Below are 57,671 nucleotides of genomic sequence, written 5' to 3' on the forward strand. Positions count from 1 at the left end.
GCCTCGGCGTTAGCCGGGTTGGTGGCGCCCATCAGGCCGCGCCAGTCGGCGATGGCGTTCTCTTTCTCGAGCACCAGCGCGATTACCGGGCCGCGGGACATGAACGCGCAGAGGTCGCCGAAGAAGGGGCGCTCTTTGTGCACGTAGTAAAACCCTTCCGCCTGGCACTTGGAGAGACGGATCTTCTTCATGCCGACGATCTTGAAACCACCCTCTTCTATCATCGCCAGGACCTTCCCGGTGACGTTCCTCTCGACTGCATCAGGCTTTATGATGGCAAATGTCCTTTCCATTGCTTCCTCCGGATTCATTGTAGTAGACGACCGTTCTAACTAGCATTCCTGCCTGCCGCTTGTCAAGGCAAATAGGCGGGAGCAAATACAAAAAAAGCCCACAGATGACTCTGTGGGCTTCTTGAAACAGGGAGACCCTGTTTCGAATTACTTGTGCTCAGCCGGTGCGGCCGGAGCAGCCGGAGCTGCCGGAGCGGTGGCGGAGGACATCGGAGCCTGTGCCGGTGCAGCCGGTGCAGCCGGTGCAGCCTGCTCAGCAGCCGGAGCCGGAGCCTCTTCCTTCTTCTTGCAGCCAGCAGCAAAGGACAGAGCCAGAGCCAGGCAAAGTGCCAAGGAGATCAGTTTTTTCATTGACGATATCACCTCTTTTCTTTTTAGATTTACCATTACTGCGCAAAGCGCACTGGTTTTTTTGTCACAACAAAGGGCGAATATACTAGCATTCCCGCAAAAGTCAATACTTTTTAAAAGAAAGAAACGCAAAAAATTATTAAAGGGCGCTACTCCTTTCGAGGGGGGCGAAAGCATGCGAACTGCCGGCGTTTTGCCCCCGCCCGCACCCCCTCCCGGAGCCGGACTGACACGGCCTGACGAAGGGGGAAGCTGCCGGAAAAGGAACCGGCAACGTCGACGGCGGAAAACCGCGCAGCGAGGACATCCGCTCCCTCGGTACCCGCAGGCGAAACCCCTGCGCCCTGCCCCCCCTCGGCAGAGCATAAGGGAGGCAACGTTAATGCTTGTAAACGGCGGTTAAATATATTACTTTAGGCAAATTAATTTTCCGGCGCCGCCGGCCGGCGCCGGTTAAGGGGGGCTCGTGAACGAAACGCTCAACTCCGCAGACAAGAAACTCCTTTTGCACCTGGCCAGGGAAGCGGTCACTGCCGCCGTTGAGACCGGCAAAGTAAACGTGCGGCAGGTCACCGAGGCGCATCTGCAGGCGACCAAAGGGTGCTTCGTCACCATCAAAAGGCAGGGCGCCCTCCGGGGGTGCATCGGCAATTTCAGCTCGGAGAAGCCGCTTTACCTGCTGGTACAGGAGATGGCGGCCTCCGCAGCCACCAGGGACCCCCGCTTCTACCCCATGAAGGAGGAAGACCTGGCCGACTTCGAGCTGGAGATATCGGTCATTTCGCCGCTGCAAAAGATCGAGACGCCCGAGGAGGTCGTAGTGGGGAGGCACGGCCTTTACCTGGAGAAAAACTTCTCCCGGGGTGTGCTGCTGCCGCAGGTGGCGGTGGAACAGGGCTGGGACAGGGAGACCTTCCTGGGCCAGACCGCGCTGAAGGCGGGGCTTAAGAAAGAGGACTGGAAAGAAGGGGCGGACCTGTACGTCTTCACCGCCGAGGTCCTCGCCGAGCGGCGCTGAAGGGGGAGGAGCCTTTCCGCAAAAAAAAGGGGGCGCCATGAGCGCCCCCTTTCTGGTTTTATGCAGCTTCTTGCTTACATCTTCCTGCCGCCCTCGGCAGCCCACTTCTCGAGCATGTCGGTGGTGACGGACTTCGGACGCTCGATGGCGTAGCCGAGGCCGCGGTCCCAGGTGATGTTCGCCATGCAGCCCAGGGCGCGCCCTACGCCGAAGAGAACGGTGTAGAAGTCCCACTCCTTGAGGCCGTAGTACCACTGGATGACGCCGGACTGCGCGTCGACGTTCGGCCAGGGGTTCTTGGTCTTGCCGTGCTCGGTGAGGACGCCCGGCGCGGTCTCGAAGATCATGGCGACCAGCTTGAACAGCGAATCGTCCTTGAGGCCCGGGGTCTTGAGGCAGAACTCGCGCTGCGCGGTGTAACGCGGGTCGGTTTTCCTGAGAACGGCGTGGCCGTAGCCCGGAACGACCTGGCCGGCGTTGAGGGTATCCCACAGAGCCTTGGTGACGTTCTCTTTGGTCGGCTCTGCGCCGTTGAGCTTCTTCTGGAACTCCATGATCCAGCCGAGCACTTCCTGGTTGGCAAGGCCGTGCAGCGGGCCCGCCAGGCCGTTCAAGCCTGCGGAGTATGCGTAGTAGGGGTCGGAGAGAGCGGAGTGCACCAGGTGGGTGGTGTGAGCCGAGACGTTGCCGGACTCATGGTCGGAGTGCAGGATGAAGTACATCCTTGCCACGTCCTTGTACTGCTCGCTCTGGCCGATCATGTGGGCGAAGTTTGCGCCCATGTCGAGCTTCGGATCGATGCCGATCTGCTTGTCGCCGCGGTATTTGAGGTTGTAGATGAATGCGGCGAGTACCGGGATACGGGCAACGATGTCGCTTGCGTCCTCGTAAACGTACTCCCAGGCGTCCATCTTGTTGAACTTGCCGCCGCTGTAGAATGCGGCGAACTTGGAGTCCTTCTGCATGGCCATGATGCCGACGGAGAGCATGACCATCGGGTGGCTCTCTTTCGGGAGCGCGCGGACCGCGGTGTAAACGTACTCGGGGACGACCTGGCGGGTCTTGAACTCAGCCTCGACAGCAGAGACCTGAGCCGGGGTCGGAACTTCGCCGGTCAAAAGGAAGTACCAGAAAGACTCGACGGTCGGGTATTCGGAGCCGGCCGCTTTCGGCAGCGCTTCGAAGGTCTCGGGGATGGTCTTGCCGCGGAAACGGATCCCTTCCTGCGGGTCGAGGTAGGAGATGTCGGTAACGAGCGAACGGATGTCGCGGGCGCCGCCGATGCACTGACCGATGTCCACCTTGTCGATGACCACCGAGCCGAACTCTTTGGTCAGGCGGGTGATACGGGGGCGGTGGGCTTGGATCTTCTCAAACAATTTCTCTTTTAATTGCGTCATGTGCCAGATCTCCTTTTCTGTTGGGGTTGAGGTACACACTGGATGAATTAAAACGATCGAATCGCCCGCTGACAACGTGCCGGTCGAAAGGAGCCTCGGCCGGATGCGCTCGGAAGGTATACTGTATACAAAGATTTTTCAAATGTATACCAAAGCCCTCGGCCAATTTCAATACAAAAAATTCCGTTTTACTATTTTGCATACATTTTAATTCAAGTCAGAGCAGTACCAGCTCCTGCCTGGAAAAGGTCAATCTCTTAACTCCCTGTTCCGAGAGATAAAACGAATTTTCGATGCCGACCGCGCCTTCCCCGGGAAACACCAGTTTCGGTTCGAAGGCGAACGCCATCCCCACCTGGAGCGTCTCACTTTCAAACCCCCGGGCGATGAAAGGGTATTCGTCGATCTCGATGCCGAGCCCGTGGCCGATGAAGGGGACCTGGCTTCCCGGGGTCCCCATGAAGTTGTCCCCGTACCCCATCTCGCAGGCCAGATCGAGGCAGGCGTGGTAGATCCCCCCCCAACTGGTTCCCACCTCGGCCATCTCCATCATCAGTTCCTCTATGCGCAGCATGTCTTGATAGCCGCGCCGCATCCGGTCCGAGACGGAGCCTATGGCGAAGATCCTGGTCTGGTCGACCAGGTAGCCGTCGAAGCAACTGGCGAAATCGACCACGACCGGCTCCCCGCGCCGGATCCTGTTGTAGCTGGCCCCATGGCCGAAGGCGGGGGTAAGCCCCATGCCGCCCAGCGGGGTGTTGCCGGCGGCGGGTGCCGCGGCATCAGGCCCGGCGAGCACCTGGGCCCCGCCGACCTCGCCGTTGAAGGCCCGCATGCGCACGTGCCCCTGGTGACCTTCCAGGCGCGAGAAGCGCTCCAGTTCCGCGGCGAGTTCCACCTCGCAGATCCCCTCGCGGATCGTCTCGGCCGCCTTCTTGTACACCTTGTCGGCCTGGTTGCCGGCGTCCTGCATGATGTGGATTTCGTAGTGGGACTTCACCATGCGCACCCGGCGTATCAGGGGGGAGGCGTCCACCAGTTCGGCGTCGGGGTAGAGGGCGCGGTATTTGAGGTAGAGGTTGACCGGGAGGACGTCGAGCTCGAGGCCGAGCCTTTTCGGCGCGCTATGGCCGTGGTCGCAAACAAGAGCTGGGAGATCGTTGAGGGAGGACGAAGGGAGCACCTCGGCCAAGGCACTTTCCATGCGGGCCCGGAGGTAGTCCCTGCGCACCAGGTAGATGGGGCGCCCGGAGGCGGGAAGGTAAAGGTTCCCCGCCTGCGCGGTCCCGGTGAAATAAAAGAGGTCCGCGTTCTGGACCATGATGACCGCGTCGATTCCCGCACCGGCCATCTCGCTTTGCAGTTTTCTGTAGCGGTATTCCAGCTCGTTTTTTGGCGTAAGCCGCATCGCTCCTCCTTCTCGCTTCCATGACTCAAGGGGGACAGGCACCTTGCGGAGCCAGTCCCCTAGTTCATGAAAAGGAGAAGGAAAGATAACTCACAAAGCCCCTGCCGTCAAGAAGACAGCAATGATAACGGCAGGTTAAAAACCGGTGCGTCGTCTTTTCAGATGTTTTCCTCAAGCTGCAGCTCGCGTATCGCCATTTCCCGCAGCTTGAACTTCTGGATCTTGCCGCTGGCGGTCATGGGGTAGGAGTCGACGAAGCGGACGTACTTCGGGATCTTGTAGTTGGCGATCCTGCCGCGGCAGAACTCCTTGACCTCCGCCTCGGACATCTCGCTTCCCTGCTTCAGGACCACGGCCGCCATCACCTGCTCGCCGTATTTGCGGTCCGGCACACCGTAGACCTGCACGTCGGAGATCTTCGGGTGGGTGTAGAGGAATTCCTCGATCTCGCGGGGATAGATGTTCTCGCCGCCGCGGATGATCATGTTCTTGATCCTGCCGGTGATCTTGCAATAGCCGTTTTCGTCCATGACCGCGAGGTCTCCGGTATGAAGCCAGCCGTCGGCGTCGATCGCCTTTGCGGTCTCCTCGGGCATCTTGTAGTACCCCTTCATCACCAGGTAGCCGCGGGTGCAGAGCTCCCCCTGCTTCCCCGGCGGAAGCTCGGCGCCGCTTTCGATGTCCACGATCTTAAGCTCCACGTTGGGGAGCACCCTTCCCACCGTGGAGACCTTCAGCTCGATCGGGTCGTCGGTGCGGGTCTGGGTGATGACCGGGGAGGACTCGGTCTGGCCGTAGGCGATGGTGATCTCGCTGGCGTGCATGTCCCGGATCACCCGGCGCATCACCTCTATGGGGCAGTTGGAGCCGGCCATGATCCCGGTCCTAAGCGTGGAGAGATCGAACTCCGGGAAGCGGGGGTGCTCAAGCTCGGCGATGAACATGGTCGGGACGCCGTGCAGCGCGGTGCAGCGCTCCTTTTCCACCGCCTGGAGCACCTTCAAAGGATCGAAGATCTCCACCGGCACCATGGTGGAGCCGTGGGTGACGCAGGCCATGACGGCCAGGACGCAGCCGAAGCAGTGGAAGAAGGGAACCGGGATGCAGAGCCGGTCCTTCTCGGTGAAGCGCATGCACTCGCCGATATTGAAGCCGTTGTTGACCAGGTTGTGGTGGGTCAGCATGACCCCTTTGGGGAAGCCGGTGGTGCCGGAGGTGTACTGCATGTTGATGACGTCGTGCACCGAGAGGGTTTTTTCCACCGCGTGAAGTTCCGCGTCCGGGACCTCGCGCCCAAGCTCCACGACCTTCTCGAAGTTGACGGTCCCCGCGGGGGCCCCTTCTCCGAGAAAAACAACGTGCTTCAAAAACGGCAGCGTCGCGTTGGAGAGTTTCCCCGGCTCGCTTTCGGCAAGCTCCGGCACCACGGCGGCCAGGGTCCGGATATAGTCGGTGTCCTTGAACCCCTGCACCAGGAACAGGAATTTCGAATCGGACTGTTTCATTATGTACTCGAGCTCGGCGGACTTGTAGCTCGTGTTGACGGTGACGAGCACGGCGCCGATCTTCGCGGTGGCGAACTGCAGCACGACCCATTCCGGAACGTTGTAGGCCCAGATGGCGAGGTGGTCACCCTTCTTGACCCCCATGCGCAAAAGGCCCTTCGCCACCTGGCGGCAGTGCTCGTTGAACTCGCGATAGCTGTAGCGCAATCCCCGCTCCACGTAGATCAGCGCCTCGTTATCGGGGAATTTCCCGGCAATGTCGTCCAGCAACGCCCCGACCGTCAACTCTATCTGTTGCGACATGGAACACCCTCCTTGTAACCTGTGCGGCTCATCGCCACACCCAGGAAATCAAGTTCCTGTAATAAAAAGGTTTTATCAATTAGCACAGCGTTTAAGGCAAGTCAAGACATAGAATGGGCCATGCCGCCGGGCAGCCCCGGCGCCTTCCCAGGCAAAACCGGAACCGCACTCCTGGCCGTAAAAAAAAGCTTGACAGAAATTCCGCCCACCACGCAGCGCTTTACGCTAAGTAACTGGAATTATTACTGCAGCTGTTCTAACACCGTTACATTTTGGCTGATCGTTTTTTAGGCAAATCGCAGATGCTGGTAATTTGAAAACGGTTTTGCCCGATCTCCACCTCTTTTCCACAGCGCTATCCACAAAAGGTGTGGACCCACGCTGCGGCCACAGCTTTCCAGCGCAAAATCGGCAGCTTGCGTCAGATGATCAAAACCGGCACGTACGACGCGCAGCGATTTGGGTGTATACAAGGGCTTAAACATGGCTCTTTACCATCCGTTGCCACAGTTGTGCAGGAGGGCTACTCCGATAACCAGTGGGAAGATACTGAAGGAGGGGAAAACGAGCGGGGCTACGGTCAGTTCGTCGCCGTGATCGGAACTTGCAACTGCACCCCGTTCACCACGTTTTGCGGTTTCCCCGCCAGGAAGGAGGCGATGTTCGCGGCGGTGGCCGCCATGAGCCTTTGCCGGGCGGCAAGTGTCGCCCAGGCGATATGCGGGGTGACGATGCAGTTCTTGGCCAACAAAAGCGGGCTGTCCGCGGGAATCGGCTCCCTCGCGGCCACGTCGACCGCGGCGCCGGCGATGCTCCCGCTGTTCAAAGCCTCGGCCAGGTCGCGCTCGACGACGAGCCCGCCGCGGGAGGTGTTGATAAGGAGCGCCTGCGGCTTCATCAGCGACAGGGTCCTTTGGTTCACCATCCATTCGTTTTCATTATTGAGCGGGCAGTGCAGGCTCACCACGTCGGCCTGGCTGAAAAGCTGATCCAGACTAAGCCAGCGCAAAGAGATCCCTTCCGGGGCCACCCGGCGCCTCGGGTTGTAGGCCAGAACCTCCATCCCCAGCGCCTGCGCGATGCGCGCCACCCGCGCCCCTATCCTCCCGAGCCCAACGATGCCGATGCTCCTGCCGCAAAGTTCCGTCAAAGGCTCTCCCACCAGGGTGAAGTCGGCAGAGGCGGACCACTCCCCCCGGGCCACGGCCTGATGGTACTGGGCCACCCGGTTGGTGAGCTCCAAGAGGAGGGCGATAGCGTGCTGGGCCACCGAATCGCTGCCGTACTCCGGGACGTTGACCACCGGTATCCCCAGCTGCGCGCTCTTTTCCAGATCGACCACGTTGTAGCCGGTCGCCAGCACGCAGACGAGCCTCAGTTCCGGGAGCGCCGCCAAGGTCGCCGCCGAGAGCACCGTCTTGTTGGTAAGGAGCACCTGCGCTCCTAGGGAGCGCTCCACCACCATCTCGGCAGGGGTGCGGTCGTAGAGCGTGAGGTCGCCGAAGGAGGCGACCTCGTCCCAGGGGTTGTCGCCCGGGTTCAACGTATATCCATCCAGGACCACCATCTTCATAATGCCTCCCTTACTGCACCACGGCCCCGCCCGAGACCACGAACTTGACCGCGTCCTCGACCGACATGCCGCAGTCGTGCACCTCCGCTTCCTTGAAAAAGAGGGCGAAGCCTGAGGTCGGGTTCGGCATGGTCGGGACATAGACCACCACCAGTTTCTCCCCCTCGCGCACCACCTCCGCGGTGACGAACCCCACCGCGCGCACGCCTGGCCTCGGCCATTCCACGAAAACCGCCCGGCGGTAGGACGATTTTCCTTCCTTGAACACCTGCGTCAGCTGCTTGCTCGACCCGTAGATGGACTTGACCAGGGGGATCCTGGAGAGAAGCTGGTCCCACCACCTGATGATCCTGGTTCCCATGACGTTGGTGGCGAGCACCCCGGAGACGTAGATGACGATGGCGCCGGTGAGCATCCCCAGGCCGGGGATGTGGTACGGGTTGTCGAGAAAGGCCGACAAAAGCGCGTCGAGATAGGAGCCGAGGATGCCGTCGGCGAAGTTGAAGAGAAACTTCAGAATGAATATGGTGATGCCGAGCGGGACCACGACGAAGAGCCCGGTGATGAACCGCGCCTTGAAGTGCCTGATCATTTTCTCCATTACTGCCTCCGGAGCTTGGGTTTGGATTGGGTTATGCATCAAAAGGAGCCGCAATGTCAACGGGTTTCCCAGCCAGGCGCTCCTCGGGGGGGGACTGCTTCCCGCCTTTGGTCCCCTTCATCCCCCCAATAGCAGTTGACATCTTTCTCGGCAGAAATTACATTAACAGGCCGCCCTACTATCCACGCGATTTTACAGATAAAGGCTCTACCGATGTCAAAAAAGGTTTTCGCCGCATTCGCAGTGATCTTTCTCCTCCTCTCGCTCGTCTTGATGCTTCCGCTGATGGACCGTGAGGAGCGCGCCAAAAGAAGCGACGCGGAATACCTCGAGATGTTCGGCGAGGTGGTCAGCATCGTCAAGCAAAGCTACGTGGACAAGGTCGACGACAAAAAGCTCATGGCCGGCGCCATCAACGGGATGCTGGCGACGCTCGACCCGCACAGCAACTATCTCCCCGCGACCGACTACACCGAGATGAAGGTGCACATGGCGGGCGCCTTCGGCGGCCTCGGGATCGAGCTGGAGATGCGCAACGGGAAGCTTATGGTGAACGCCCCCATCGAGGACACCCCCGCCTTCCGGGCCGGGATCCAGTCCGGCGACCACATCTGGACCATCGACGGCAAGCCTACCGCCGACCTCAACATCAACCAGTGCGTAAGCCGCATGCGCGGGACCCCGGGAACCTCGGTAACCCTCGGCATACTGCGCGAGGGTAAGCCGTCCCCTCTCGCCTTCCGCCTGGTGCGGGCCATCATCAAGACCAAGAGCCTGAAAGGGAGGCTCCTTGAGCCTGGGTACGGCTATATCCGGATCGGCGAATTCCAGGAGCGCACCGGCGAGGATTTCGCAAAGGCACTGAAAACGCTTGCCGCCGACAACGGCCAGCCGCTTTCCGGCCTCGTGCTGGACCTCCGGTTCAACCCGGGCGGGCTGGTGGACCAGGCCTACAGCGTCGCCAACCGCTTCATCGGCGAGGGGCTTTCCTCAGGGGTCATCGTCACCACCAAGGGGCGCGAGGCAGCGATGGAAAGAAGCCTCACCGCCACCATCGGCGACAAGGAGCCCCGCTACCCGATCGTGGTGCTCATAAACGGCGGCAGCGCCAGCGCCTCCGAGATCGTCGCCGGAGCGCTGCAGGACCACAAGAGGGCCGTCATCATGGGGACCCAGAGCTTCGGCAAGGGAAGCGTCCAGTCCGTGATGACGCTCGACAACGGCGACGGCCTGAAGTTGACCACGGCCCGCTACTACACCCCCAGCGGGCGCTCCATCCAGGCCAAGGGAATCACCCCCGACATCGTGGTCGAGTTTGCCAAGCCCGTCCCCGCCAAAGACAAGCAAAAGGATGCGAAGGAACTGGAGATCCGCGAGCAGGATCTGGACGGGCACATGGACCAGGCCCCGGCGCCGCCGCGCCCGGCGCCCCCCGCGAAACCGCAGCCGGCGCCCCCCGCGAAACCGCAGCAAAAGCCGAGCGGCAAGGAGTTGAAAGAGCAGGACCTCCTGAAAGCGGACAACCAACTGGCCCGGGCGCTCGACCTTCTGAAGGGGGTCAACCTGCTGCAAGCGAGCGGCCGGCGTTGACGCGCAAGACGGAGACACCCAAGCGCATCCCGAACCTGCTGGTAATTCTCGGTGCGACCGCCTCAGGCAAGACGAGGCTCGGGGTGCAGCTCGCCCAGCGGCTTGAGGGCGAGATCATCTCCGCCGACTCGCGCCAGGTCTACTGCGGCATGGACATCGGCACGGGAAAAGACCTGCACGAGTACCAGGGGATACCCTACCACCTCATCGACGTGGCACCGGCGGGGCACGAATTCAACCTCTTCCAGTTCCAGCGGCTTTTCCTCGCCGCCTTCACCGACATCTGCAGCAGGGGGGCCTTCCCGGTGCTGGTGGGGGGAAGCGGCATGTACTTAGACTGCGTGCTGCGCGGCTACCGGCTCACCGAAGTGCCTCAGGACCCGGCTCTCAGGGAAGAACTCGCCCCCCTCTCCATGGATGAACTCGCCTCTAGGCTTACCCGCTCCAACCCAAGGCTTCACAACAGCACCGACCTCACCGAGCGCGCCCGCCTGGTGCGGGCGATAGAAATCGCGGAATATCGGGGCGGGGCAGGCGACGACTGGCCCGAGTTGGCACCTCTCATCATAGGGATACGGTGGGAGCGCGCGCAGTTGCGGGAGCGGATCACCAAAAGGCTCAAAGAGCGGATGGAGCAAGGGATGGTCGAGGAGGTAGAGCGGCTGCACGCCATGGGGACCTCCTGGGAGCAGCTCGAATTCTACGGGCTAGAGTACCGTTACCTCGCGCGCCACCTGAAGGGGGAGCTTTCCAGAAACGACATGTTCCAGAAGTTGAACAGCGCCATCCACGACTTCGCCAAGAAACAGGAGAACTGGTTCAGGAAGATGCAAAGTAACGGCATCGCGATCAACTGGGTGGAAGGCGCGGGGGACCCCCTGGCAGAGGCGCTGCAATTGCTGGGGATGCAGGGTGAAAATCTTTCTCACGCAAAGACGCCAAGACGCAAAGAAAGATAAAAATTAACGCTGAGGGTTTGCCTCTACTTTGCGTCTTTGCGGCTTGAGTGAGCGCAGCGAGCGGGCGTGAGACGGTCCCGGCAGTTAATAATTGACGTAAACAGTGTGGTATGTTACGACAAAAAGCGGACGGCGTTGTAGTTGTTCTCTACCGTACTGAAGCCCAGGGGGGTACCGATGTTTTCCAGACTGAAATCGGACATACAGGCAGTTTTTGACAGAGATCCGGCGGCAAGAAGCGTGCTGGAGGTGATCTTCTGTTACCCTGGGCTCCATGCTATCTGGTTCCACAGGATCTCGCACTGGTTTTGGAAGCACGAGCTCTGGTTCCTGGGGCGCTTTACCTCTCACATCGGCCGGTTCATGACCGGCGTCGAGATACATCCGGGCGCAACCATTGGGCAAGGGTTCTTCATCGACCACGGCATGGGGGTGGTGATCGGGGAGACCGCCGAGATCGGCGAAAACGTCACCCTGTACCACGGCGTCACCCTGGGCGGGGTGAGCTGGGAAAAGGTCAAACGGCACCCGACCCTTATGGACAACGTGGTGATCGGCTCCGGCGCCAAGATCCTCGGCCCCTTCACCGTCGGCAAGGACAGCAAGGTGGGTTCGAACTCGGTGGTGGTGAAAGAAGTTCCCCCCAACTCCACCGTAGTTGGTATCCCCGGGCGCGTGGTCATGGCCACCGAGAAGCCGCAGGAGCGTCTGGACCTGGAGCATGGCAAGATGCCCGACCCGGAGGCGAAAGCGATATCCTGCCTCTTCGACCAGATCCGCGAGTTGGAAAGGAAATACGCGGCGCTCGCCGTCGAGCACGAACAGCTCAAGAAGAGACTCGGGTAAAGACGCAAAGAACGACGGGTAAACCAACACTAAAGCTTCTCACGCAAAGCCGCAAAGACGCGAAGAACGACGAGTAAACCCACAGCAACTTAAACAGGGATAAAGGGGATAAAAGGGATAAAACCCTTGCCTCTTTATCTTTATCTTTATCTTTATCTTTATCTCAATCTTAATCTTAAGGCTTCCCCCCGCATGAGTAAGACCATCGCCATAACCACCCTCGGTTGCAAGATCAACCAGTTCGAATCGGCCGCCATGACCCAGGCGCTGGAGCAAAACGGCTACAGCATGGTCCCCTTCCCGGATAAGGCCGACATCTACGTCATCAACAGCTGCACCGTGACGGCGAAGACCGACGCGGAATCGCGCCGGCTGATCCGGCGCGCCACCCGCCTGAACCCGGAGGCGCGCGTGGTCGTCACCGGCTGCTACGCCCAGATGAACGCGGAGGAACTGCTGAAGCTGGCCGGAGTCAACCTGATCCTCGGCAACAGCGAGAAAAAGGACATCGTCGGTTTCCTCGAAGGGATAAACGACCAGCCGCGGGCCGTGGTGAGCGACATCTCGCTGGAGAAGACCGGCGAGACGGCGCCGCTGGAGACCTTCGCCGAGCACACCCGCGCCTTTTTGCAGGTGCAAAACGGCTGCGACGCGCGCTGCGCCTACTGCATCGTCCCCTACGCCAGGGGGGCCAGCCGGAGCGTGGCCGTCCAGGAGGCGTTAGACGGCATGGCCGCCTTCGCCGCCCAGGGTTTCCAGGAGATCGTCCTGACCGGGATACATCTCGGCGCCTACGGCCTCGACTTGGCCCCCGCCACCGACCTCCTCGGCCTGATGCAAAAGGCCCAGGAACAAGGTGCGGTGCGGCGCCTGAGGATCGGATCGGTAGAGCCGACCGAGGTGTCGAGGCAACTGATCGACTTCATGGCCCGCTCGCCCATGGTCTGCCCGCACCTGCACCTGCCGCTGCAAAGCGGCTCGGACAGCGTCCTCTCCCGCATGAACCGCGGCTACAACACCGCCCTTTTCCGCGAGGTGGTGCAGTCGCTCGCGTCGGCGATGCCGGAGGTCTGCATCGGTTCCGACGTGATCGCCGGGTTCCCCGGGGAAAGCGACCGGGAGTTCGACGAGACCTACCGCTTCATCGACTCGCTGCCGCTCGCATACCTGCATGTGTTCCCCTTCTCGCAGCGCCCCGGCACGCCGGCGGCGACCATGGCGCCCCAGGTGCATCCCAAGGTGATCAAGGAGCGGGCCGAGGCGCTGAGGGTACTGTCGGAGCGCAAGAAATCGGATTATGCGGCGGGGTTTGTGGGTCGCGAGCTTCGGGTCCTGGTGCAAAAGGGGGAGAAGGGACTCTCCAGAAACTACCTGACCGTGCTGATCGAAGAAGGGAAGGGGCTGGTGAACCGCGAGGTAACGGTACAGGTGACCGGGGCCAAGGGTGGGGAACTCACGGGCCGGGTGCTTAAGGAAAGCTAGACGCTGAAGGTGAAGGTGGCGCCCTTCCCCAGTTCGGCCTGCGCCTCGATCTTCCCTCCATGGCGGGTGATTATCCTCCTGGCGATGGCAAGCCCGATCCCCCGGCCAGGGAACTCGTCCTGGGCGTGCAGCCTCTGGAAGGGGGAGAAGAGCTTGTCCGCATACTCCATCTGGAAACCGACCCCGTTGTCCCTGACCGCGTAGGCGGGACGCCCTTCAAGCTCGGTGGGAAAGACCTCTACCAGCGCCTCGTCCCCTCGCGGCTCGCTAAACTTCCAGGCGTTGCCGATCAACTGCTCCAGCACCACCCTCAACAACCGCGTGTCCCCGCGCACCATCATCCCCTCCGCCACCTCGATCGACACCTTCCGCTCCGGCTGCGACCGCGCCAGTTGAGCCGCTACCTCCTTGGCAATGGAGGTTATATCCACGCTCTCCTTGGCCAGCTTCCCCCTGGCGTGCCGCGACAGTTCCAGCAGCGCGTCTATCATGTCCGTCAGACGTCGGGCGGACTTCCTGAGCCGCTCCAGGTACTCTTTGCCCGTGTGGTTCAGCTTGGTGGCGTATTCGTCGATCAGCGCCTGGCTGAACCCCTCCAGGTGCCGCAAAGGGGCGCGCAGGTCGTGGGAAATGGAATAGCTGAACATGTCGAGCTCGCGGTTGGCGGCCTCCAGTTGCGAGGTCCGCTCCACCACCCTGCGCTCCAGTTCGCTGTTCAGCCGCAGAAGGCTTTCGTTCGTTTCGGTCAGCTCGCGGACCTTTTCTTCCAGCTTGCCTGCCACCAGCTGGCTGTAATTCTTGAGGAATTCCTCTTCAGGCCACGGCTTTTGCTCCACCACCTCGCCGGCCGGCTCCGCCGCCATCAGCCTCCCCACCTCATCCCAAAGCGCCTCGGGGCGCATCGGTTTCGCCAGGAAGGCGCGGGCTCCCAGGGAAGCCGCCAATTCCGCCTCGCGGCTCCCGGTGTAGACGGCGGAATAGAAGATGAAGGGGATGATTTTTGTGTCCTGAAATTTCTTGATTTCGTGAAGGAATTGGAAGCCGTCCATGACCGGCATCAGGCAGTCGGAAATGATCAGGTCGGGTTTCTCCGCCGCGGCCAGCTCCAGCCCCTGCTTCCCGTTGGAGGCCTCCAGGACTTCGCAGCCGTGCCATTCGAAGTTGTAGCGGATAATCTTGCGGTCGTTGCGGGAATCGTCGACAACTAGCACCTTCATCCGTACCCCCCGATGCCTGCGATGGTAGTTAGAGATGGCACCGCGGCCGATGAACAAATGTTAAATATATTACCAATGGGGAATCGATTTGCAATTGGATTGTGCCCCGAAGAAGGGGCGGAGTGAGGAGGGGAGGCTAAGGGGGACAGGCACCTTTCGGAGCCAGTCCCCCTCGCAGTTTACGGCTTTAGCTGGGCCAGAAGGCCGGCCACGCGCTCGACGTCGGCAAGGTCCCTGAACTCGCGGTAACCGTCCACGCCGTCCGGGTCCAGCCCGCGGTAAAAGCGTGGGCGCTTGGCCTTAAGCCCCGAAAGGAGCTTTCCGGAGGCGTAGTCGGTCGTCTCGACCTCCCGGGCCTGGAATTTCAACTGCAGGACGATGCTGTAGCCCAGGCGGAACAGCCGCTTCAACTCCTCGCTCACCAGTATCCGGGCGGCCTGCTGCTCGTCCGCCGGCGCCAGCCTCTCCAGCGCGATGTTGAGATAGCCGCTCACCCGGTGCAGTATGGCCAGCATCGTTTCCGGCTCGTGGAACGCGTTTCCTTCCGCGACCAGCGCGCTGTTGACCAGGTAGTTCAGCTCCTGGTAGAGCGTCGGCGTGGAGGCAAGGGCGAGCGCGCGGGAAAAGAAGGTCCCCTCGTCGGCGCTCACAGGCACCAGTTCCCCCCCCTCCCCTGCCGGGCTCAACTCCTTCCCCCCTTCCAGTTGGAACTGCTCCGGATTCACCCGGGCGTAGATCGAAAGAGCCTCGTCCAGCGGGGGAAAGCCCAGGTCCTGAAGCCTGCCGGTGCGGAACCTCTGGCACTGCTCCTCCAACTCCAGGTCCACCTCCCCCTTGGCCCCTTCCATGAGTGCCGTGTAGAGGGAATTGTCCAGCTTGATCAGCATGGACAGGAATGTACCGACCAATTGGCTGTGCTTGGGGTTCTTGAAGTTGATCATGAAGACGCCGTCGAAGGTGTGATCGTATTCGGCGAGGCGTTCCTGGTCGTTGGACTGGTCGCCGACCCCGCCGCCGACCTCGATCTCACGGCTCAGGAAAAGCTGCAGCAGGTCGAAATCGAGGTGCTGCAAGAGCTCGTGAACCCGCGGCTCGCCACCTTCCATGAACTTCTCCAGCCAGTGATGCACCTGCTCCTCGGAGAAGGTCCACCCTTCCCACGACTCCATGTCCAGGATGAAAACGCACTGGTCTGCGGAGGCCAATTGCAGCAGTTCCACCGCGTCGGCCTCTCCCACCTCCTTGACCAGCCAGAAAAACTCCTGGGGCTCCAGGGTGGCGGCCACCCTCTTCGCGTTCGGATCCGCGATGATCAGCTCCATCTTCTCCCGTGCCGGCGCCGTCTTCAGGTACTTCCCCTTCCTGTCGAGCGGCAGCGCCTGGAAATCGCCCTGCGAGAGCCTCGCTACAGCTACCTGCCTGTTTTCAACACTTGCCAATATGCAACTCCTTTTATGTTTATAAGCGTGTCACGCAAAGCCGCAAAGCACGCAAAGTAAAAACAATAAATTGCTTTCAGCTTTCCTTTGCGTCTTTGCGGCTTTGCGTGAGGGGGTTACTAGATGATCCCTTTTTTCATCGCCTTCTTGTAGCCGCAGCTTCTGTGCAGCCACTTCAACTCCTTGACCAGCTCTGGGGTCAGCTCCACGCACTCCGGAAAAATCTTGAAACGCTTCTCATAGATCTTGCAGCGCCTGGTGTCGATATCGAGGTAGCGGCATGGGGTCGAGGTAAACAAAATCCTGCCGTCCTCATCCTCGATCTTTTCAAAACAGCAAAGGCCGCATTGCTCGCAAAGCCCCTCCCATTGTTCCCGGTTCAAATTCCCTCCTGACATACTACGGTCTCCTCCTACTGCTCCGACGCTCCCAGCGGAATGGTGACGGGCCCTTTGCTGCCGGAAAACCTGACGCTGTCCTCGAATATCTGCTCCACCTTGTAACCGTCGACCACCGCACCCTGCCGCACCGGGCGGCCGTTCACCATGGCGAAGCTGGACTGGCTGTCGTTCTGCCACGCAATGCCGGTCACCCGGATCTCCTGGTGCGTCTTCTCGGAAGAAACGGCGCGCGGCTGTTGGGCAGCAACCGGCGCAGCAAGCGCGGGAGCCGCATGGACGGCAGCGGGACGAACAGGTACCGGCGGCACCGGGACTTTGACGGACCGTTGCGGTTTTGCGGCCGGTTTGGCGGCATGTTTGGGGACAGACGCGACTTGCTGTTTTCGAACCGGCGCCTTGACCTCGTGCCTTGTTTGCTGAGGCTTCACCGCCACCGGCGCCGCTACCGGTTTTACGGGCGCCGCAGGAGCGGCCGCAGGAGCAGTCGCCGCAGGTGCAGCGGACACGGCAGACTTGGGAACAGGGGCGACCGGTTGAGCCGGGGGTTGCGGAGCTGTCGCCACAACCGGCAAGGCAGGGGAAGCGGACTTCCCGAATCCCCCCATGATGGAATAGGTGACCAAGGTGGCAACCGCCGCGCCGCCCAATGACCAGGCGGGGATCAGCCAGGCCGGCCTGCGCTCGCGCTTTCTCCCCAGCCCGCCGGCACCGGGGTTCCGCTTCTGGTTTTGCGCATCCTCAACCTTCTCCAGCGCCTTCAATATAGAACTCATAAAGAACCCTCGGTTTCTTTGATCTTAGTTGAGCCAGCGCGGCACGCGCCCCAAGACGCGCCTTAAAAGCCTCGCCGTTATCCCGTAGGGAGCGCGCCCGGCCACTTCAGAGACGGCCTGCACCGCCATGCTCCCGGAGATGATGCGGCTCTCCTGGGTGAAGCCGATGAGAAGCGCCCGGTCGCAGACGACGTTCACAAGCCTCGGGACCCCGCCGGAGAAACGGAAGATCCGCTTCATCGCGGCTACGGAAAACTCCGCCGCGCGGTGGCATCCGGCAAGTTCCATGCGGTGATCGATGTAGCGCCGGGTGTTCTCGAAATCCATCGGAAGCAGGTGGTAGCGCACCGTGATGCGCTGGTTCAACTGCCTCAGTTCTTCGCGAGCCAGCACGGTGAGAAGCTCGGGCTGCCCGGAAAGGACGATCTGGATCAGTTTGTCCGTCTCCGTTTCCAGGTTGGAGATGAGGCGAATCTGCTCCAGCACCTCCGGGGAGAGATTCTGAGCCTCATCCATGACCAGCACCACGCTGTGCCCCGCCCTCTTTTGCTCCAGGAGGAATTCGTTCAGCACCTGCAAAAGGTCCACCCTGCTCTCGCTGTCGCAGGAAAGCCCGAACTCGCGGTTTACGCTCTTCAGGAGTTCCAGGGAAGAGAGGCAGGGATTGAAGATGAGCGCGGTGCGGTGCCCCCTGCCGTCCAGCCGGTTCAGGAAAGTCCGCAGGACAGTGGTCTTGCCGGTCCCCACTTCGCCGGTCAGCTCCACGAACCCCACCCGGTTTTCCACGGCGTATAAGAGATGCGCGAGCGCCTCCCTATGGTGGTCGCTGAGGAAAAGGAACCTGGGATTGGGGGTGATGGTAAAAGGGCTTTCCCGAAAGCCGTAGAATTCGCAGTACATGGCGGCACGCGTCCTTTGGACAAGGGTTCGATTTTCAGGCCAGTGAATATAGCGCGAATCTGCCGACAAGGAAAGGAAAACCGGGGGAAAAGCGGGCTCACGCGAAGACGCAAAGGCGCAAAGGAAAGCAAACAAACAGCGGGAAATCGAAAACCTTAACAGGGATGAAGGGGATTAAAGGGATAAAACCAAAACGTTTATGAGGTTTTTCTTAGCGTCTTTGCGGCTTTGCGTGAGAAGCTTTTGCAGCTTTGGTTTTTCTTAGCGTCTTTGCGGCTGTCCTCACATGAAGTAATGCCTCAGCCCTACCCGCATGATGAAATTCTTCTCCGCCTCCCTGGCATAGCCTGCGGAAATCGTGAGGTCGGTCTGGTTGGAGAGTTCTGTGAGAGCAGAGGCTTCAAAGCTTTCCCATCGAAACCTCTCCGGATACCCCTTGCGAAGATTTTCATAGGAGAGTGACAGAATCAGGGGGTCAAAGTGATATTGCGCCCGCAGGAAGAGGTCCCTTGCGTCGCCTCCGATGTAGTGGCCGATGATCCTGCCGTGATAGGTATACCCCTGGGTATAGATGTGATGGGTGTACCAGAACCCTTTGTAGGTGTCGTTCACGTTGTCCGCATATTCGGCGCTGACTTCAAGCCTCTCCAGGCTCAGAACCCGGGGAAGATAGATACCGTAGACGCCGAACCACTTCTCCGGAAAGTTGTTGCGTTGATCCTCGCCTGTCATCTCGACAGAAAGCGTTATCGGCTGCACCCGCCACGGTATTACCACCTTGGCATCGAGGCCGGCTCTTTGATCGCCGGCCTCCCCCTCTTCATTTTCTCCCCGCCCCAACAAGCTGTTGCCGAAGGTGCTTAAACCGGCATTGCGCCCTTCTCCCCCTAAAAGCGCCGTCTTCGCCAGCCCCAGTTCCAACCAGGGAAAGGGCTTCAGGTCCAGTCGGAGTCCATACAGTATCGGCCGGTCTACATCCGTTCGCTCCTCCTCGAGCCTGGTGACGAAAAAGCTGCCGCGAACGCCGATACCGAAGGGGAAATAGGGAACGCTGTTGGAGATCTTGAAGATGGTCAGCGGGTCTGCGTTGTTCGATAACAACGGCGAACCGTTAATGCCGGTCCCCCACCACTGGCTTTCTTTCCCCACCACGAATTCCTCGCGGCCGAGATTGGCAAGGAGGTAGGCCTTTTTCAGCCGAAGCCCCGCATCGCCCTCGTACAGATCCGCCTCAGGCCTGACCACCGCGCCTACGTATTTGCTGTCGAAACGACCGGTCGCGTTCAGGAAAAGGTTGTGCCCTCCCCTGACCTCGACGCCGTCCCTGTTTTTCTGCCAGAAGAAGCCTTTGTCGTCACTGTACATGTACTGCAGATCCACGGTATCCATGGCGAACTCTGGAGCTGTTTCCCCCGCCAGTTCCCTGCGGAATTCCTTTTTCAGCCGGGCAAGGGCTGCCTGCACGCGAAAAGAATCGTCTGTTGCTACGTTGTCGATTGCCTCCGAAGTCAGCCGGGCCGCCTCCCTGCGCGAGATGGGGAGGGTGGACAACTGCGCGGTGGTTATTTCTCCGCTTGCTTCAAGAAACCTCAGGTCCCCATACAGGCGGCTGTCCAAAGGAAGATAACTGTCTGCCAAAGCCACTTTAGATAGCAGAAGCAAGATAAACAGTGACATCAAAACAGTAGCTCGCAACGGCCCTCTCCTTTTAAATGGATAAATTAGACAATATTATTTATATGTAACAAACAAATGCGGTGATGGCAAACAGAATGGTTAATTCTAAAATAGATTTAATAAAGCAGAGAAGGATCAGATCGAAGGGAAATACTGGATCAGCGAGATAAGCGGACAGCATAAAGCAAAGCAAAAGTACCAATTATGCTTGTTCGTGAGAAAGGCGACGACTGGCAAAAAAGCCGGAGCCACATCGGTGAAGCCGGCCCTCCAACAACAGATCTCAATCTCAATCTCAATCTCAATATCGGTAGGTCAGTTCAGCCCTTAAGAGCTGGTTCCTGCGGCTCTCCCCCTGCCTCAGCTCAAGGTTATCGATCCACTCGTGCCCGTACATCAGGAGGGCATTCCATTCCCCCTGGACCGGGAAACTCCAGAAGGCGCGCAGTGCGTTCCTGCGCTCGACAGCCTGCATGACTCCGGCGGCGTCGAATTTGCCCGTTGCGTCGACCGTGACCCGCCCATAATCCCCGCGCGTGCTGTGCATTCCCTCCAGAGCCAGGTTGTTACGTACGGAGAACCAGTGGCTGTAGCGCAAGAACCACTCCTCAGCCGCCCCACCCTGGGAATGCCCGATGGGGAGCCCATGGTACAGGTACCCCTCCGGAAAAGTCCCGTTGGCGTAGAGGATTTCGTTGCCGCGGAAGTATTCGAAGCGGAGGTCGTCCCGTCCGCTCTCCGTAAGCGATGGGATAAAGAAGCCGGCCACGTAGCTTTCGACGATGGGCCAGAATGCGGCGGCATCCTCTCCGGAAAACTCTCCGTACAGTTCGCTGTTTCTGAGCCAGGGGAGCCTGAAGCGAAGATCTACGCCGGCCAAAGTGTTGGAATTGTCATGGTTCCAGCCGCCGATGAGACCGCGCGCGTTGTCACCGAGGCTGTTACTGACCCCCGGACCGCCGACCTGCCGTCCAAGGTTGATGCCGAATTCTATATTCTGCGTCGGTTTCATCGAGAGCTTCCCGGCGAAAAACCAGGGCTCTCTTTCCTGACCGTCAGTCACCGTTTTTTCCAGCTGAGAAAAGATCAGGGTGTACTTCAGGTCCCAAAGGTATTTGGTGGAAACAAGCTCCGGGCTCGACAGTTTCACCAGGTCCATGTTGCGCGCGTTGTTGGTAAGCGTGATGGCGCCGCGGTGGCCGGGTCCCAGCCAGTTCTCGTCCCGCCCCGCCTCCAGCTCCAGCCCCTTGCCGCCGAACTTCAGGTAACCCCGGTTCAGGCGCAGCGTCGCCTCATCGGTCTTTTCCGACCAAAGCAGCATCGGCTCAACGAGCAAGGCCGCCTTCGTCCCCCAGTAAGCCTCGCCGCTCCCGCGCAGATCCAGGTTGGAGCCGGAGTGGTAGAGCACGCCGTCGTTGTTCTCAAAAAGCGGTGTCCCCTCGAAGCCTCGCTGCTGAACGGGATTGGGGTAAGGCGTCGCAGGCCTGAGGCCGCTGCCGATGCCGAAGACGCCGTCGTTGCCCGCATCGTGCACCGCGCGGAAGTAGCTGCGCGGCTTCCCATCCAAATGGACGTAGCGAAGGCGCGCGGCAGCGACCGGCTCGAAATCCAGGGTTTTTGCCTTTCCCTCGTCGGCATAAAGGGCCGCCTCGCGGGGTAGAAGCTCCCTCAGCCGCTGGGCCATCTCGTCCGCAAGCGGAGGGTGGTCGCCGGAGGCAAGGCGCGTTTCCGCCTCGCGCAGGAGCCGCACCGCCTCAGCCTTCGAGAAAGGGCGGATTCCCTTCACGTCGCCAGAGACGAGGCCATAGCCCGAGAGTTTTTCCAGGTATAGATAGATGGGGCTGTCGAGAGGGATGTTGGCGGAAGAAAGGGCAAAAGCGGAAGAAGCGAAGCTAGTGATACCAACGACGAGTGCTACCAGAAAAAATCTCATAAATTCCTATCTCATACGAAAAGCCGCAAAGGCGATAAAAAGATAAAAGCTTGAACAGCAGGTCAAAGGCGTCGCACACGGATGACGCGGAAAAAAAACGATCACTACAGATTAAACTGAGCACCCGTAAAGATTTTACATCTCAACAGCTTGTCTCCAGGTTAATCTGCCGTTATCCGTTTTTTTCGCAAAATCCGCGTGCAATGCCGTTGTTTAAGCCGCGGAGCCCTCTTTTGAGGCTAACTGCAGGTTCCTCACCAGGGTAAGCTTTTGCGGAGGGAAGAGGTCCGGCCGGACCCGCTGGAAGGCAAACGGCGGCGCCACATCGAACTCGTAGCGCGGCGCAAACTCGGGCACCATGCGCCGCAGCGACTTCAAAAGCTCCTTGATATCCTGGTTTCTGGCATGCCCAAACAGCTCGTCCAGATCCTGGCTCACCCTTCTCAGGTCGGTTGCCACCGGCGCCATCACCCGGATCTTCTTGTGACTCGTGGGCTTTATCCCCTCGCCGTTGATCAAAAGCTCCTCGAACAGCTTCTCGCCGGGCTTTAGTCCCGTGAACTGGATGTCCATCTCCTTGTACGGGATCAGCCCGGAAAGCCTGATCAGCTCCTCGGCCAGAGAAAGTATCCGAACCGGCTCGCCCATGTCCAGCACGAAGATCTCCCCGCCGCGCCCGATGCACCCTGCCTGCATCACCAGCTGCGACGCCTCGGGAATGGTCATGAAGTAGCGCACCACGTCGCTGTGGGTGACGGTGACGGGCCCTCCCTTTCTGATCTGCTCCTTGAAAAGGGGAATCACGCTGCCGTTACTCCCCAGGACGTTGCCGAAGCGGACCGTGGTGAACTTGGTCTGGCTTTTCGCGGCCAGGGCCTGCACGTAGATCTCGGCGCTACGCTTGGTGGCGCCCATGACGTTGGTCGGGTTCACCGCCTTGTCTGTCGAGACCATGACGAAATTGTGCACCTTGGTCTTGTGCGCCGCATCCGCCACGATTCTTGACCCGAGCACGTTGTTCAGCACGGCCTCGGCCGGGTTGTACTCCATCATGGCGACATGCTTGTAGGCCGCGGCGTGGAAGACCACCTCGGGAATGAACTCGTCGAAGACAGCCTCCACGCGCTCCTGGTTTTTCACGTCCCCCACCATGGGGATGATCCGGAGGTCAGGGAAAGCGGCGGCCAGCTCCTTCTCGATGTAGAAAAGAGGGGTCTCCGCGTGATCGAAAAGCACCAGCTTCGCCGGCTTGAAACGGGCCACCTGGCGGCAGATCTCGCTACCGATGCTTCCCGCCGCACCGGTCACCAGGACCCGCTTGTCGGTCAGGTAGTTGCGGATGGCAGTCTGGTCGAGCATCACCGGGTCGCGCCCCAGGAGATCCTCTATCTCAACGTCCTTGATCTGGCTCATCGAGACCTTGCCGTCGACAATAGCGGTGATCCCTGGAAGAGTCTTGAACCGCGCCTTGCTCCGCTTACAGTTGGCTATCACCCGGCGCATCAGTTCACCGTCCCCGGAGGGAATGGCGAAGATGACCTCTTCTATGGCATGTTTTCTGACCAGGCCGCAGAGGCGGTTGGTGCCCCCAAGGACCCGAACGCCGGAAAGACGCATGCCGCGCTTCTCAATGTCGTCGTCCACGAATCCTATTACGTTGTAGGGGGAATCGGCCTCCTTGCGGATCTCTTTGAGCAGCAGGTTGCCTGCCTCCCCGGCGCCGATGATAAGCGTTTTCTTACCCTTGTGCATGGAAGGGAGGAACTTGGTCTCGCGGTAAACCCTCCAGAGCAGGCGGCTACCGGCCACCAGCGAGAAGAGCAGAAACCAGTCAAGAAAGTAGATGGAGCGCGGGAGAGCGAAGGGGCCTTTGGTGAGGAGAAGTGCTAGAGCAGAGACAACGGAGGACAGGGTCACAACCTTGAAGATTTCATACGCGTCCCGCAAAGAGGCGTAGCGCCAGATGCAGCGGTACATGCCGGACGCGATGAAGATAACCGATTTGACAGCTAAAACGATGACAAGCCCTTGCAGCAGGGGACTGGACTGCTCGGCAGGAATTCGTAAATCGAATCGAAGCAGGAAAGCGAGAGTGAATGCGGCGACAATCAGGGAAACATCGAGGAAAAATACCAGAAACCTTCTTGTACGGAACATGCCCCCCCCACCCCTCATGAAATCAAGTCTGGACAAGCTAGAAGCTGAACCCAGGTACATTAACCCGAGCAGATGGAGACTATAGCACTTACTCTCAAAAAAGCAAACTCTAATCTCATTAACTCACGCCCGTTCGCTGCGCTCGCTCAAGACGCAAAGCCACAAAGTCCCAAAGCGGTCGCACGCGGATGACGCGGATTAAGTGGACAAAACGATAACTGCAGATCAACCGGATGTTTTCTGGATTAATCTGACGTTATCCGCGTTTTCCGTTAAATCCGTGTGCGATGCCGTGAAGCGCCTTTCTTGGCGTCTTTGCGGCTTTGCGTGAGAAGGTTCTCTAGCTTTTCGGTTTTGCAGTTATCCCCTGCATCCCCTGCATCCCCTTCATCCCTCTTAATAGTTTTGGCTTTGCATCTTTCCGTTAAATCCGTGTGCGATGCCGTGAAGCGCCTTTCTTTGCGCCTTTGCGGCTTTGCATGAGAAAGCTTTACGGCTTTGGATGAGGGGGCTTTCAGGTTTTCCCAGCCTGCCCTCAGAAAAAAGTTGATGTGGTCGCTGTACAGATCGTTAGCGTATGCTAAGATTCGACCCGCTACGGAATTCCACCTAAAGGAGGCAATTCGGATGACACTACCGGAACTGCTGGAACTCAACTTCAACAGCTACAGCATCAACGACTTCATCGCGGAAGTAAACACCATAGCCGACAAAATGGAGAAGCACTCGGCCCTTAAGGATTTTCCCGAGTACTTCTGCCCCCCGGAGAAGCTCAGGGAAAAAGCGACGCTACTGGTGCAACTTCGCGATGCCTCCGCCAGCGGCGACAGGGATAAGAAGGCGGAGAAAATGGCCGCCTGGGAAGACACCAAACTTGCCGTAATCATGAATGGTCAGCACATCACCATGCTGTCGCTGCACCGCAACGACCCCAACATCCTGCTCAACACCGGCTACAAGTTGAAACAGAAGCACATTGCTAAACCCACCTCCTCCTCTGCCACGGACCTGCTGGCGGAGACGCCGGGCCTCGCGTTGAGGTACTTGCAATCGGGTTCGGGGCCGGTTGTGGGTGCCTTCACCGTCATCATAACCAAGGCTAAGAACAGGGCGTCAACAGAGCTGCAGATGTCTGACAACCCTTCTGACGAATCTTCCTGGAGCAGTCAAGGGATCTATGCCAAATCGCGCATAGAGTACAAACGGCAACAATCGGAAAAAAGGCTCTACTTCAGGGCCAGGTACCACCAGGACGGCGGCGTCAGTCCATGGTCCCAGGTGGTAAACATCCTCGTTCTGTAAAAAGTCCGCCTCTTTAACAGGATGAAACGACGACGCGGCTGCATCTTACGATGCAGCCGCGCTTTCTTTTCCTTCCGGCTTCAGCCTCCCGCCTTCTCCCCCGCTCCCCCCTGTATCATCTTCCTCGCAAACCGATACAGTTACTCCTAAAGCAGGTGACATATTTTTAAAAGCGGGAACAGATTAGAAAAATCCGGTCCGACTTTTTCTCAACTTGAACCTGTTTCCATAAAAGCCGGTCATGCATTAGAAAAACTCTGTACGGTTTTTCCGAAAACAGGACCGGTTACAGAAAAAGCCGGCCCTGTTTCCAACAAAATTGGACCGGATTAGATAAAAACGGAACCAGATTAGAAATAATTGGGACTGAATTAGTTTAAAACGGGACTGGATTAGAGGAAACTGGATCAGGTTTGTTGAAAACAGTAACTGGAATTCCCAAAACCGGAACGCTTTTTTCTAATAGAGGACAGGTTTTTTCTAATCTGTGTCAACATTAGAGAAAACCGGTACTACTTTTCGGAAAGCTGTACCCGTTTCGGGTAAACCCGTGCAGCTTTTTCTAAAAGTAGGTTCACTTTTCTTTGAACCCGTTCCTGTTTTGTCGAAAAGCGTCTATCCCCTTCGCTCGTCCGAATCCCTAAAATTCTCTACAGGGACGAATAGGATGAATGGGATGTGCCTTTCTTTGCGTCTTTGCGGCTTTGCGTGAGCCGGTTTCCGCTCCTGTAGTCTCAGTGAGAGACACCATCGCTTTTAAGCACTTTCAGCGCCGTGAGGAAGATGATGCGGAGGTCCAGTGCCATCGAACGGTTCTTAAGGTAGTGCTCGTCAAACTCCACCTTGACGGGAATGGGGAGCTCGTCGCGGCCATTTACCTGCGCCCACCCGGTCAGGCCCGGGGGCAGAACATGAACACCTTTTTCCGTCCGCAACTCAATCAGATCGTCCTGGTTATAAAGGGCGGGACGAGGACCGACGAAACTCATGTCGCCGCGCAGGATGCTGAACAGCTGCGGCAGCTCATCGAGGCTGGATTTTCTCAAAAACTTGCCGATAGGGGTCAGGAATTGGTCGGGGTTGGTAAGCAGATGCGTGGCGACTGCGGGGGTCCCAGTGCGCATGGTGCGGAACTTGGGCATCCTGAAGATGACGTTGCACCTTCCCACCCTGTCGGACCAGTACAGCACGGGCCCCGGGGAGGTAAGCTTTACGAATAAGGCCACGAACAGCATGGGGACGCTGAACACAGCAAGCAGCGTCATAGAAAGTATCCAATCGAAAAACCTCTTCATACTCTCCTTTTACCTACTGATGAATGTTTCTGGGCGTGTAATTTAAGCTATTTTACCACCCCACAACCCTGTCCCTTAAACCAGAGAGCTGTTTTTTTAAGACCCTGCTCCATAGTGAAAGGAGGAACCCACCCAAGCTCTCTTCGGATTTTGGAGCTGTCGACCTGCAGCGATCCCAACAATCGTTCCACTGATTGGGACTTGCCAAACATTTTTCCCGCTGTGCGCATCAAGGTAGGTGACAGTGGCAAGAGTCTGGAAGACCTACTCAGAGCGCCGGCCAGCCGGCGAATCAACTCAGGAGTAGACACGTCGTCATTATCGCTCACCAAATAGGTCTGGCCTGCTGCATTTGCAGCAGTTGCACTAAAGGCAACCGCATCCACCAAATTTTCTACATAAACCAAGCTCCGCTTGTTGGAAATCGACGCAAATGGTAAAGGTATACCATGATCGATAATGCTCATAAGCTTCAGGAAGTTGGCTTTGACGCCCGCCCCGTACACCAATGGAGGACGCACAATTACGACTTCAAGTCCGGTTTCTGCGGCGATCCGATGTAGAGCGGCCTCCGCCTCTGATTTGCTGATACCGTAAGGATCAGAAGGGGCAAGTGGTGAGAGTTCACAGTAGGGATGATCAGTCTCTTCGCCATGTACCTTAACGGTGCTGATAAAAACAAGTCGCTTCACCCCTGCGGCTGCAGCCTGTCGCGCCAAGCGTACCGTCCCATGAAGGTTCACTTTGCGAAATTCGTCCAATGGGTCTGCAGCAGTGTCTTGCATGATATGAACGCGGGCAGCCAGATGAATAACCGTGTCTATCCCCTGGAAAGCTGCCTTATATACGCTCAACTCCGACAGAGGCGGCACCACCACCGTAGCAACCCCGCTAGGCAAAAAGGCAGTCTCCTCGCCCTCCAATACCGCGGCCGTGACTCGCAAGTTCTCAAGAAGAAGGCGCTTGGCAAGAAATGCTCCCACGAACCCGGTTGCGCCGGTCATTAAGATTCTTGGTGTTTTTGTCATATCCTGACCATTTTCACCTTTGTTCATTTTCAATAATAGCGTCTCTGGCTCTCTAAAAATCACTAATACGTAGATGACCTGCTCTAAATCTACTGAATCCCGCCACCCAAGGCCATGGAAATGGCCGGCATTTTCCAAATTGCGTATTCCGGTCGATGCCGACCCCAATTCCGCTGTGATGCCGAACGGCATACCGCTGGCAACCAACCGGAAATGAGGGGATATCCATACGATCATTTTTTTGATGAATCAGACACGTTAGGTTTCAGGATGGAAGTTAAATAGTACCGAGTAAGTTCACTTATTCCGCATTTTATAGATATTTGACACTTAAAGCCCATTTCTTTTTCTATAGAATTAGTTGCATATACTACTTTATTGGTAAGTGCATCTATTCTTGCAGGACTTAAAGGAAAATTGGGCATAATAATTTGAAGAAATGAAGTAGCGGCTCGCATAAGAGATTCAGGAACTCTGGCTTTGGGTATTTTTTTATCAAGTACTGCTGCAATTGTTTCGACAAGTTCTTCCAACTTACAGTAATCAGAAACAATGTAAATGCTCCCAGTTAGTGCAGCTGTAGATGTCCCGCAAAGTACTAGGGCATCCACAACATTTTCTACATGGATATAATTAGCAGTTGCCCCAGTTTTGCCGATGAAAAAAAAGAGGTTTTTATGAATCATCTGGATGAGCTGGAAAAGTGATCTATTCGGCATGTCATTGCCGTAAACAACTGAAGGTCTTAATATAACACCGAACAACTTGTCGTGTTTAATTGCATCGAGTACAAGCATGTCAGACTTAGTTTTTGATTTTTCATAAGCATTGTTAGGATTAAGCTCACTGCTCTCACAAATATTACCATCAAGTACTTTACCATATACCCCAGTACTGCTAAGCTGTACCCAACGGCATCTTTTGCCTCGGGCTGCAACAAGTAAGTTTGCGGTACCAAGTACATTTGTATTGTACATTTGAGATTCATTGCGTAGTTCAGCTGCGCAATGATATAAGACATCAGCCCCATCAAGAAACTCGTGCAAGATCTCAATTGAAGAGTTCAAATCTCCAATATATGGTTTCGCACCCTCAAGCTCTTGTGATCCATGATCTCGTGTCAAATATCGTACCTGATCTCCAAAATCCAAATGCCTTCTTATTAAATGCTTTCCTATAAACCCAGTACCACCAGTAACGGCAATAATCATAAAGGCTCCTTTTAATGCATTTGAGGGAAACCCATTATGTCCACACCTTTAAAAAATGGCTCTTCAGCAGAATCTGTGATGACACTGCGATTCGGGTAGATCGCCAAGGGTGTGATATAAGGCTAAAAGTGAGACCATAGGTTTTATTTAAGGTCATTTTTACACATATGTTGATGATAGAGCCTTTTTAGTGCGGCATAAAGAATATCCGCAGTAAAATGTGCCTCCACCCTTTGTTTAGCGAGCTGTCCCATTTGTTTGCATTTTTCAACATTCTGCAACATAAACAACATCGCATCTTTCAATTGGTCCAAGTTGCCAGCAGGAAATAAAATGCCAGTTTGTCCATCTTCTATTGAATCAACCAAGCCGACAATATTTGACCCGATGGTAGGGATCCCTAGCGCTGCGGCATCTATCACTATTGTACCAAACCCTTCGCGGTAGCTAGGCAAACATAACACATGACTAATAGCAAGATACAATTCGTGATTATTAACTTTACCGACGCTGAGTACATTATTGAGGATTCTTGGATTTGTTTTCCTCATTTCATCAATCTCACCGCCTGTTTCGTCAGGACCTACATAGACGAGTTTGGCCTTTGGGTATAAATTGGTAACCATAGAAAATGCTAGGATCATATCGATCGCCCCTTTATCTCGAGTTTTCCGCGCGATATAGGCAAATACAAAATCAGACCTGTCAACTCCCAAACTGTCACGTAGCAGTTCGGCTTGACTGCCAATTACTTTGAGGTTGATCTTATCGTTGTCGTAGCCACTTAAAGATCCTTTTAGCAAAACCGGTAAAGGCACACCCGCATATGTGATATTATGCTGGAAGAGAAATGTTGACTGTGAAGGACTATCCGATAAACAAACCGTATTCAATGTTGCAATCAACTTGTCTAACGACCATAAAAATTGTCGTAAAAAACCTGTCTGAGTTGCCCAAACCTGTCCTGTAAAAGTATGAATGCGGATGGGAACACGGCAGATGAATCCGGCTATAGCCGTCAACAACCCAGCTTTTGGCATGATTGAATGAACTATATCGGGTTTTACAAGAGTTATTATTCTGATTAAATTAATCAGTGCATAAAGATCAGATAAAAAGCTCACTTTCCTGGAAATATGAAGATCGAACCATCTAACGTTTGGAAATAAAGCGCTGTGATCAGAAACATTATGTCCAACTACACTAACTTCAAAATCTTTAAAAATTCGTTTTAACGTGTTACCGAGATGCCATGGTACACATTCTGATGAGGTAACAATTCTCATCACTTTGACTTGTCGTGGTCCATCCATAATTAAACCTACCATTGAGAAAAATAGTACTGGAAGCGTTGAAATCAATCCTTCAACACTTTAGAGTAACAATTCATAACCTCTCTAACGTGAGAATGAAGTGTATTTGGTGTTTGCCAATAAAGTTCATAAGCTCTGAGACCTAACTTTTTAGCTAGTGCTGGGTCGTTATTTAAGAGCTTAAGTTTTTCAACTAAGTCATGAGTATCACGAGCACGAAACAACATTCCTGTTTCGCCATCAATAATTGCATCCTTGGCCGCGCATTCATCCGATGCAATGACGGGTACACCGAGCGCCGCAGCCTCCATCACAACTAAAGGCTGACCTTCGTGCAATAAGGAAGGGAATACAATGGCTCTGCTTGTTTGAATCGCATTATTAACGCCAACACGATCCTGCCAGCCTAGAAATTCAGCAGTGTCATTAACGAGTCGAATGTTTTTTTCTTGGTCGCCACATCCAACGAAGACAGATTTCACCCCTGCTAAACGCGCTGCCAAAGCGAAAAGAACAGCTCCTTTCTCTAGAGACAGCCTACCTATAAACGTAAACGCGTCACATCCACCTACATCTGTGGGGCAAACTTTATCTGCATCGATTGGATTACCGATGCGAAAATACCTGGTGGTTAGAGGTAACAACGCACGAATGAGCGACTCAGAGTAATTTGATACGGTGATGAAAGACTTAACGCCATTCTGAAGATGACCAAATTTAGTTTGAACAGCCTGTCGGGCGATTCGCCAAATCTTATATACGTAACAACGAGAATCACAATTACATATAATACAGCTAAAGGACATAGGCTTTAGCTTGCAATGTTTTGATTTCTTAAAATTATATAAACCACCATTCGGGCAGACAGAGAAATAATCATGGCAAGTATAAACGATTTTAAAGCCCTGATCTATTGCAACGCGAATAACACTCGCTGAAAGAGAACTAACAAAGGAGTGAATATGTATTATTGTATTCTCTGGATCAAAACCAGTGAGTACCTGCTTGAAACGGACAGCTGCACATGAATTCCAAATGCCGCTAAAAGCGGCGTTTATTCTAGATGGATTGCCCCTCAAATCGTATAGATCAAAAGTAATCACATTGACCAAATCGAGATTAATGGTAGGATCTACCGGGCCAACTCCATATATGAATGTTACGTCCACTCCGGCTTCTGCAAGAGCATTTAAGCTAGTAATCGCCACTTGAGCGGCGCCACCGTTAATATAGCCGTGATCGTTTATTACTATTACACGCATTGTGCACTTTTCGCTTTCATTGTTGGGGTTCAAGTTTTTGTGGTGTCTTTAAATTCCGCCAACGAGGAAAGTATGCCACCAATGTGATTAAACCGAAGCCTGGGTAAAGATATCGGTGGTGAACAAAGCTGTTTAATCCTACCATCATGATAAATGCAAATGATAAACATAAGATAGCATTTTGGTCACTTTGAATCAAGTGCGGGTAACGAAAGGCATGAAATAAAAATCTAAAATATCTAAACCAAACAGGAAAGAGTATACATGCCGAAATAGAATACAACAAAGCCATAATGTTCAGGTAAGAGCCATCAAAAACGTTAATGACTGGCCAAGGCTGAACTATCATTTGAAATAGTCTCACAAATGTTGCCAAAGCAGATATTCCGTACCATTTAGATTGAATCGACTCGACAATACTACCTACACCGAGTCCGGGACCAATTTCCCTGAACAGCAGTGCATCATCGCTACCCAAACCTGGCACATTTTCAATTAAAAATGGATACATTGACGATAACATGAGAAAAAGCAGAACTAAAAAACGAATGTTTTTCTCTTTGAACGAAAAATTCCCTACCATAAATAAAGTGATAGCTATTGAAAATTGGTACCTCAGTAAAACCAGCAGAAGAAAGTAGAAGGTAAATATGTACCAACTTTTTTTCAAGAAATGGTAGGCTAAAGCACTAAAAACAAAAAGGGTTGGGATTTCCTTAAGGACCCCTATTGTATATATAAAGGTCTCTGGCAAAAGCAGTATCAGAAACAAGATCTTGTCATTAACAATAATATTAAGATGTATAGAAATCTTGTAAAGGTATATGCCCGTCAACAATAGCAAACTGATATTAAATAAAGTCGCAAAATACCAGTTCCCATCGAAGAGCATCCATAAAAGGGCAGGCAAGACGACATTCTTCACGTTTGCTGCTAAATAAATTAAAATTTGCGAATTTGAAAAAATATTCTTAAAAAGAATAGTGTCTGATTGAACGATGCCTTGGAAACCAAAACCGACAGTCTCCCCAACCTCTAGAAGACTTATAAAACAGCGGGTATAGGCAATAGATAATAATCCTAAGAGGAAAACTGTGAATATGAGTTTACCGTTAAATACTTTTATGGAAAACAAGCTTTTCAAGTTACCACCTTAAGCTTAGCCTCACAAATTTCAATGAAGCAAACACTCAGCAACAATGCGTTATCTGAAAATGTAGGTATGAAGCTTTTTGATGAGATCATAAGAATTGCCTTGGTGGGGTATTTTCAGTAAACGTATCAAATAGAGCTTCAATTTTGTACATAAACCAGCGTGAAGATTAGAATGGCTGTTTAGCATTTCCCATCTTTTCACTATATCAGGATACTCAGCCGCCACTTTAAGATACAGGCGGGATAAGTTGTGCATAACTGCTATTTTGGCCTCAGGGTGACTCTGTTGAAGAAGTGTGGTAAAGGTGGCATCTACGATATCCATATTGGATCTGACCTTTAGACCCATTAGATTTATGATTTCTCGTGAACCATCGGGTCTTAAATTGAGTGCTTTTGTCATGTGTGCCCAGTATCTTTTTTGGATTTCTTCGCTGACATGTCTCTGTTTGCAGAAAGAACTGGTAGTTATCTGAGAAGCGTGCCTGCGGTACAGCAACAACACTTCAGGGACATTTACCATGTTCCACCCAACTTGTGCAGCTCTGACCCAAAGATCGTAGTCTTCTGCTTTCTCGCAGGCTTTATCATATTTCAACTTCTTGGCTAAATCAGTACGCATCATTATAGTTGGGTGAGCAAAAGGTGAATTGAACAGCATCTGTATTTTAATAGCTTCGTCGGATTGATACGTCTTCCATGTACGGCGATCCCATGAACCAAAAAACTTTACCCATGTACCACAAATATCAGCTCCAGTCCGTTCAAGCAAATCTAACTGTCTTTCGAACCTATGTGGAAGGGCAATGTCATCTTGATCCATGCGCGCAATCCACTCACCAGTTGCAAGTTCAATTAAGTTATTGAGAGTTGTTGCTAAGTTTTGGTTCTCTTGGACAACAACTTTGATGCGAACATCCTCTTGTTGGTATCGCTTCAAAATCTCCAATGAACTATCGGTTGAACCGTCATCGATGATTATAAATTCAAAGTCAGCAAAGGTTTGCGTAAGGATGGAATTAATAGCCTCATTTAAATACTTTTCACCATTGTAAACGGGCAACACAACTGAAATATGAGGTGCAGTTTTATTGATAGAATTAACCTTCATCTTGTTTTACCCTCAGCCAGTCGAAAGTGCAGGTTAAACCTTCTAAAAAGGAAATCCGTGGTCTCCAACTTGTATCGGTCTGTAGTCGCGTACAATCCAGAATGTTTGTGTTAACATCGAAACTGCGTTTAGGAAGATGTTCCACTCGGATGTCGTACCCTAAATTTTTCACCAATGGCGACATCGCATGTATCACATCCAAGTTCGAGATTCCTACACCGGAGCCGAGATTGTAGGTGCTTGATAGATGCCCCTTTTCCAGGGCACATACAAGTCCCGACGCCAGATCAGTAACATAAAGATAATCACGTATAGTACCGGCTTCACCAAAGATCTTGATTGGTTCTCTCCGCAAAGCCGAAGCCATTGCAGTAGAAATAAATCCTTGCCCCACAAATGGCCGCTGTCCTACACCAAATGCATTAGCCGGCCGGACGCAGACAAACCTCAAACCATGGGTGACGGCATAAAGGCGTGCATAGTTCTCTAACGTCAGCTTGGTGAGGCCGTATGGAGAAATGGGCTTTGTTGGATAATCCTCTCTAATAGGAGATTCATTTGCCTCACCGTAAACCGTTCCACCAGAGGAAACTAAAATAAGTTTTCCTCCTCTTTCTGCTATTTCAGAGAATAACTGCACCGATGGAGGCAAATTTTGCAACAAATCAGCCAAAGGATTCTCGAAAGAGGTATTGGGGACAGTGGCATAAGCCAAGTGGATAACTTCTTGATGCTGATCGAGTAAATCACTAATCAAATCTTTGTGGCCAAAATCTCCTACCACATATTTGGCATCTCCTGGTAATCCTTGAAGCACTGGTTTTGCTCTGTCGAGAACAGTGACTACCCTTCCAGTGGCAACCAACATTGGAATGAGATGGGCACCGATAAAGCCTGCCCCGCCGATAACCAATGTACTAGTTTTATAGCCATTATTCCCCTGTAAAATACTCATAAAGTGACCCAGCCTTGCGGGAACAAATCGGATATGTTAGCTTCCTGAACAAACCACTTTTTGGGAGCAACCACTATTTTTTCAGCGCTGGGATTTAACCACGCACCCCACCAGCTAAAAGAGCTATTAGCTATGATATGATGATTGCACAGTGATGTTAACCTCATGTCATTGTAGCTCTCGCACCCTCTATTGTGTTCAATGTAGTGGCAACGGAATTTTATCTTCAGGTTCTTCCTTACCCAAGGGATATCATCGGAAAAAATAAAAAACTCTGGCTGCTCTGTTTGTACAGTGATATAGTTGATGGCTTGGCGATAATAATCAAGTGAACACAAGCCATGAGTTGCCAGAGTAGCAGGGTTAATCGCATAATCGCCCCGTCGCACATGTAGGCTGACAGCATTAGACAGGTTGATTTTTTCGGCTAATTCAAGATTTTGGGCACTAAGTCTCTCTTTAAAAGAAAAGTCTGCACGGATGATGGGTGCAATGTGTGAAAAGTATTTTTCCGTCTGCCAGTAACCCTGTAAATAACAGTCTTCAGGTGCGTCCATGATCTGCCGCCAGTAGCTCAAGCTTGGCTCAAAAATAAGCCTATTCCCTCTAATTCCTGAAAATTGTTTGTGGCGCAAGACCCTTAATGCCATTCTCGAGGAACGCCAACCCAAAAAACGTCGTAACTCTTCTTCGGTGACGGTTTGCGCAGAGATATTGAATAGCCGATCAAGTTCAAATCCGTTGTGCAGATTGTAGTTGGTAAAATCGCGTGTGTTTAACCTTAGTTCGACAGATTTAGCCAAAGAGAGCCCGCGACCAGCGGCATACTGGAACATTTGGTTACCCAGCCCGCCTAAAATATTGCTAATAATCATATTTTCTGTATCCGAGTCAAAAAGAGATTAAAGTTAAGAATCGACTTTCCCTAACGGCACCCACAAAGATACCGAAAATGTACTACGCAATATAGGCCATGATCGTGAAAGGATCTTTAAATAATCTGTATACTCAGTCTAAATATATTTTTTATTCCTACTTTCAAAGGCTCTGATATGCGCAGATATCTGAAGCGAAAGTTTTGAAATGTCCGGTCACTAAACAAGTAGGCCGATGCTGTGATAGGTAGTCTGTAAAGAGCACCCATCATCCTGTGCAGCAGCGGGAGAGTCACATGTGGGCTGAGCTTCCAAATTTCATGAACATCAGCTTTGAGCATCTCGACATCACCAACAAACTGACTGTCCCCCTTCTTTAAGCCAAAGAAATAGAGATCATGGTTAGTTGACAAATAGTGAAAGAAGTATCTCTCAAACATTTCATCCAGTTTGAATGCTTTCTTAAAGTCATTTGCATTTAAATTCATATAGTAGTCAATTCCTACATGTTCAGTCCCAGGCGAGGCCCCAGTTTCGCTTCTCATCGTACCGTGCTCAACTCTTCCCCGAGAAGCACAAGTAAGCCCAACAATGCCACCTGGTTGTGTCATACGATACATATTTCGGAAAGTTTCCACCCAGTACGGATTATGCTCAAAGGCTTCACACGAGATAACGACATCAAACGAGGCATCAGGCAGGTCCACCTCGTGACCAGAGCCAACCAAATCAACACCGGGCCCCGCAACCAGGTCAACGCCCAAATATTCGCAATCAGACGCAAAAAAATCCCTTACCGAAAGATTGACGACATATGAGCCTATTTCTAAAACTTTTATATTCGAAGTATGGCGGCCAATGAAATGCTCCACCATTAAAGATACAAATTTTCTTTGTTCGACATGTGCCATGTGCTGTGTCCTTATTTTCAGAGGTCTAATGACAGAATAGCTTTCGCAAAAGAGAGGGGATAAAGCCGTATTGTTGCTCAAGTACCTGTTGAGGAGCAATCAAATGTTTGTAGTTGCTTGCATTGTCCACAAGCCACTTAGGAAAATTAGCCTCGTCAATCTCGATAACTTTCGCTTTCCTTATTCCACGCCGCCCAAAAATGTCCTTCCCACAGATCACATTCTTCGCCACATTTTCTTTTACATTTTTAGTATTAAATTCTTGGTGACCCCAAGATTCGATCTTTTCAATGATCTTCTCCGTCCCGCCGAGGCTAGTAAAATGCCACCCACCGTTAGGCACGTCTGGGCTTTCTACCAGTGTTCGGCCCCCTTTGCGGATTGCGCGAATTTTGTTGAGTGAAATCTTCTTGAGGCTTGAGTAGAGCGCAATCCTTGGCCCCATCCAGTTATCCTCTTTGTACATATTGAGGTAGTAATCAAATTCCTTTTGTCGAAGTGTGTAAATGCAATCAGAAGGGAGACAAGCAATGGTCTGTACAACGGCCTCTGGGTTTGGGATCTCATCAACATCGGAGAAGATAACGACATCGTCGTCTGAACAGTGAAGTAAAGCCCTGTGAAGGCATTCTCTCTGGAAGAAATCACGGCCCCAGTGCAATTCTTGCTTTGGAAAGTTATCTGCTTCATCGATAAAATCATAGATCATGTTAAGGCAAGCCTGATCCTGACCTTTGGCCGGAGTGAATCGCTTAAGTGCAGTAAAATTTGAAGGATTATCTCGGATGACCTGGTGGATTATTTTTTTTTCAAAGCGCTTGAAGCGATCCCGGTTTTCATGGTAGTACAAGGGTTTTGGCTTACCGGAAAAGGTGAGATCTGATTCGGAAATGATGAAATAGTCAACCACTTCATCAAGGAGGTTCAAGCGGATCTCCAGCAAATCTAGCTCATTGAAGAACATGAAAACGTCGTACTTTGCCATTTTGAGCCTCATAATTTTACAAATCCAGGAGTAAATAGTGAGATAAGCATGTCAGGTAAAATTAAAGAAGAAGTTTTTTAATCTCCAAACCGCATAGGCTGTCCTGAGTTTGATCTCCCAGTATCGTTTACGAACCTGCGCACTCCATTTGATCCCTTTCGGGGACCATACAGACCTCGCATTAATCTTGTCCATGAATTTACCCTCATCCAAGCAATATTCGTTAAGCTCATATTTCCCGCTAAATATGATGTTCAGTAGCCTTTCAACATGGTATGCCTCGGAAGGAAAATATGTGTAACTGACAAGAAACAGCAAATTCCTGTAGAAGGCAACGGGATATTTTAGTACCTGGTCACTGGAGACGATATAACAGGCTCCAGGACTGAAATATAACCAATCTGGAATAACTGGATCTTTAAAAAGAAAGCATAGAAGGTCATCCAAAGTTAAGAAATATCTATAAGGTTTCGTAAAGGCGTACCAAGAGTTATTTATTTCCATCAACCCACCATCGGGCGGTTGATACGCTATTCCCTGCTTGTCAATCCAGTTCTTATCCTCATAAAGAAAGGTATATTTTTTATTGCAGAACACTCTCTCAAAAAAATCTTGCGACAGATGTCTCCCTATCATATTCGCTTTAACGAGCATCATCCAAGAAGGTAACTTGTCATAGTTATCGATAAAAAAGCGGAAGTAGCTGGAAATATTGTGCCCACTATTATCCACAAAAGTTATTTTGCTATAATTAGCCTTTAGCCTTTCTTTTATGATGGGATCAGTAGACTGGTCATAGATGTGGTAATCATGGCAGTACCTAAGGTAGTGCTCAGGATCAGTATTGAAATTATGGATTATAAAAAAAGTATCTGTTTTAACTAACTGGGTCATTGAAGTCAGTTCCACAAGCAGTGTTTGACCTTAGATGCAGCTACAATTGCTTTTCGAAGACATCTTGCTACAACATTTTGTTGTTTTAGAGACGCCTTACAACCAAATTGATTAACTCCGTGTTCAATTTTGTAAAGTTCGTATTCGCTTCTGCACTGCTCAAAACTGAAAAGATGCCCGCTCCGATCTTGCCACATCCAGTCACGATATAAGTTAAACCCACAGGCCCAAAAGCCATCGGAAACATTGTGTCGTGCCCAGTATTTCGGAGCAATAACGTATTTCACAGTCTCGCTTGTCCACGTAGGAAAAAAAGCGAAGCTTGAATTAGATAAAATGAGGTATTTGGCATTTTTGATAATGGAATAATCTTTGCCGATACTATAATGATGCGCCTCATATTCCGGCAGCAGTTTTTGCGCATATTTCACATCGTCAGTTACAATGATGAATGTAAGTTTAGGATTTACAGAGAGCATATTCTGCACAGCGTCGACCCAATACTTCCGTCCAAGTAACAGTTCATCATTGCCCCGATACTCACCACCGCGGATATTCATTACACAGAGATTATCGTCACAAAATTCATAGCAATCGAAGTCAGGCTTAACCTTTAACCACTCTCTTATCTTTTGCTTATGGCTCTGGATCAAGAGTTCGGACTGGAAGTATCCTTCAATTTTAGTGTTATCCCAGACGCTCCGTAAACCTGAATCGTAGTCACGAATGTCACACTGATAGATGGGATGCCAAATGTCCTTCTCAATGTAGTAGTTCGTAATCCTATCGGGTAAAGAAATTGGCGGGCCACCCTCCGGCCCTGTGCCACCCTTAACCGCTTTTCCGAAGTCTAGGGCTAAAAACTCGTGCCCTTTGAACTTCTCAGAGCCCATTATGCCGAATTCAAATCCGTTGTCTAAAGCAATGGTTCTGGTCACCACGTAGCTCCACAACTGGTTGCCCAAACCTTGCCCATTATATAGTTCTGTCACTATCATAATCTGTCCAGTTAAAATTGGGGATAAGTGCTGTTAGTTCCAGCCCATTTGTGAAAGACAAAAGGCTTTATATTTTTAATTTCTGGAATCATCGCTTCGTGAGAAAAGTATTTTGCAACGTCCAAGGGCGCAAAATGCATGTTATTGGATTCATAAATATGTCTATTTTTAACACAGATGAATCCATCTTCGTTGTAGAAACCGTGGAAAGGTTCCCACGGCAGATTAAGTTTTATGGGCAACTCCAGTAAACGTTTGCTTCTCAACGAAACACTGTTGCCGACCCGTACCAAATTTCCTTTTATATCACGATATGAAAAGTCATCTGCGGGAAGCGGCCAAGGTGCCCCGATGTAGTCATAATTCAGAAAATCGTCCTGCCAGGACGAGGGATTGACGACAAAACCATCTGCATGTACTAACAGGGCAAACTCGGTATCAATATAATCATTTAGTTCATAAATAATCTTGTACGACCACTCGTCAATATCTTTAATCCTGGGAATTCTTATAAATTGTATGTCGTTATCAAGGTTATGTGGAGTGTAATGAGCCAATAATTTCACACTTCCAAAGCAGATATCCTTACAGCTATATACGAGAGCTTGATGGGTTTGCTCAACATTTCTTGTCGCCATTGCTATTAAGGTCACATTCGGCAGATTAATTTTAGGCTCTTTGTTGAAAGGAGAACCCTTTGGGAGATTTGACATATTTTCATTATGCAAAGATTGCTTATGACTCACAGCTTTCCTAAAAAAAATAGAAAACATCAGCACTAATAGTTTTGGATAAAACAGAATGTGTATAAATACTTTGCTGTTCAGATTGACACAGTTTTCAACATAGAGCCTTTTTTCCTTAAAGTTAACAGAAAGGAAGTCAACTAGCTTGGAGAAAAGAGATGTACTGCGAGAACTTGGCAATGTGTAATACTTTTGGTTGCCGCAAGTCAGCGTGCACATGACTTCGCTCGTTATCGATACAGGGCCGGATTGTAACAAAGAGAATACAATCAAACAATCCATATTAAGATGCCAATATCCACCAGTAATTTTTTTAATGTCGAGCGAATCTAAGGCAGCCTTTCGAAACACTGAATAGAAAAGGTTAGGCTTACCCATCATAGCATCTTGCCAGTAATAAAAAAGAGTCCGAATGAGCTTGTTCCCACTTTCAAAGGGCTTGAAAACGCCTAAATGCGTTTTCGGATACCCATCTGCCCGAAGCCCATCAGCATAAACTTCCTGATAATCGCAGAATGCTAGATTTATATTTGGATTACCTTGCAGTTTATCAACGAGCAGTTCAATGAATTCAGGTGCTCGCCAATCGTCATCAGAAAACCAAGTGAAGAATTCACCTTGTGCCTTACTTAGGACGAAATCAGCGTTAGCTAGGACACCACAGTTTTCTTTTTGTCTGTAATAAGTGATGCGGGAATCAGTAGATGCGTACTGCTCCACAACCTCCCTAACGCGTGGATCAGGTGACGCATTATCAGAAACTATTATTTCTATATTACGATAGGTTTGCGAAGTGATAATGCCGAGTGCCAGATTCAACGAATCTGGACGATTATATGTAGGCAGGCCGACACTAACCAGTCCTTTGATGTAGGAATTCATTCGCCTCTATCCTTGATTGTTTGCCTCTTCCCCCAGAAGGCCATCGGCTCATAGTCAGGATAAGGGTAGTGTCCCAAGTTAAGCTTTATGCCAGAGCCTCGCTCTCTGATGCGCATTTCAACTAACCGCCGGACCGAAATCGGTGAACCATTACAGCAATTAAAAATACCGTTTAACTGGGGCTGTTCAAGGACCTCTGAAAGGAACACGGCGACTTCCTCTACATGGAGGTAATCGCGCAACTGTTCACCTCCAGACATGTTGAAAAACTCGTCGCCGTTATCAATCGCACGGTCAAGCTGTGCCAGAAGGCTGTTACGATGCTGCCCAGGGCCATAAAGGTAAAAAAGTCTAACCCACTGCAGATTGAACATTTTCTTCGCCTGCAAGGCCTCTAGAAATCGCCTCAACGAATCCTTTGCAATACCATATGGGGTATTAGGAAGGGGAATAGTGTCTTCAGAGAGTGCCCCGTTTTGCATACCATACTCGAAGCATGTTCCGCTAACGAGCACCTGGGGGGTACCTGCTTCAACCATTTTTTTGATAAAGCTATAATCGGCGGGAAGATACTGCTCGATATGTAGTAGATCTTTGTAATTTGGGATGCCTGGCCAAGCTAAGTGAATCAGTGCATTAGGCACCCCCAGCAAAGAAACGGGTTCCAATACAGGATCATGTAGATCCACTGAAATAAACTCAACGTTTTTATACCAGGGCATCTTAATCGCTTGATCTTTTCGACGTGCCACAGCGACCACACTATGGCCACGCGCGACAAGCGACGCAACGAGGTGCCTTCCTACAAATCCGGTGCATCCTGTTACTACAATTTTCATTTATATGCCTCTACACGAACGACATTAGCCGTAATGTCTGACCGCTGGTAATGTGATTAGATCTGCGCCATTTTACGAAAGTGAGCGTTCTTAGCAATTAGTTCGTGATAAGTTCCACTGTGCGTAATTTTTCCCTTATCAATGATATGAACTATGTCACACTCTTTCAGAGTAGCTAGGCGATGAGCAACGATAATGACAGTCTTTTTACCAGACAAGTTATGAATCGCATCCATGATGACATTTTCGGTTATGCCATCTAGCGCACTGGTCGCCTCATCTAAGATTAGCACTTTAGGATTGTGATATAATGCACGCGCAATGCCTATACGCTGACGTTGCCCACCACTAAGCCTGACCCCTCGCTCTCCGACATCAGTTTCGTAGCCACCGGGAAGGGAGTCTATAAAATCAGCCATCTCCGCCATTTTTGCTGCTTGAACTACCCGCTCTCGGTCTATTTCATTGTCCGGAATAGCAAAAGCAATGTTACGTTCAATAGTATCATCGGACAGGTAAATGGACTGAGGAACATAACCCAAGTTCTTCTGCCAAGCAGCCAGGTTTTCTTTGTTTATGTCCGTACCATCTACCGATATGTTTCCAGACTGCGGAGAAAGCAAGCCAAGGAAAATGTCTACAATAGTTGTCTTACCACATCCTGTAGCCCCCACCAAACCGATAGTAGTATTACAATCAATATCAATGCTAAAGTCATCAATAACAGGGACTTCAATATTTGGATAACTGAAACTGATTGAGCGAAGTTTTATTGAATGGTGGAATGGAATAACTTCTACATTCCCGACTTCAGACAATTCCCTACCACTGTGATCCGAGAGGTCTTCCACCAAAATTTCCAGTGCAGGGAAGTGAAATCGGACTGACGTTATGCTTTGATAAATTTGTTGAAAACCTGGCATAATTCGGTATCCTGCCAACGCGAAGACAGACACGACTGGAATGATATTTGCGCTGTCATGGTCACTGCCGAGTAGGTAAAGCACAATCAATAAAATTCCACCAAAGGCTACAGCCTCAAGAGCATAGCGGGGTACTTGCGAGATTATTGCACTCTGTGAAGAATAGCTTGCATTATCTCTTGACGGTATTGAGAAACGTCGTATGAGTTCGCATTCAGCTCCACGTAGCTTCAGATCTTTAATTGCTGACATCGCCTCATTGGATATTTTAAAACGTTGGAAAACAACCTCTGTTGAAGCTTCTCCGATACGAAATAGCTGGTTACGTACAAATTTAAATATAACTATATAAGCACACGATAGCACAGCAGCTAAACACAGCGATACCTGAGGGTCGACCCACAAAAGAAGAATCAATATGAATGTAATTGACACTAATTTTGAGACAGCCAACACTCCTGGAAGAATGACACCTTGAATAACCCGTGCCACTTCGGAGAGAACATTTTTCAACAAATCAGCAGAATTCCGGTTCAAGAAAAAAAGATAAGGCTGTGACAGATATTTCGCAAACAGCCGCGTTGAAAGTCGATGCCCTTGCATGTTGCTAAAATAAGTTGTAAACCAGCTTATATAGGCACTGAAAGCGTTGCTGCACACAAGTGCCACCAGTGCAAGCACACCTAGGCCAATTAAAAACTGGTTGTTGCTGGTAAAACCAATGCTGTGGTAGGCAAAACTGAGGTAATTGTTCTGGTGAATCATTTCTGGTTTACTGACAACTGCAATAAAGGGGACGACAGAAGCAATGCCTACAACTTCTAGTAAACTCATCACAAGGATACCTAGTGACAAAAGCAGAATTTGTTGTCGCTCTTTATAATTGAAAAGTACTTTAAATTTTGCATAGAGAGCCATTTTATGGTTCCTCACCATTCCCAACAAGAAAGGGTGCGTGACCATGGATTGTGCTGCCTTGAGAAATATTAAAGTCACCGTCATTCTCGTGGCGTCCCTCCGCCGCTCTTCCTTGGACGGACTGATCGTACTGGAATGGACTCACAAATGAAGCAAAAGGTGGAAATGCTCGATCACGCTGTGACAAGATCGGATCTGGGTCTGGCCATATGGGACTGACAGAATTCCATAGGATTCCGGCGTCATGATCTGGTGAATAAACTGTGCTCACCTTGTAAACTATGGTGGCTGAATCAGACAACGTATAAAACCCGTGAGCGCAGCCTTTCGGAATGTATATCATGTTGGCTTTAGTTGCATCAAGATTGAAAAGAGCAAATTGCCCATACCTTGGCGAACCCTCACGCAGATCAACCACAGCATCCAGCACCACCCCCGAAACGCAGTAAACCAACTTTGTGTGGTTATGGGGCGGAAGTTGAAAGTGGAGCCCTCTGAGCACCCTTTTATGGGAGACAGAATAGTATTCTTCCTGCCAACCAGTCTCCAGTGCATGCTCTTCAAAAGCGTTACGATGGAAGGTTTTGACAAACGAACCACGCGAATCTTCCATCTTGCGTGGAAGCAGTTCAAAGCATCCAGGAATAGTGGATGCCATTTTTTCAAAGATCATGATCAAAAATTCCTCATAACATCGACCATATACCCTGCCATTTCAGCAGTCATTCCAGGGTAGACCCCAACCCAGAAGGTGTCGCGCATGATGCGGTTGGTAGTTTCCAAATCACCAATGACTCTGTACCCGCTACCAGTCGTCCTCATCTCGTCAAAGCATGGGTGCTTAATCAGGTTGCCTGCGAAGAGCATCCGAGTCTGAATCCCCTTCTTTTCCAGGCGATCTACCATACGCTCACGGGTGAATCCAAAGCCTTCCCGTACAGTTAGCAGAAAGCCAAACCAAGAAGGTTCTGAGTTCTCAGTAGGCTCTGGGAGGATGAAACGATCTTCCATTCCGGCCAGTCCATCACGTAAGAGTTTCCAGTTGTTCCTTCGGGCCTCTATAAAACTCGGAAGTTTTCCCATTTGGGCGCAACCAATGGCGGCTTGCATGTCAGTCACTTTGAGGTTGTAGCCGAAATGCGAGTAGACATATTTGTGGTCATACCCGAAAGGTAGTTCCCCGAATTGCTGGCCAAAGCGGTTGCTGCAGGTACCGTCTTTACCCGATGGACACCAGCAGTCACGCCCCCAATCGCGGAACGATTCCACCAGGCGCTTCAACATCATGTCATCGGTATAAACGGCTCCACCTTCCCCCATTGTCATGTGGTGGGGAGGATAGAAGCTGGAGGTGCCGATGTCACCTATGGTACCTGTGTAGCGCCACTCGCCTTTGTAGAGATACTTTGAACCAAGCGCATCGCAGTTGTCCTCTATTAGCCATAATCTATGGCGATCACAGAATGATTTGACCGCAGCTATGTCAAAAGGATTGCCAAGCGTGTGGGCAACCATGACCGCCTTGGTTTTTTCCGAGAGGGCATATTCTAACTGGGAGCAGTCGATATTGTAGGTGGGAAAAGAGACATCGACGAAAACCGGTATTGCGCCGAACTGTATTACGGGAGCGACCGTTGTTGGGAAGCCTGCGGCAACCGTGATAACTTCGTCCCCCTTTTGGATTCGTCGCTCCCCCAATTTTGGCGATGTGAGGGCCATGAATGCAAGAAGATTGGCTGAGGAACCAGAATTTGTGAGGGAACAATGCTGCACCCCCAGGAACTGCGCAAATTCGCTCTCAAACCTTTCTGCGTAGCGACCGGTTGTCAGCCAGAAATCAAGTGACGAATCGACTAGGGCTGCGACTTCCTTCTCATCAAATATGCGACCGGCGTAGGGGATGCGGTCACCGGGGGTGAATGCCTTGCTGATTTTGTGCTTAAAGTCGTAATATTTTATAGCAGCAGCGATTGCCTGCTCCCGCAATATTTTATCCTGCCCGTTGTTATCTTCCACTAACAGCTCCTCTTGCATATCAGTAATAAAAAGTAGAAAGATTAACTACAAATATAATCTTGGATCTGAGCTAAACAGACCTCACGCATTGGGCGTTTGTCCCTATAGGCAAGGGTCCAATCTATAATCCGGTCAATTGCTGTCTGGAGGTTCCATTTCGGTTGCCACCCTAACTCCCCTCTGGCCTTGGAGCAGTCAAGTTTGAGATAATGCGCTTCGTGAGGGTGTACGCCACCGTCTAATTTATATGCAGCACCATTCCCCCACGCCGCGCACATTTTCTGGACGATCCATTCGACTGGACGGGCATCATCCTCACCCGGTCCAAAATTCCATCCTGAAGCGTAGTGCGATCCATGTTGATAAAGATTCTGCGCCAAGAGAAGATAGCCCGACAGCGGCTCAAGCACATGTTGCCAAGGGCGGATTGCGTGGGGATTCCTGATCACGATGTCGTTCCCTTTCAAAAGGGCACAGACACAATCCGGAATAAGCCTTTCCGCCGCCCAGTCGCCGCCGCCGATGACATTGCCTGCGCGTGCTGTTGCGATCGCAACACCGTGCTTCTCATATTGCTTGGGATTGAAGAAGGAGTTCCGATAAGCCGCGGTTACAAGTTCTGCACAGCCTTTACTGCTGGAATATGGGTCATACCCACCCATAGGCTCATTTTCACGATAGCCCCAAGCCCACTCCCTGTTCTCGTAGCATTTGTCGGTGGTGACGTTGACCACTGCCTTTACTGTGCTGCAGTTCCGTACCGCCTCCAGCAGGTTAACCGTCCCCATGACGTTTGTTGCATATGTCTCGACAGGGATGTTATAGGAGTCTCGCACAAGCGGTTGTGCAGCCATATGAATAACAATATCCGGCGAGGCGGCAGAAATGGCTGCGGCAAGTTTCTGGCTGTCTCTTACATCGCCTACGACCGAGTTGACAAGTTCGCCAACCTTGCATAAGTTGTAAAGGCTAGGATCAGTGGGCGGATCCAGGGCATAGCCGGTCACTTCGGCACTAGCCAGATGAAGCCACATGCACAGCCAAGAGCCTTTAAATCCAGTGTGGCCAGTGACAAAAATCCTCTTGCCGGCAAAAAACTTGTAGTTCAATGGTTGCATCAAAACATTGCACATATTTCTACCCAATTATACAAGAATTAACGTCTCTACATGACAGGCGAACCTACCAATTTTTCCAAGGGGCCTTGCCGCTTTTCCAGAGATCTTCTAAATGATTTTTATCCCGTAATGTATCCATGGGCTGCCAAAAACCAGGGTGCTTATATGCCACGAGTTCGCCATCTTTCGCCAGGTTTTCCAGCGGTTCCTTCTCAAGTAAAGTTTCATCTCCAGCTATATAATCAAATATTTCAGGTTGAAGTACGAAAAAACCTGCATTGATCCAGGCGCCGTCCCCTTTTGGCTTCTCTTGAAAACCGGTTACTGCATTTCCGGCAGCTAGATCAAGGGCACCGAAACGGCCTGAAGGCTGAATGGAGGTAACAGTTGCCAACTTACCGTGGGCTCGGTGATAAGAGACTAAATCTTTGATGTTGACATCTGAAACTCCGTCGCCGTAAGTTAGCATAAAAGACTGATTGCCCACATACTGTTGGATCCTTTTCACCCTTCCACCGGTCATTGTCTCAAGCCCCGTGTTGACAAGAGTAACGCTCCAAGGCTCTGCAGAATGGTGATGAATCAGCCTCTCGTTGTCGTTTTTGAAATCGAAGGTAACGTCAGATTCATGGAGAAAATAGTGAGCAAAGTACTCTTTAATACAATATCCTTTGTAGCCTAGACAAATTATGAAATCAGTAAAGCCATAACTCGAGTATGTCTTCATAATATGCCAAAGAATGGGTCTTTCACCAATCTCGATCATGGGCTTCGGCTTCAAGTGAGACTCTTCACTTATGCGGGTACCAAAACCACCAGCAAGGATAACTATTTTCATTGGTCTCCTCTCTATAACAGCATGAACTTGCAATACGTTAACGTATGATACCAGCAGACAGTTATGATCGGGTTATGAAAGTCCACACAAAATCACAAATGATTTATTGTATCTGACTACTAAAAGTTCCTTGCAGAACGTTTAATATTCTCAATTATTGTTCTATCAGAATCAGGAATTCTAGACAAGTATTCTTGCACGAAGACTGTAAATATTGAGACAAAAAAGGCAGCTACGGTCGATAAAATTACTATAATGGAACGTTTAGGTTTGCTTTTGTTCACAGGAATTACGGCTTCATCAAGAATCTGAAAGGAAGAAGAGTCTTTTGCCTCAGTCAACTTCGCAATTTCGTACTGCTTAGTCAACTGTTCGAAAATGGCCTCCTGCGTTTTAAGTTCCCGCAGTTTACGTGAGTATTCTAGACCTACACCTGGCATATTTCCAATGGAAGGGATACCCTCGCCCACGCCGCCTTTTCCAGAAAGCACGCTCAGTTCTGTTTTTAAACTTCTGATACCATTTTGGATCGCCTTCACGTCTGGGCTATGCTCAGTCTGCCTGCTACTCAAAACTGCAAGCTGCATTTCTTTACTCGCGAGGTCGGCCTTAAGGCGCGCTATGGCTTCTATTGAAGCCTTCGCCTGAGAATCAACTTGGACAATTCTGTTACGCTGAGAAAAATATTTCACTTCGTTTTCGGCCTTGACAAGATCTTTTTTCACTAACTCAAGACGCTTTTCCAGAAAAATCCGCTCGGTTCCGGCCTTTGACAAATTAAGCCTAATAGTGGTTTTACCCAACTCGTCTACGAAAGCGTTAGCCAACTGGGCTGACAGGTTTGGGTCTTTATTTTCAGCGGTGATCGAGATTATTCCGTCCTTACCTGCCTGCACTTTGATAGCACCATCAAGGCTTCTCCTGGCAGCTTCCATGTTATCTGCTTGATAAATTCTGGTTAAGTCCAGCCGATGGATCACTGCATCTGCGACGGAACGGCTTTTCAGGATGCCTAGATAGAGATCACTCCCCCCTCCAAGGCCGCCGGTAGCTATGCCTGCCAGCCCCCCAGCCTGTCCAAGCAAAGCGGAGAGCCCACCACCCGCCTCTTTCTGAGGCGGAAGAATCTTTGCTGTTGCAGAGTAAATGTTGGGAAGGTTCAAGCTGTAAACAACAGACGCGACTATGCCGACAGTGCATATCTTAAAAATCAGCATCTTGCGCTTCACGAGCACATGCACAAGTTCTAGCAGGTTGATCTCTTGTTCTTCCATCTCATTTTCTGTATTCATATTTCCCTTTAAGACGCTCTCAAGACAAAAGGCAAACGCTAACCAACTTCAATTAATTATCACATGTCGCGCATGTTAAGCGATGAACCGCGCACGGAAAATATGCTTGTTCTTTAAGCGCGTTCAATGCTGACACCTACACAGAGTTAAAATGGCTCCATTTCTGTATGGACGGTACTTTTGACTTGCTCTCAGCATAAGTTTCAGCTACCAAACAACTCCGCGCTACAGAACGCCTGGCCCTCAGCATCCTTCTTTGCTAAAATAGGTTCACCCAAAAGCGACCAGTTAATGCTTAAATCGTGGTCATTCCACACAATACATCTTTCGAACTCTGGATACCAATAATCAGTTGTTTTATAGAGAAATTCTGCTACATCCGAGGTTACGAGAAAGCCGTGAGCAAAACCTTCAGGCACCCACAGTTGGCGTTTATTTTCTGCGGAAAGCACTACACTGACGGATTTACCAAAGGTGGGTGAATTCTTCCGCATATCGACGGCCACATCAAAAACCTCTCCGGCTGTTACCCGGACAAGCTTTCCCTGAGGATGTTGAATCTGGTAGTGCAGTCCACGAAGGACGTTTCTGCCGGAGCGGGAATGGTTGTCTTGAACGAAGATGGTGTTAAGTCCTGTCTTTTCTTCCCACAATTTCTGATTGAAGCTCTCAAGGAAGAAACCCCTGTCATCTCCAAACACTTTCGGTTCAATGATAAGAACATCGGGAATTTCAGTTGGAACTATATTCATTTAAAATCCTAGGTGTTAAATTTAGCTAAGCCTTCTAAATTACATGCCTATCAATACTCGCTCCAGATACTCCCGATACGGAGACTTCGGAGTGTCTAAAATAACCTGGCGAAGCCCAGCTTCGTCAATGAATCCCCTCCTGAAGGCGATTTCCTCAAGACAAGCGATCTTCAACCCCTGCCTTGCTTCAAGGGTGCCTATGAAATGACTCGCCTCCAAAAGGCTCGTATGAGTTCCGGTATCCAGCCAAGCGATGCCGCGACCCAAGGTTTCCACCCGCAGTTCACCGCGGCGCAGGTACTCCAGGTTCACATCTGTAATCTCAAGTTCCCCCCTGGCAGAGGGCTTCGTTGAGCGGGTAATATCCACAACGCTGCCGTCATAGAGATAAAGCCCGGGGACAGCATATGATGACTTCGGCTGCACCGGCTTTTCTTCTATACTGTAGACCTTTCCGTCAGTGCCGAACTCAACTACACCGTAACGTTCCGGATCTGTCACAGGATAGCCAAAGACAACAGCACCGCTGTCGAATTCCTGAACCATCTTGTCGAGCCCGATTTTCCCATAGAAGATGTTATCGCCCAAGACTAGGCAAACTGGATCCTCCGCAATAAAATCCTCACCGACAAGAAAGGCTTGGGCAATCCCCTTAGGTTCAAGTTGTACTTTGTAGGATATGGAAATTCCCCAGCGGCTACCATCACCAAGAAGTGACTCAAAACGCGGGGTGTCGTGTGGAGTTGAGATGATCAGTATGTCATCGATACCTGCCATCATCAAAGTAGCAAGCGGGTAATAGATCATCGGCTTGTCATAAACGGGCTGTAACTGTTTACTGGCAACAAGTGTCAGAGGATAAAGCCTGCTCCCAAATCCTCCCGCCAAGACAATGCCTTTTTTAATGCCGCTCATGCCCGCACCTCACTTTGGGCAGGGAGGCGCTCACCGTACATGGACTTGTAGTAGTTCTGGTAGCTACCGTCGCAGACACCTTGAACCCAGTCCGGATTGGCGAGATACCATTCAATGGTTCGGCGAATGCCATCTTCAAAGGAAACAGAAGGGCTCCAGCCAAGTTCATTCCGAATTTTAGCGGCATCAATGGCGTAGCGTTGATCGTGCCCGGGACGATCCTTCACAAAACGTATAAGTGAACGTCTAGGCAACCCGTTTGCCAGCGGCGGAGCCGTTGTGTCAAGGATGTCGCAGACGGTCTCCACCACTTCGAGGTTGCGCTTTTCACTGTTACCGCCGACGTTGTAAGTCTCACCAAGCCTGCCCCCCTCCAGCACAGCGAGAATGGCGGAACAGTGGTCAATAACATAAAGCCAGTCCCTGACATTGCTGCCATCGCCATAGAGTGGAAGATCGCGGCCATTGATTGCATTGCTTATGATCAAAGGAATCAGTTTCTCCGGGAAGTGGTAAGGACCATAGTTATTAGAGCAGTTGGTGATCATTGTCGGCAGACCATAGGTATGGTAATAGGCGTTGACTAGATGGTCGGAAGATGCCTTGCTCGCAGAATAAGGAGACCTCGGATCATAAGACGTAGTTTCAGTAAAATAGCCGGTCTCTCCGAGAGAGCCGTAAACTTCATCTGTACTGACATGAATGAAACGCTGATTTGGCGGTGACTGCTTGTTTACAAGCCACGCCTTGCGAGCAGCTTCCAGTAGCGTGAACGTGCCAATGATGTTGGTCTGGACGAATGCGGCTGGGCCTTCGATGCTCCGGTCCACGTGGGATTCAGCGGCGAAGTGAACCACAGTATCAATGCAATCTTCAGCAAAGACTTTTGTTACCAATGAACTGTTGCAAACGTCTCCTTTGACAAACTTGTAACGACCGTCACTCTCTATGTCAGCAAGGTTTTGCAAGTTTCCAGCATAGGTCAACTTATCCAAATTAATGATGTTGCACGCGGGAATTTTCTGCAAGGCAAGCCGGATAAAATTAGATCCGATAAAACCGCACCCACCAGTAATCAGAATATTTTTCATGACACCTCTACGAAATACGCCTTAAAATTTGCCACATAGATTTGTGGGATTTGCTAGTTGCCTGCCGCGAGTATAACGCCAGCAGTGACGGCTATATTACCAATGATCTGCGCGATGTCCTTGATATTCCTAAGCCAGGCAGTCTTCTCGTATTGCCTCGGCACGATGATTGTATCCCCCGAATCAAGAGGCTTGCCCCAGAAGGAGTTGTACCAGAGGAAGTTTGATGAGTTGGCCTGGCTTGTGACCGAACCGTCCACCTTCACCACATAAATACCACTGGTGTCCGCATCCGCGGTCGCGCCGCCTACCTGTTTCAAGTACCATTCGACGCTGCGCCCGTGCTGGGCCACGATGGTGTTCTGGTTGTAGACGTCGCCGATCACGTTGATACCGCCGGGATCGCTGGGGATGCTCAGTTGGTCCCCGCCTTGCAACTCGACGTCGTAAGTGCTCCCCTCAAGCTCCTTGAGCGAAGCTATCTCTATCAGAACCCGCCCTTCGGCCTTCTTCTGCTTCAGGATTTCTACGCTCTGCATCAGCCCTTCGAGGGTAGTCTTTGAGCTGGCCACTTCCTCGGCGGACGAGGCTGTCTGCGACATGTTGGTCTGCAGCTTGATGATGTTTTCCTGCGCCTTAGCCAGCGACTCGTCCATGCGCTGCTGCTGCAGCTTCCTGGCGCTTTCCCGGGTGAAGCGGGTCCCCTTGAGGTAGGCGCGATCGGTGAAGCCGCCTGCTCGTGCGATGACGGAGCTGAGCCGCTCGCCCTTGGAGATGGGATAGGTGCCGGGGAAGACGAACTCGCCCTTGAGCGTTACGTAGCGCTCCTTCGCCTCGGCCCAGTTGGGTATGCGCCGTACGGTCAGCTCGTCGAAAGGAGACAGCTTGATGTTCTCTTCGCCGCCTGCCATGGCCTTTTCCAGATCCACGGTGATGGTGAACGAGGTGACAGCATCGCCGGAGCGCTTGATCCTGGTGATCTCGGCGTTCTTCAGGTAGGCGGAGAGCTTCACGTTGCCGGCCTGCGTCAACAGGTCGCGCACCGTCATATTCTCCATGTAGCGGACGGGTCCGGGACGCTGAACTTCTCCGCTCACCTTGACTACGGGGACCTCCTCCATTTCGCGCTTGGAGAAAACCTTCACCCGGTCAAATTCCTTGAGTTCCAGGTCCTTCCCCGGCTCACCAGCCATGGCACGAGAGAGGTCGAACGGGACCACCTCAGGGTGCAGGTCGGGGGGGAAAAGCCTGATGATCTGGCCTGTCGCCGCGTGGTACTCGGGGAGCAGGCTGTCCTTCTGCACTAAGGAGCTGATCTTCATCCCCGGCTTCAGGGCATAATCTCCCGGCCGGACCACATGCCCTTCCAGGCGCACGTAACCGCGCAGCACCCGGTCGATGGAGAGGACCTTGACCAGATCGAGGTCCTGTACCGGGACTGCAGCGGTGATATCTTCGGATGTCTTGCCGTTTACATCGAGGTCGACGTCGGTGACGACCTTCTTGTCATGCGCCTGGACCCGGTACAACTGGACCCGCTGCAGGTAGCCGATGGAGTTGATCCCCCCGGCGAGCGCCAGCAGATCCTTCAGCGTCGTTTGCCCCTTCAACTCGTAGATGCCAGGGCGGCGCACGTTACCTGCGACCCCCGCTACCTTCCCTATCACCGGGACGAGGACGGTGTCGCCCGGCTGCAGCCGGATGTCTTTCCCCTTGTCCCCTTTGAGGAAGAAGTCGTAGAGGTCCACCGTTTCGAGGAGCTTGCCGTTCCTGTTGATCTGGATGTTCCTGAGACTGCCGTTCTTGGTGGGGCCGCCGGCGGCGGAAAGGGCACCGATAAGGGTGGAAAGGGAGCTTATGTTGTAGTCGCCGGGAGAGGCAACTTCGCCCACCACGTAAACCTTGACCAGCCTGAGCTGCCCCATGTTGACGTTCAATTCGAAGTCTTTGTAGATGCGAGCGATGTGGTTTTTGAGCAGCGCAGGAAGCTGGCCGTAGCTCTGTCCGCCGACTTTAACAGCGCCCACTTTGGGGATGACGATATCTCCGCTGCGGCTAACGTCGAGCTTGTAGGTGCCGTTCAGGCTTCCCCATACGGTCAGTATAAGACGGTCGCCCGCACCGATGATGTAATCGGGGCCGACCGGAACGTCTGTCTGCGAGACGAAGGGATCTTCCTTGGATTTGAAGAAGTTGTAGCCGAACTGGATCAGCTGTTTATTGCCATAGGGCTCAGGCTTCGCCTTGTCAGCCGTCACCGGGTTTTCACTCATGGCGCGTTCCAGGGTGGACAACCCCTTCGCCTTGCGCTGCCCCGGGCGGGTTTTTCTAGCGACCTTGCTCAGTTTCACACGCTCCTTGCCGGTCTTTGTGTCGGAGCGCTTCTTCTCTTCGTTTAGCTCCTTGCCGTCCTTGTCCTTCTTAGGCTCTTTGTCTTCCTTGAGCGCCTCACCGTCGTTGACGTTGAACGGCTTTTCATAACGTTTCTCGTAGGAGCTATCGTAGGAGCTATCGTATGACCTGTCATAGGAGCTGTCTGAGGAGCTGTCTGAGTAGCTATCAGCGGAGTTGTCGAAAGAGTTATCGTAGGAATTGTCGTAGGTGTCGTCGCTGGAAATCTCATCCGTGCTTTCTTCCTGGCGATCATCGAACCGTGAGTTATCGACATCCTCATCGCGGGTGCGCTGGCGCCGCGAACCTCTCTCCCCCTTGTCCATCTGGGGTTGGGAGATGGTGTCAGACTCATCTTCGGGGTCCGGCAGCTTGAAATAATCCGAGGCGCCGAAGATGGAGCCGTTTTCTTTGTTACCAGCGTTGGCGGAAGTTCCAGACGATGAATATTGAGCCTCGGATTGAGAGGCGGGGAATGCTATAGCGTTGGAGAGGAAGGCGAGCAAAACAGCGAACAGCAGGATTTTCTTCATGCTTATGCGTACCCCTACTTCATGAGATGACTCAGACGTTCATTGACAGGCTTTCCGCAGAACCCGATATATCACGTTAAACTTCTAATGTAAATGAAATGTGCACGTATCCTAACGCTTTTCCGAACAGGGTGAAGTGCAGTCTGCTCAAGCCGTGCAGCCTGGAAAAATAGCTGTAACTGCAGAGCAATTTAAAAGCCCGAATTAATTATCAGGGCTTTAGTCTATAGCACTTATGCCGTATGATGTAAACTGAAAAAAGGACGAGAGAGCCGCTGCTGGCGGGTTTTCACAGAATCGACACAGCCGCGTCGTCCGCGTCTGTTAAACCATTCAGAGCAGATTTCGTGCCACTTCTGGGGCGTGCAGCGGATAAAGCGCCGGCAGCCGCAGGGCCTGCGCGGGACGGAGCTCAATTCCTTTTCATAGGCAAAGACTTAGGGATTACAGCACGGGTGAAGAACTAATGAAGGAGGGTTTCGTCTGTACAGACGCAGTTCGGTATTAAGAACAATTGAAGGGAGAATTACTGTGTTTATTGGCATGTGACAGTGTCAAAAAGACAACGAAGACTGAATTTTGACACAAAGAAAAACAAACCGCCTCACGCAAAGACGCAAAGAACGCAAAGAAAACATTTAAACCTATTTACAGGGATGAAGGGGATAAAAGGGATAAAACCAAAGCCGTTCTTTGCGTCTTTGCGGCTTGGCGTGACATGGGTTGCTTCAGGTTCCGCAGTATCCCCTGTATCCGCTTTATCCCTGCTTAATCTTTTGCCGCCGTTTCTTTAAGCCGCGACAGCAGTTCCTGGAACGCGCTCAGGAATTCATCAAGACGAAGCAATATGCCTCTCAGCTCTTCCTGACTATAAACGTGACTCGTCAGGTTACGCTGCTCTATCATGTCCAGCCATACCGACTCCTTGCTCAGCAAGCCAATTGCGTACGCCTCCTTGAAGCAGGCACGAGGATACTTCGCCTCAATGCCGATATAATCGAGGAAACGCCTGATTGCCTTCCACGACATCTCGTAGGTGAACTCAAAACGCTTGACAGCAAGATCGAGGAAGATATCGCCAAATCCTTCCTGTTCCAGGGCCTCTTTACGCTCGAGTGCCTCGCGAAACCGCTCCAGGGCGCGGCCGTAATTATAGATACCGTCTTCGCATCGCAGCTTTTTCCCGGCGCTGTACAAAACCCTGCCCGTCGAAAGTACGCGTTGGCGAAAACGCTCTTCCGTATGGGCAATGTTCTTGACGTCTATCTTGAGCAGAGTCGGGAGCTTTTTGAGATCGTCCTCAATCAACCACGGCTCTTTAAAATCTTTATCTTCAAAAGCGACATCGATGTCGCTGGTATCTGTGGCCTCACCGGTCGCCCGGCTTCCGTACAACCAGATCCGGTCGGGTTTCGCATGCCGGAGAATGAGGTCTCTGACTTCGCTTATTAGACTTTCAGTGTCCATCATTGCCTCCATATAAAATGCAAATCCATCTCACGCAAAGACGCAAAGAGCGCAAAGAAAATCTTTTGAATCGATTTACAGGGATGGAGCTTTAGCCTTTCTTTGGGTCTTTGCGGCTTGGCGTGACACGGGTTGCTTTGCGGCTTCTACACGTAGTACCTGGACGTGACGGTCTCCCAACTCCCCTGGGCCTTGAGGATGAGGTCGCAGACTTCGCGCACGGCTCCCCACCCTCCCCTGTTCTTGGCGACAAACTGAGCGAACTCGAAGACCTCGCAGACGGCGTCCGCAGGGGCGGCGGCAAATCCCACCCTTTTCAACAGCGGGATGTCGATGACGTCGTCCCCCATGAAGGCGACCTGGTCGTCGGTAAGCCCCGTTGCCTCCAGCATCTGGCGGTAAGGGACCAGCTTGTCGAGCGACTTCTGGTAGACCTGCCCGATGCCGAGTTCGACGGCGCGGTTGTAGACCACCTGGGATTCGCGGCCGGAGATGATCCCCACCTCGATGCCGGAGCGCTGCAGCATCTTGATGCCGTGGCCGTCCTTCACGTTGAAGAACTTGCTCTCCACCCCGTTGGAATCGAAGATGATGCGGCCGTCGGTCATCACGCCGTCGACATCGAGAATCAGGAGCTTGATCTTTTTCAGTCTTTCTTCCATAAACACCTCACTTAGAACCACCTCACGCAAAGACGCGAAGACCGCAAAGAAAACCTTTAGAACCAATCTACCCAATGTCTCACGCAAAGACGCTAAGACCGCAAAGGAAATCTTTAAAATCTATCTACAGGAATGAAGGGCATAAAACCAAAGACGGTTTAGCCTTTCTTTGCGCCTTTGCGGCTTGGCGTGAAACGGTTCGCTTCAGGGATGAAGGGGATTAAGCATTTTCCTTCACCCTGTACAGACCATGGTGCGCGTCGGTGTCGGCTTTGTGTGCTGACAACTCTGTCCGAATCGATGGCATGGTGCCCCTCGGCTATTATGCTCACCTTGTGGTCGCCTACTTCCACGACTAACGTTACATGCTGTTTGAACTCTTCAGTGGTCGCAGCCAACGCCTGCTGGAATTGATCAGAGTTGCGTCGCAGCTCTTGCTGGAAGTGCTCCGAGGTGGCTCGCAACTCTTGCTTGAAGTGCTCCGAGGTGGCTCGCAGCTCTCGCTGGAAGTGCTCTCCTTGTCTGGCAAAAAGGGCTTCTATGAACTGCCGGTCTTGCTCTTCCATGAGAACCTCCTTTAATGTCCTCACGCAAAGACGCAAAGACCGCAAAGAAAACCTTTAGAACCAATCTACCCAATGTCTCACGCAAAGACGCTAAGACCGCAAAGGAAATCTTTAAAATCTATCTACAGGAATGAAGGGCATAAAACCAAAGACGGTTTAGCCTTTCTTTGCGCCTTTGCGGCTTTGCGTGACGCGGGTTTACGCTATGCCGGCCTTCAGGAGGTCGTGCAGATGGACGATACCTACCGGGGCCTTGGCCTTGTCATCGTCGAAGACAAAGAGCGAGGTGATGGAGTACTGCTCCATCTGCTGCAGGGCCCGCGCCGCAAGTTCCTCGCGATTGATCCGCTTGGCGCCGGCTTTCATCAGCTCCGCGGCAGGGAGGTTGAGGATGTCGAGCCCCTTGCCGAGCGCACGCCGCAGATCGCCGTCGGTGATTACCCCGATGAGGGCGCCGTCGTCGGAGGTGACGCCGGTGATGCCGAGACCTTTGGAGGTGATGGTGAAAAGCGCCTCCCGCATCAGGGTCTTTTCGTTGACCAGGGGGAGCGCCTCACCGGAATGCATGATGTCCTGGACCCTCAATAGGAGCCTGCGCCCC

At 52.1% G+C, this 57,671-nt stretch carries 50 protein-coding genes (2 of these 50 running past the window's edge); 6 read left to right on the top strand and 44 right to left on the bottom strand.

Translation table 11 applies throughout. The features are described from left to right. Both ndk and K419_RS0100290 read right to left on the bottom strand, forming a co-directional pair. Positions 1-293, bottom strand: the 5' portion of a protein-coding gene (gene ndk, locus K419_RS0100285) for a nucleoside-diphosphate kinase (protein WP_026839795.1). Its footprint begins 121 nt before the window's first position; only the first 293 of its 414 coding nucleotides appear in the window; its start codon is at positions 291-293; its stop codon lies beyond the left edge, outside the window. Between the two features lie 147 nt (positions 294-440). Further along, positions 441-644 carry a hypothetical protein gene (locus K419_RS0100290; protein ID WP_012530088.1) on the bottom strand — a complete coding sequence of 68 codons (204 nt, stop codon included), beginning with the start codon at positions 642-644 and terminating at the stop codon, positions 441-443. A gap of 466 nt (positions 645-1,110) precedes the next feature. Between K419_RS0100290 and amrA the strand changes: the two genes are divergently transcribed. Further along, positions 1,111-1,662, top strand: coding sequence for an AmmeMemoRadiSam system protein A (gene amrA / locus K419_RS0100295; RefSeq protein WP_026839796.1), 552 nt, complete (start codon positions 1,111-1,113; stop codon positions 1,660-1,662). 74 nt (positions 1,663-1,736) lie between these two features. Here the strand turns inward: amrA and K419_RS0100300 are convergent, their stop codons facing one another. The 5 genes from K419_RS0100300 to K419_RS0100325 form a co-directional block, all read right to left on the bottom strand. Further along, positions 1,737-3,062 carry a citrate (Si)-synthase gene (locus K419_RS0100300; protein ID WP_026839797.1) on the bottom strand — a complete coding sequence of 442 codons (1,326 nt, stop codon included), beginning with the start codon at positions 3,060-3,062 and terminating at the stop codon, positions 1,737-1,739. Positions 3,063-3,279: 217 nt separating this feature from the next. Beyond that, the gene (locus tag K419_RS0100310) at positions 3,280-4,470 is read right to left on the bottom strand and encodes a M24 family metallopeptidase (RefSeq protein ID WP_026839798.1); all 1,191 of its coding nucleotides are present in this window, start codon (positions 4,468-4,470) and stop codon (positions 3,280-3,282) included. A gap of 158 nt (positions 4,471-4,628) precedes the next feature. Then, positions 4,629-6,278 carry an AMP-binding protein gene (locus tag K419_RS0100315; protein ID WP_026839799.1) on the bottom strand — a complete coding sequence of 550 codons (1,650 nt, stop codon included), beginning with the start codon at positions 6,276-6,278 and terminating at the stop codon, positions 4,629-4,631. Positions 6,279-6,858: 580 nt separating this feature from the next. Next, positions 6,859-7,851: a D-2-hydroxyacid dehydrogenase gene (locus K419_RS0100320; RefSeq protein WP_026839800.1), complete on the bottom strand. Its 993-nt coding sequence runs from the start codon at positions 7,849-7,851 to the stop codon at positions 6,859-6,861. 10 nt (positions 7,852-7,861) lie between these two features. Continuing rightward, on the bottom strand, positions 7,862-8,452 hold the full coding sequence (locus K419_RS0100325) for a DUF502 domain-containing protein (RefSeq protein WP_026839801.1): 591 nt from the start codon (positions 8,450-8,452) through the stop codon (positions 7,862-7,864). Positions 8,453-8,665: 213 nt separating this feature from the next. Between K419_RS0100325 and K419_RS0100330 the strand changes: the two genes are divergently transcribed. From K419_RS0100330 to mtaB, 4 genes are all read left to right on the top strand, one after another. After that, positions 8,666-10,042, top strand: a complete 1,377-nt coding sequence (locus K419_RS0100330) for a S41 family peptidase (RefSeq protein ID WP_026839802.1) — start codon at positions 8,666-8,668, stop codon at positions 10,040-10,042. Continuing rightward, complete coding sequence (gene miaA / locus K419_RS21400; RefSeq protein ID WP_051292802.1) at positions 10,039-11,001, top strand: tRNA (adenosine(37)-N6)-dimethylallyltransferase MiaA; 963 nt, start codon at positions 10,039-10,041, stop codon at positions 10,999-11,001. Before K419_RS0100330 ends, miaA begins: the two co-directional genes overlap by 4 nt. Positions 11,002-11,178: 177 nt before the next feature. Next, the gene (gene cysE, locus K419_RS0100340) at positions 11,179-11,847 is read left to right on the top strand and encodes a serine O-acetyltransferase (RefSeq protein ID WP_026839803.1); all 669 of its coding nucleotides are present in this window, start codon (positions 11,179-11,181) and stop codon (positions 11,845-11,847) included. Positions 11,848-12,039: 192 nt separating this feature from the next. After that, a complete protein-coding gene (gene mtaB, locus K419_RS0100345) occupies positions 12,040-13,329 on the top strand; it encodes a tRNA (N(6)-L-threonylcarbamoyladenosine(37)-C(2))-methylthiotransferase MtaB (RefSeq protein WP_026839804.1) in 1,290 nt (429 codons plus the stop codon). Here mtaB and K419_RS24240 read toward each other — a convergent pair. The 8 genes from K419_RS24240 to K419_RS0100385 all read right to left on the bottom strand — a co-directional run bounded on the left by K419_RS24240 (position 13,326) and on the right by K419_RS0100385 (position 23,826). After that, the gene (locus tag K419_RS24240) at positions 13,326-14,546 is read right to left on the bottom strand and encodes a response regulator (protein ID WP_026839805.1); all 1,221 of its coding nucleotides are present in this window, start codon (positions 14,544-14,546) and stop codon (positions 13,326-13,328) included. The two genes, mtaB and K419_RS24240, sit on opposite strands and share 4 nt — an antisense overlap. A gap of 179 nt (positions 14,547-14,725) precedes the next feature. Beyond that, positions 14,726-15,985 (bottom strand): DUF6178 family protein, encoded by a 1,260-nt coding sequence (locus K419_RS0100355; RefSeq protein ID WP_026839806.1) that lies wholly within the window; start codon positions 15,983-15,985, stop codon positions 14,726-14,728. A 119-nt stretch (positions 15,986-16,104) separates the two neighbouring features. After that, a complete protein-coding gene (locus K419_RS0100360) occupies positions 16,105-16,383 on the bottom strand; it encodes a YcgN family cysteine cluster protein (RefSeq protein ID WP_026839807.1) in 279 nt (92 codons plus the stop codon). 14 nt (positions 16,384-16,397) lie between these two features. Further along, positions 16,398-17,159 (bottom strand): hypothetical protein, encoded by a 762-nt coding sequence (locus K419_RS0100365; RefSeq protein WP_026839808.1) that lies wholly within the window; start codon positions 17,157-17,159, stop codon positions 16,398-16,400. 24 nt (positions 17,160-17,183) lie between these two features. After that, complete coding sequence (locus K419_RS0100370; RefSeq protein ID WP_026839809.1) at positions 17,184-18,059, bottom strand: ExeA family protein; 876 nt, start codon at positions 18,057-18,059, stop codon at positions 17,184-17,186. A 282-nt stretch (positions 18,060-18,341) separates the two neighbouring features. After that, positions 18,342-19,703, bottom strand: a complete 1,362-nt coding sequence (locus K419_RS0100375) for a capsule assembly Wzi family protein (RefSeq protein WP_226377609.1) — start codon at positions 19,701-19,703, stop codon at positions 18,342-18,344. A 334-nt stretch (positions 19,704-20,037) separates the two neighbouring features. Then, on the bottom strand, positions 20,038-21,669 hold the full coding sequence (locus K419_RS0100380) for a capsule assembly Wzi family protein (protein WP_026839811.1): 1,632 nt from the start codon (positions 21,667-21,669) through the stop codon (positions 20,038-20,040). A 213-nt stretch (positions 21,670-21,882) separates the two neighbouring features. After that, entirely contained in the window at positions 21,883-23,826 is a 1,944-nt protein-coding gene (locus K419_RS0100385; RefSeq protein ID WP_026839812.1) for a polysaccharide biosynthesis protein, read from the bottom strand. A gap of 627 nt (positions 23,827-24,453) precedes the next feature. On the opposite strand from K419_RS0100385, the gene K419_RS0100390 reads away from it, so the two are divergent. Beyond that, positions 24,454-25,128 (top strand): hypothetical protein, encoded by a 675-nt coding sequence (locus K419_RS0100390; RefSeq protein WP_026839813.1) that lies wholly within the window; start codon positions 24,454-24,456, stop codon positions 25,126-25,128. A 734-nt stretch (positions 25,129-25,862) separates the two neighbouring features. Here the strand turns inward: K419_RS0100390 and K419_RS0100395 are convergent. The 29 genes from K419_RS0100395 to K419_RS0100530 all read right to left on the bottom strand — a co-directional run. Continuing rightward, a complete protein-coding gene (locus K419_RS0100395) occupies positions 25,863-26,423 on the bottom strand; it encodes a sugar transferase (protein WP_026839814.1) in 561 nt (186 codons plus the stop codon). Positions 26,424-26,470: 47 nt separating this feature from the next. Continuing rightward, entirely contained in the window at positions 26,471-27,643 is a 1,173-nt protein-coding gene (locus K419_RS0100400) for a UDP-glucose 4-epimerase family protein (RefSeq protein ID WP_226377600.1), read from the bottom strand. A 41-nt stretch (positions 27,644-27,684) separates the two neighbouring features. Further along, on the bottom strand, positions 27,685-28,662 hold the full coding sequence (locus K419_RS22940; protein WP_084154056.1) for an NAD-dependent epimerase/dehydratase family protein: 978 nt from the start codon (positions 28,660-28,662) through the stop codon (positions 27,685-27,687). Positions 28,663-28,805: 143 nt separating this feature from the next. Then, complete coding sequence (locus K419_RS22945; protein WP_084154057.1) at positions 28,806-29,990, bottom strand: glycosyltransferase; 1,185 nt, start codon at positions 29,988-29,990, stop codon at positions 28,806-28,808. Positions 29,991-30,019: 29 nt separating this feature from the next. After that, on the bottom strand, positions 30,020-31,237 hold the full coding sequence (locus K419_RS22950; RefSeq protein WP_084154058.1) for a glycosyltransferase family 4 protein: 1,218 nt from the start codon (positions 31,235-31,237) through the stop codon (positions 30,020-30,022). A gap of 16 nt (positions 31,238-31,253) precedes the next feature. Then, positions 31,254-32,381 carry a hypothetical protein gene (locus K419_RS0100415; protein WP_026839817.1) on the bottom strand — a complete coding sequence of 376 codons (1,128 nt, stop codon included), beginning with the start codon at positions 32,379-32,381 and terminating at the stop codon, positions 31,254-31,256. A 60-nt stretch (positions 32,382-32,441) separates the two neighbouring features. Continuing rightward, positions 32,442-33,503, bottom strand: coding sequence for a glycosyltransferase family 2 protein (locus K419_RS22665; protein WP_051292804.1), 1,062 nt, complete (start codon positions 33,501-33,503; stop codon positions 32,442-32,444). Next, a complete protein-coding gene (locus K419_RS22955; RefSeq protein WP_084154060.1) occupies positions 33,493-34,458 on the bottom strand; it encodes an NAD-dependent epimerase/dehydratase family protein in 966 nt (321 codons plus the stop codon). Before K419_RS22955 ends, K419_RS22665 begins: the two co-directional genes overlap by 11 nt. Beyond that, the gene (locus K419_RS0100430; protein ID WP_026839818.1) at positions 34,455-35,333 is read right to left on the bottom strand and encodes an alpha-1,2-fucosyltransferase; all 879 of its coding nucleotides are present in this window, start codon (positions 35,331-35,333) and stop codon (positions 34,455-34,457) included. Before K419_RS0100430 ends, K419_RS22955 begins: the two co-directional genes overlap by 4 nt. A gap of 116 nt (positions 35,334-35,449) precedes the next feature. Then, positions 35,450-36,244: a class I SAM-dependent methyltransferase gene (locus K419_RS22960; RefSeq protein WP_084154062.1), complete on the bottom strand. Its 795-nt coding sequence runs from the start codon at positions 36,242-36,244 to the stop codon at positions 35,450-35,452. A 25-nt stretch (positions 36,245-36,269) separates the two neighbouring features. Beyond that, positions 36,270-37,229 (bottom strand): glycosyltransferase family 17 protein, encoded by a 960-nt coding sequence (locus K419_RS21420; protein ID WP_198013080.1) that lies wholly within the window; start codon positions 37,227-37,229, stop codon positions 36,270-36,272. Between the two features lie 51 nt (positions 37,230-37,280). Beyond that, a complete protein-coding gene (locus K419_RS21425; protein ID WP_051292811.1) occupies positions 37,281-38,123 on the bottom strand; it encodes a DUF3431 domain-containing protein in 843 nt (280 codons plus the stop codon). Positions 38,124-38,128: 5 nt separating this feature from the next. Beyond that, positions 38,129-39,061 (bottom strand): O-fucosyltransferase family protein, encoded by a 933-nt coding sequence (locus tag K419_RS0100450; RefSeq protein WP_156912161.1) that lies wholly within the window; start codon positions 39,059-39,061, stop codon positions 38,129-38,131. Positions 39,062-39,132: 71 nt separating this feature from the next. After that, positions 39,133-40,749, bottom strand: coding sequence for a DUF5672 family protein (locus tag K419_RS22965; RefSeq protein WP_084154064.1), 1,617 nt, complete (start codon positions 40,747-40,749; stop codon positions 39,133-39,135). Further along, positions 40,746-41,588 (bottom strand): NAD-dependent epimerase/dehydratase family protein, encoded by an 843-nt coding sequence (locus tag K419_RS0100465; RefSeq protein WP_026839820.1) that lies wholly within the window; start codon positions 41,586-41,588, stop codon positions 40,746-40,748. The genes K419_RS22965 and K419_RS0100465 overlap by 4 nt, the downstream gene beginning before the upstream one ends. A 56-nt stretch (positions 41,589-41,644) precedes the next feature. Next, positions 41,645-43,429 (bottom strand): ABC transporter ATP-binding protein, encoded by a 1,785-nt coding sequence (locus tag K419_RS0100470; protein WP_026839821.1) that lies wholly within the window; start codon positions 43,427-43,429, stop codon positions 41,645-41,647. A gap of 1 nt (position 43,430) precedes the next feature. Then, positions 43,431-44,102, bottom strand: a complete 672-nt coding sequence (locus tag K419_RS22970; protein ID WP_198013085.1) for a dTDP-4-dehydrorhamnose 3,5-epimerase family protein — start codon at positions 44,100-44,102, stop codon at positions 43,431-43,433. A 2-nt stretch (positions 44,103-44,104) separates the two neighbouring features. After that, complete coding sequence (rfbH, locus tag K419_RS0100475) at positions 44,105-45,445, bottom strand: lipopolysaccharide biosynthesis protein RfbH (protein ID WP_026839822.1); 1,341 nt, start codon at positions 45,443-45,445, stop codon at positions 44,105-44,107. A 41-nt stretch (positions 45,446-45,486) separates the two neighbouring features. Further along, positions 45,487-46,554 (bottom strand): CDP-glucose 4,6-dehydratase, encoded by a 1,068-nt coding sequence (gene rfbG / locus K419_RS0100480; RefSeq protein WP_026839823.1) that lies wholly within the window; start codon positions 46,552-46,554, stop codon positions 45,487-45,489. A 73-nt stretch (positions 46,555-46,627) separates the two neighbouring features. Continuing rightward, positions 46,628-47,401, bottom strand: coding sequence for a glucose-1-phosphate cytidylyltransferase (gene rfbF / locus K419_RS0100485; protein ID WP_026839824.1), 774 nt, complete (start codon positions 47,399-47,401; stop codon positions 46,628-46,630). A gap of 119 nt (positions 47,402-47,520) precedes the next feature. Continuing rightward, positions 47,521-48,675, bottom strand: a complete 1,155-nt coding sequence (locus K419_RS0100490; protein ID WP_226377601.1) for a GumC family protein — start codon at positions 48,673-48,675, stop codon at positions 47,521-47,523. Between the two features lie 221 nt (positions 48,676-48,896). Next, positions 48,897-49,445: a dTDP-4-dehydrorhamnose 3,5-epimerase gene (gene rfbC, locus K419_RS0100495; protein WP_026839826.1), complete on the bottom strand. Its 549-nt coding sequence runs from the start codon at positions 49,443-49,445 to the stop codon at positions 48,897-48,899. 39 nt (positions 49,446-49,484) lie between these two features. Further along, positions 49,485-50,360, bottom strand: coding sequence for a glucose-1-phosphate thymidylyltransferase RfbA (gene rfbA / locus K419_RS0100500; RefSeq protein ID WP_026839827.1), 876 nt, complete (start codon positions 50,358-50,360; stop codon positions 49,485-49,487). Next, positions 50,357-51,451, bottom strand: coding sequence for a dTDP-glucose 4,6-dehydratase (gene rfbB, locus K419_RS0100505; RefSeq protein ID WP_026839828.1), 1,095 nt, complete (start codon positions 51,449-51,451; stop codon positions 50,357-50,359). Before rfbB ends, rfbA begins: the two co-directional genes overlap by 4 nt. 53 nt (positions 51,452-51,504) lie before the next feature. Next, positions 51,505-54,375 (bottom strand): SLBB domain-containing protein, encoded by a 2,871-nt coding sequence (locus K419_RS0100510; protein WP_026839829.1) that lies wholly within the window; start codon positions 54,373-54,375, stop codon positions 51,505-51,507. A 768-nt stretch (positions 54,376-55,143) separates the two neighbouring features. Next, the gene (locus tag K419_RS22975; RefSeq protein WP_226377602.1) at positions 55,144-55,842 is read right to left on the bottom strand and encodes an HI0074 family nucleotidyltransferase substrate-binding subunit; all 699 of its coding nucleotides are present in this window, start codon (positions 55,840-55,842) and stop codon (positions 55,144-55,146) included. A gap of 146 nt (positions 55,843-55,988) precedes the next feature. Further along, on the bottom strand, positions 55,989-56,504 hold the full coding sequence (locus tag K419_RS0100520) for a KdsC family phosphatase (RefSeq protein WP_026839831.1): 516 nt from the start codon (positions 56,502-56,504) through the stop codon (positions 55,989-55,991). Between the two features lie 158 nt (positions 56,505-56,662). Further along, positions 56,663-57,070: a hypothetical protein gene (locus K419_RS22675; protein ID WP_051292813.1), complete on the bottom strand. Its 408-nt coding sequence runs from the start codon at positions 57,068-57,070 to the stop codon at positions 56,663-56,665. Between the two features lie 198 nt (positions 57,071-57,268). Then, positions 57,269-57,671: the 3' portion of a KpsF/GutQ family sugar-phosphate isomerase gene (locus K419_RS0100530; protein ID WP_026839832.1), read on the bottom strand. Its footprint extends 566 nt past the window's final position; the window shows 403 of its 969 coding nt (coding positions 567-969); the start codon falls outside the window, past its right edge — the gene reads right to left on this strand; the stop codon is at positions 57,269-57,271.

The organism is Citrifermentans bremense R1, assembly GCF_000426865.1.
Taxonomy (GTDB): Bacteria; Desulfobacterota; Desulfuromonadia; order Geobacterales; family Geobacteraceae; genus Geomonas; species Geomonas bremensis.

What these genes read in the sequence shown, in the direction of transcription:
- K419_RS0100290 (WP_012530088.1), bottom strand. Translation starts at nt 644, where the DNA reads ATGAAAAAACTGATCTCCTTGGCACTTTGCCTGGCTCTGGCTCTGTCC.
- K419_RS0100300 (WP_026839797.1), bottom strand. Translation starts at nt 3,062, where the DNA reads ATGACGCAATTAAAAGAGAAATTGTTTGAGAAGATCCAAGCCCACCGC.
- K419_RS0100310 (WP_026839798.1), bottom strand. Translation starts at nt 4,470, where the DNA reads ATGCGGCTTACGCCAAAAAACGAGCTGGAATACCGCTACAGAAAACTG.
- K419_RS0100315 (WP_026839799.1), bottom strand. Translation starts at nt 6,278, where the DNA reads ATGTCGCAACAGATAGAGTTGACGGTCGGGGCGTTGCTGGACGACATT.
- K419_RS0100320 (WP_026839800.1), bottom strand. Translation starts at nt 7,851, where the DNA reads ATGAAGATGGTGGTCCTGGATGGATATACGTTGAACCCGGGCGACAAC.
- K419_RS0100325 (WP_026839801.1), bottom strand. Translation starts at nt 8,452, where the DNA reads ATGGAGAAAATGATCAGGCACTTCAAGGCGCGGTTCATCACCGGGCTC.
- K419_RS0100330 (WP_026839802.1), top strand. Translation starts at nt 8,666, where the DNA reads ATGTCAAAAAAGGTTTTCGCCGCATTCGCAGTGATCTTTCTCCTCCTC.
- cysE (WP_026839803.1), top strand. Translation starts at nt 11,179, where the DNA reads ATGTTTTCCAGACTGAAATCGGACATACAGGCAGTTTTTGACAGAGAT.
- mtaB (WP_026839804.1), top strand. Translation starts at nt 12,040, where the DNA reads ATGAGTAAGACCATCGCCATAACCACCCTCGGTTGCAAGATCAACCAG.
- K419_RS24240 (WP_026839805.1), bottom strand. Translation starts at nt 14,546, where the DNA reads ATGAAGGTGCTAGTTGTCGACGATTCCCGCAACGACCGCAAGATTATC.
- K419_RS0100360 (WP_026839807.1), bottom strand. Translation starts at nt 16,383, where the DNA reads ATGTCAGGAGGGAATTTGAACCGGGAACAATGGGAGGGGCTTTGCGAG.
- K419_RS0100365 (WP_026839808.1), bottom strand. Translation starts at nt 17,159, where the DNA reads ATGAGTTCTATATTGAAGGCGCTGGAGAAGGTTGAGGATGCGCAAAAC.
- K419_RS0100370 (WP_026839809.1), bottom strand. Translation starts at nt 18,059, where the DNA reads ATGTACTGCGAATTCTACGGCTTTCGGGAAAGCCCTTTTACCATCACC.
- K419_RS0100380 (WP_026839811.1), bottom strand. Translation starts at nt 21,669, where the DNA reads ATGAGATTTTTTCTGGTAGCACTCGTCGTTGGTATCACTAGCTTCGCT.
- K419_RS0100385 (WP_026839812.1), bottom strand. Translation starts at nt 23,826, where the DNA reads ATGTTCCGTACAAGAAGGTTTCTGGTATTTTTCCTCGATGTTTCCCTG.
- K419_RS0100390 (WP_026839813.1), top strand. Translation starts at nt 24,454, where the DNA reads ATGACACTACCGGAACTGCTGGAACTCAACTTCAACAGCTACAGCATC.
- K419_RS0100395 (WP_026839814.1), bottom strand. Translation starts at nt 26,423, where the DNA reads ATGAAGAGGTTTTTCGATTGGATACTTTCTATGACGCTGCTTGCTGTG.
- K419_RS0100400 (WP_226377600.1), bottom strand. Translation starts at nt 27,643, where the DNA reads ATGCCGTTCGGCATCACAGCGGAATTGGGGTCGGCATCGACCGGAATA.
- K419_RS22940 (WP_084154056.1), bottom strand. Translation starts at nt 28,662, where the DNA reads ATGATTATTGCCGTTACTGGTGGTACTGGGTTTATAGGAAAGCATTTA.
- K419_RS22945 (WP_084154057.1), bottom strand. Translation starts at nt 29,990, where the DNA reads ATGGTAGGTTTAATTATGGATGGACCACGACAAGTCAAAGTGATGAGA.
- K419_RS22950 (WP_084154058.1), bottom strand. Translation starts at nt 31,237, where the DNA reads ATGCGTGTAATAGTAATAAACGATCACGGCTATATTAACGGTGGCGCC.
- K419_RS22665 (WP_051292804.1), bottom strand. Translation starts at nt 33,503, where the DNA reads ATGAAGGTTAATTCTATCAATAAAACTGCACCTCATATTTCAGTTGTG.
- K419_RS22955 (WP_084154060.1), bottom strand. Translation starts at nt 34,458, where the DNA reads ATGAGTATTTTACAGGGGAATAATGGCTATAAAACTAGTACATTGGTT.
- K419_RS0100430 (WP_026839818.1), bottom strand. Translation starts at nt 35,333, where the DNA reads ATGATTATTAGCAATATTTTAGGCGGGCTGGGTAACCAAATGTTCCAG.
- K419_RS22960 (WP_084154062.1), bottom strand. Translation starts at nt 36,244, where the DNA reads ATGGCACATGTCGAACAAAGAAAATTTGTATCTTTAATGGTGGAGCAT.
- K419_RS21420 (WP_198013080.1), bottom strand. Translation starts at nt 37,229, where the DNA reads ATGGCAAAGTACGACGTTTTCATGTTCTTCAATGAGCTAGATTTGCTG.
- K419_RS21425 (WP_051292811.1), bottom strand. Translation starts at nt 38,123, where the DNA reads ATGACCCAGTTAGTTAAAACAGATACTTTTTTTATAATCCATAATTTC.
- K419_RS22965 (WP_084154064.1), bottom strand. Translation starts at nt 40,749, where the DNA reads ATGAATTCCTACATCAAAGGACTGGTTAGTGTCGGCCTGCCTACATAT.
- K419_RS0100465 (WP_026839820.1), bottom strand. Translation starts at nt 41,588, where the DNA reads ATGAAAATTGTAGTAACAGGATGCACCGGATTTGTAGGAAGGCACCTC.
- K419_RS0100470 (WP_026839821.1), bottom strand. Translation starts at nt 43,429, where the DNA reads ATGGCTCTCTATGCAAAATTTAAAGTACTTTTCAATTATAAAGAGCGA.
- K419_RS22970 (WP_198013085.1), bottom strand. Translation starts at nt 44,102, where the DNA reads ATGATCTTTGAAAAAATGGCATCCACTATTCCTGGATGCTTTGAACTG.
- rfbF (WP_026839824.1), bottom strand. Translation starts at nt 47,401, where the DNA reads ATGAAAATAGTTATCCTTGCTGGTGGTTTTGGTACCCGCATAAGTGAA.
- K419_RS0100490 (WP_226377601.1), bottom strand. Translation starts at nt 48,675, where the DNA reads ATGGAAGAACAAGAGATCAACCTGCTAGAACTTGTGCATGTGCTCGTG.
- rfbC (WP_026839826.1), bottom strand. Translation starts at nt 49,445, where the DNA reads ATGAATATAGTTCCAACTGAAATTCCCGATGTTCTTATCATTGAACCG.
- rfbA (WP_026839827.1), bottom strand. Translation starts at nt 50,360, where the DNA reads ATGAGCGGCATTAAAAAAGGCATTGTCTTGGCGGGAGGATTTGGGAGC.
- rfbB (WP_026839828.1), bottom strand. Translation starts at nt 51,451, where the DNA reads ATGAAAAATATTCTGATTACTGGTGGGTGCGGTTTTATCGGATCTAAT.
- K419_RS0100510 (WP_026839829.1), bottom strand. Translation starts at nt 54,375, where the DNA reads ATGAAGAAAATCCTGCTGTTCGCTGTTTTGCTCGCCTTCCTCTCCAAC.
- K419_RS22975 (WP_226377602.1), bottom strand. Translation starts at nt 55,842, where the DNA reads ATGGACACTGAAAGTCTAATAAGCGAAGTCAGAGACCTCATTCTCCGG.
- K419_RS0100520 (WP_026839831.1), bottom strand. Translation starts at nt 56,504, where the DNA reads ATGGAAGAAAGACTGAAAAAGATCAAGCTCCTGATTCTCGATGTCGAC.
- K419_RS22675 (WP_051292813.1), bottom strand. Translation starts at nt 57,070, where the DNA reads ATGGAAGAGCAAGACCGGCAGTTCATAGAAGCCCTTTTTGCCAGACAA.